We start from the raw sequence: 57671 nt of genomic DNA, 5'->3' as shown, positions 1-57671 counted from the left end.
AGCTTGATTTTCTGATCCAGGAGATGAACAGGGAGACCAACACAATAGGGTCGAAGTGCACGCATCTGGCGGTTGTGAATCTGACGCTTGATATGAAGGCGGAGCTTGAGAAGATTCGCGAGCAGGCGGCGAATCTCGAATGACAAGAACCAGTGAGCAAGCTATGATGTTACTTATGGGGGGAACAACCGGAACATGGCAATCAAATTAATCAACATCGGCTTTGGGAATATCGTGTCAGCGAACCGCATTATTTCCATTGTCAGCCCGGAATCGGCACCGATTAAGAGAATTATCCAGGAGGCCAGAGACAGGCATATGCTGATCGATGCCACCTACGGAAGGCGGACGCGGGCTGTCATCATTACCGACAGCGACCATGTGATTCTCTCGGCTGTACAGCCTGAGACGGTAGCTCACCGCCTATCCAGCAAAGACGACGATAACGACGAATAACAACAAATGGAGTGTACTATGTCAAAAGGATTGCTGATTATACTATCCGGCCCTTCCGGTGTCGGCAAAGGTACGGTATGCACAGCGCTGCGGCCGAAGATGCCTGAACTCGTCTATTCTGTTTCTGCCACCACGCGCTTACCGCGTGCGGGTGAAGAGAACGGAGTCAATTATTTTTTCAAATCCAGAGAGCAGTTCGATGATATGATTGAAGGCGACATGCTGCTGGAATATGCGGAGTACGTGGGCAATTATTACGGTACTCCGCGTGACTTTGTAGAGAGAACCCTGGAGAGCGGAAGAGATATTATTCTGGAGATCGAGGTTCAGGGAGCGCTCAAGGTCAAGGAGAAATTCCCCGAAGGTATCTTTGTGTTCCTTCTTCCCCCGTCCATGGACGAGCTGAAGGACCGCATCCGCGGCCGGGGCACGGAGCATCCTGATGTGATCAGCCACCGGATGTCTGTGGCCGAGGATGAGATCGGTCTGATCCGGCATTATGATTATGCCGTGGTGAACGATGAGATTGATTTGGCTTGCAAGCGAATAGAAAGCATTATTATCGCCGAACATTGTAAGGTTAGATAACCGGTTCTGCAGATAAGTCCATTGCTACACAGTAAAAGATGAAGAGGTGCCTTACATGCTATATCCATCCATTGACGAAATGATGACTAAGGTCGACAGTAAATATTCCCTGGTCGTGGCTTCAGCCCGCCGGGCCAGAGCACTCCGCGAAGGCGGCAAGACCGATGTCAGCGCTCCGAAATCCCACAAATTCGTTGGGGTTGCACTTGAAGAAATCTATGAAGACCGCATTGTGGTCACACGCGGCGAGGAATAGGACCAGATTTATCGCCTAAGCTGGAGAAGCTTTGGTGCATAATCTGTCCGCACTTGTCTTGCTTGAAATGGTGCCGCCACAATAAGGGCGGCAGGACCATTTCTGCCGGGCAGGCTGCTCATAAACAAATAATAGCCCGTACCGGGCTGTTCCTGACAACCGGAAGGTTGTTATTTTTTTCTCTATCTATATGGAAAGGCTGAGGCTGTATATAGATTCAGTAGCGGGGGGAGAGCACAAATGAAGAGCCTACAAGGGAAGTCGATTATACTCGGAATCACCGGCGGTATCGCTGCGTATAAGGCGGCGGCGCTGACCAGCAAGCTTACCCAGAAGGGGGCCGAGGTGCATGTCATTATGACGTCATCGGCCAAGCAGTTCATTACAGAGCTGACGCTCCAGTCGTTGTCAAAGCAGCGGGTGTATAGTGATACGTTCCAGGAGCGAGACCCGTCTTCGATTTCGCATATTGATCTGGCAGATGCCGCCGACCTGGTTCTGATTGCTCCGGCTACGGCCAACATTATCGCCAAGATGGCCCACGGCCTGGCAGATGATATGCTGTCCACCACGCTTCTTGCTACAACAGCGCCTATTATGGTAGCTCCGGCAATGAATGTCCATATGTATCAGCATCCGGCAGTCCTCAGCAATATGGATACCCTGTATAACAGAGGCGTTCAGTTTATTGAACCCGGAGAAGGGCTGTTGGCCTGCGGGTATGTGGGCAAGGGACGGCTCGAGGAACCGGAAGAGATCGTGAAGGTGGTTGAGAACTTTTTTGTACTGCAGAAGGAGAAGACCTCCGGGCCGCTTGCCGGCAAAAAAGTGGTAATTACCGCAGGAGGAACAGTAGAACGCATAGATCCTGTCCGTTATATCTCCAACGATTCCTCGGGTAAAATGGGCTTCGCCCTCGCGCGCGCAGCGCGCGCCATGGGAGCCGCGGTGACGCTGATTGCCGCGCGTACCGATGAAGCGCCGCCCCGTGATGCCGGTATTGATCTGATCCGCGTCCAGTCGGCACAGGAGATGCACGATGCGGTCCTGGCCCGCTGGAGTAATTGCGATATTCTTGTAAAAGCAGCGGCGGTTGCCGATTACCGTCCACGCGAGAGCAGTGACTCGAAGATTAAGAAGAGCGGCAGCACTATGACGCTGGAGCTGGTGAAGACAACTGATATTCTGGAGAGTTTGGGCAGAAGCAAGGAGAAGCAGTTCCTGATCGGCTTTGCCGCCGAGACCGGCAACGCCGAATTTTATGCCAAGGATAAGCTGGTCCGCAAGAACCTTGATCTGATCGTAGCCAATGATGTGGCCGTAGAAGGCGCGGGATTCGGCACGGATACCAACATTGTCAAGGTGTATGATGCCGAAGGTCTGGTGCTTGATCTTCCGCTGGCTTCCAAGGATGAGGTGGCGCGCCGGATTCTGCGGCTGGCAGCTGAGCGTGTTGCCGGAGCCTTACTATAATGGATATTGCCAAGGTCATTGTCGATGTTCCTGTACGCAGCACCGACCGGCCGTTTGACTATATTATCCCGGACGCTCTGAAGCTCTGGATTGAAGTGGGCAGCCGTGTGGCTGTTCCGTTCGGTCCCCGCACGGTCCAGGGGTTCGTAGTGTCCCTGGAATCGGGGGAGACCGGCGGTGTCTCGCGGATGAAGCCGATTGTAGAAGTACTGGATCTGCTTCCTCCACTGTCGCCGGAGCTCGTTGAGCTGGCCGACTGGATGAGCCAAAGATACGCCTGCAGACGGATCTCCGCACTGCAGGCGATGCTTCCGACTGCCCTGAAGGGCAAAGCCGAGCGCCTAATCTCGCTTGGGAGTACAGAGGAGGAGGCCAGCGCCCCCGCAGATGAGCTGTTTCAGCTCTTCCTGGAGGCGGATAACGAAGAACAGCAGATCATTGATTTCATTAGGCGACACAGTGAGGTATCCATGAAGCTGCTGACCCGCACCTTCCCTGAGGCTGCAGAGACGATTAAGTTTATGGTGCGGCGCGGCGTACTGGCAGAGAGCCAGTCGATTAAGGATAAAATGGGCAAAAAGAAGCTCAAGGCCGTCGACCTGGCTATTGGCCTGTCAGCAGCCCGGGAGTCGCTCTCCAGCTTCCCGGCGCGTTCGGCGCGCCAGAAGGAAGTGCTCTCCTACCTCATTGATATGGAAGCCATGCTGCCGATGCCGCTCAAGGATATTCTGGCGATCCTTCAGGTTACTGCGGGCACGGTCAAAGCACTTGCAGACAAGGGTTATATTGAAATCAGTGAAATTGAAGTCTACCGTGACCCTTACCAGGGACGGGACTTCAAGCCAAGTACCCCGCTACCGCTGACAGCGGAGCAGGAGATTGTATACAAGCGGATTGTGGGCACTGTAGAGCAGCAGACGCATGAAGTCTTCCTGCTGCACGGGGTGACCGGCAGCGGGAAGACGGAGATCTATCTCCAGACGATCCAGCGCTGCATCGAGCAGGGACGGCAGGCAGTGGTGCTGGTGCCTGAGATTGCGCTGACTCCGCAGATGGTGGAACGGTTCAAGGGCCGGTTCGGCAGCGGGGTGGCGGTGATGCACAGCAGGCTGTCTGTCGGCGAACGTTATGACGAGTGGCGCAAGATCCGCGAAGGCAAGGCGATGGTTGCGGTCGGAGCACGCTCAGCCGTGTTCGCTCCGTTCGCCAATCTGGGCCTTATTATTATGGATGAAGAGCACGAAGGCTCCTATAAGCAGGAGGAGAATCCGAAATATCATGCCCGTGATGTGGCTGTCCGCAGGGCAGAGCAGGGCGGGGCCGTGGTTATTCTGGGCTCTGCAACACCTTCACTGGAGAGCTATCATGCTGCCAGATCGCAGAGCGATATCCACTTCTCGCCGGTTCTGCTGGAGATGCCGAGCCGTGCGCTCGGCAACGAGCTGCCGAAGGTGGCAGTAGTTGATATGCGTGAGGAGCTTAAGGAAGGTAACCGTTCCATGTTCAGCCGCAGACTGCATGCCGCTCTGGTGAGCAGACTGGAGCGCGGTGAACAGACGGTGCTGCTGCTCAACCGCAGAGGCTTCTCGACCTTCGTCATGTGCCGGAGCTGCGGCTATGTTGCCGGCTGTCCGGAATGCGATATCTCGCTGACCTACCACAGCCGCAGCGATAATCTGCGCTGCCACTACTGTGGTCATGCCGAACCGGCGCCTAAGCTGTGTCCGGAATGCGGCAGTGAGCATATTCGTTTCTTCGGGACCGGGACACAACGGGTAGAGGAAGAGCTGGGCAAGCTGTTCCCCGGTATCCGGGTTATCCGTATGGATGTGGACACGACCACAGAGAAGGGCTCGCATGAGAAGCTGCTGAACCAGTTCAGGGACAAGAAGGCCGATGTGCTGCTGGGTACACAGATGGTCGCCAAAGGACTAGACTTCCCCGATGTAACTCTGGTTGGGGTCATTACTGCGGATTCTGCGCTCAATCTGCCTGATTTCCGGGCGGCTGAGAAGACCTTTCAGCTCTTGACGCAGGTTGCCGGCCGTGCGGGGCGGCATCAGCTCCCCGGCGAGGTGGTGGTGCAGTCGTATACACCGGAGCATTATTCGATTATCCATGCCAGCGGGCATGATTACCGTTCATTCGTCCGGGACGAGCTGAAGCACCGCAAGGAGCTGCATTACCCGCCTTATTGCCGTCTGATTCTGGTCACCCTGTCGCATGAGCAGCTTCCGCTGCTGCTGAAGCTGGCGGAGAACTATGCGCTCAGCATTCAGGGCAAAGCCAGACAGCTGCGCTGGTACGGCAGTCTGGACAAGCTCTCCTCGGATGCGCTGGATCTGCTGGGACCGGTGGCCTCGCCGCTGCCCCGGCTGAAGGGGCGGTACCGTTTCCAGTGCATCATCAAATGGCGCGGTGCGATTGACGCCATTGCGCTGGCACGCACGGTGGCGGAGGAGCTTGAGGATTCCGTCCGCGATAAAGGTCTGCAGATCAGCATTGATGTCGATCCGCAGATGTTGATGTAATCCTCCGGCGTGTTACAATAGTAAGGCGGTTTTGCCCTAAGGAATCGATAAAATTAATGATATGTATAGAACAAGGATGGTGTTAGTGTAAATGGCGATCAGGCTGATTGTGAAAGAACCGGATGAAGTATTGCACAAGAAAGCGAAGACGGTAACCACCGTTACCCCTAATGTACAAAAATTGCTTGATGATATGGCCGATACGATGTATGACGCGGAAGGCGTAGGTCTCGCAGCCCCGCAGGTAGGCATTCTGAAACGGCTGATTGTAATAGATGCCGATGAAGAGCATGGGTTGATCAAGTTAATCAATCCCGAGATCGTCAGCATGGAAGGTGAGCAGTTCGGACCCGAAGGCTGTCTGAGTATTCCGGGCCTGAACGGGGATGTCCGCCGTGCGGAGACAGTGACCGTACACGGCCTGAACCGCGAGGGCGAGGAAGTGACCATTACCGGAAGCGGCCTGCTGGCCCGGGCTTTTCAGCATGAGATTGACCACCTGAATGGCGTGCTGTTCACGGATATTGCTGAGAAGGTCTATGAATACACAGCAGAGCGCAGTGAAACTGAGGAGTGAATGAAATGAGAATAGTGTTCATGGGAACACCGGCCTTTGCAGTCCCCTCCTTGCGGATGCTGCTGGAAGAGGGCTATGAGGTAGTGGCCGTGGTGAGTCAGCCGGACCGGCCGCAAGGCCGCAAGAAGACGCTGGTGCCATCCCCGGTGAAGGCGGCTGCACTCGAGCTGGGCTTGCCGGTCCTTCAGCCTGAACGGCTGCGCCGTCCTGAATCGGTGGCTGAACTGGCTGCCTATGAGCCGGATCTGATTGTTACCGCCGCATATGGACAGATTCTACCCAAGAGCGTTCTTGAGCTGCCGGCGAACGGATGTGTGAATGTTCATGGCTCGCTTTTGCCCAAGTACCGGGGCGGTGCTCCGATACAGCGCTGTATCATGAACGGCGAGAAGGTGACTGGTGTGACACTGATGTATATGGCGGAAGGACTGGACACCGGAGATATGATCTCACGGGTGGAGGTAGCGATAGAGGATGACGATACCTCAGGCACGCTGTTTGAGAAGCTCAGCGTTGCCGGACGGGAGCTCCTCAAGGCAGAGATGCCGCGACTGGCAGCCGGCCGTGTGGAAGCTGCCGTGCAGGATGACAGTGAAGCAACCTATGCGCCGAATCTAAGCCGGGAAGATGAACGGATCGACTGGGGCCGGGGCTCGCTGGAGCTATACAACCAGATCCGCGGTCTGGTGCCGTTCTCGGGTGCGTTCACCCTGTGGAACGGCGAGACCTTCAAGGCATGGGCTGCGGTGAAGCCGCAGGCGGAGGGACAACCGGGCGGCAGTGTGGCTCCGGGCACCGTGCTGTCCGTGAGCGAACGCGGCATTGAGGTGAAGACCGGCGACGGGGCCATCCTTCTTACAACCGTTCAGCCTGCCGGTAAAAAGGCCATGAGCGCAGCCGACTTCAGCCGTGGTGCAACTCTTGCACCCGGCACGGTGCTCGGTTGAGCGCGGGCGGCAAGGGAGGCGGCGGACAACGTCCGCATCCTTCCGGCAACCAGCCAGCGGCCTCCGGCCGGAAGCCTGCCGCAGGCAGAACCGGCGGAGCGGGCCGGAACCGGCAGGGCGGCAAGCCCGCTGCGCCGGCTTCTGCACGTGAGGTTGCTCTTGATATTCTGGTGCGTGTAGAGCAGCAGGGCGCTTACAGCAACCTGCTGCTGGGAAGCAGTCTGCAGAAAGAGGGCCTCAGCCGTGAGGATACGGGACTTGCTACAGAACTTGTGTACGGAACCCTCTCGCGTATGATTACCCTCGATTATGTCCTCAGCAGCTTCGTCAGCAAAGGGATAGCCAAGCTGGAGCCTTGGGTAAGGAGTCTGCTGCGGTTAAGCCTGTACCAGATCATGTATCTGGACCGGGTGCCTTCGCATGCAGCCGTTAACGAGGCTGTGAATATCTCCAAGAGACGCGGCCATCAGGGCATCTCGGGTATGGTCAACGGCGTGCTGCGCAGTGTGCTGCGGGCCGGAGATCTGCCGGTATTGCCTGCGGGGCTGAGCCGGGAAGAGCGGATCTCCATCCTGCACTCCCATCCCCTATGGATGGTGAAGCGCTGGTCAGCGGAATATGGCCCGGATACAGCTGAAGCCATGTGTGCGGCGAACAATGAGCCGCCAGCAGTCAGTGTCCGTGTCAATACAACGATGATTAGCCGGGAGGCCATGCTGGCAGAACTGCTTGAAGCCGGTCTGGATGCCGCAGAATCGAAGGTGAGCCCTGCGGGGCTGGTTATCCGTGGCGGCGGCAATCTGGCACTGACCTCCTGGTACCGGGACGGCTATCTGTCTGTTCAGGATGAGAGCTCGATGCTGGTAGCCGAGGTTGTCGCTCCCGAAGCCGGAATGAAGGTGCTGGACTGCTGCGCTGCCCCCGGCGGTAAGAGCGCCCATATGGGTGAACTGATGAAGGACGAGGGCTCAATACTGGCCAATGACCTGCATGAGCATAAGGCTAAGCTCATTGCCGAGCAGGCAGTACGCCTAGGCTTGGAGTGCATCACCACTGCTAGCGGGGATGCACTGGAGCTGGGTGTTGCCCTCCAGCCGGAATCCTATGACCGGATTCTGCTGGACGCTCCTTGCTCGGGGCTTGGGGTCATCCGCCGCAAGCCTGATTTGAAATGGCGCAAGCAGCCGGAGGATATTGCAAGCGTAGCTGCGCTGCAGCTTGAGCTGCTGCAATCGGTCTCCGGGCTGCTGAAGCCGGGAGGCGTGCTGGTCTACAGTACGTGTACTACCGAGCAGGCGGAGAACAGCCGGGTTATTGCTGCTTTTCTTGAGCGCAATCCCGGCTTTGCTCCGGTAAGCTTCAAGTCAGCCGTCTGGGAACGGCTGGAAGGAACCGCACTTGCTGCCGGTGACGGCATGCAGCTGCTCCCGCATCATTATGGCAGCGACGGCTTCTATATTGCCCGGCTGGAGCGACTCTTGTAATATAGCGATTGTGCTTCCGGACTACAGCTTCCCGCCCGCAGATTCATCCGCGCGGCGGGCTTTTCTTTTACCGGTTCTAAGTTTTGTGTTAAAATAGGAAGAATGAGAAACAATACGCATATAATTTATGAAAGCACAGGTGCAAAAATACAATGAAACCTTTAATATATGATTTTTCATTAGAAGAGTTACAGCAATGGGCTAAGGACAATGGAGAACCGGCTTTTCGCGGCGGGCAGATCTTTGACTGGCTGTATGTGAAGCGGGTTAATGACTTCGAATCTATGAGTAACCTCTCCAAGGCACTCAGAGCCAAGCTGGTTGACCAGTTCAGTATTTCGGCGCTCACCGAGATTACGAAGCTGGAGTCCAAGGACGGCACCGTGAAATTCCTGTTCGGTCTGCATGATGATCATGCGATTGAGACAGTTATTATGAAGCATAATTATGGTAACAGTGTGTGTGTGACCACCCAGGTAGGCTGCCGGATCGGATGTACCTTCTGTGCATCTACCCTGGGCGGTCTCAAGCGGGATCTGACTGCAGGAGAGATCGTTGCCCAGGTAGTCCGCTCCCAGCAGATTCTTGATGCGCGCGGCGAACGTGTCAGCAGCATTGTCATTATGGGGACAGGCGAACCCTTCGAGAATTATGATGCAACTATGAGATTCCTCCGTCTGATGATCCATGAAAAGGGCCTGAATATCGGCCAGCGCCATATCACTGTATCCACCAGCGGAATTGTGCCGAACATCTACAAATTCGCCGATGAAGATACTCAGATTAATCTGGCGATCTCAATTCATGCTCCTAACGATACGCTCCGTTCCAAGCTGATGCCGGTGAACCGCCGCTATCCGTTCGACGATGTAATCGAGTCCCTGCGCTATTATCAGGCCAAGACAGGCCGCCGGATCAGCTTCGAGTACGCCTTGATCGGCGGCGTGAATGATCAGAAGGAGCATGCAGAGGAGTTGGCCGGTGTGCTGAAGACCATGCTCTGCCATGTGAATCTGATCCCGGTCAATCATGTGCCTGAGCGCAAATATGTCCGGACTTCCCGCAATGATATCTTTGAATTTCAGCGTATACTGGCCGATCATGGCGTGAATGTTACCATCCGCCGTGAGCAGGGCCATGATATTGCGGCCGCATGCGGACAGTTGCGCGCCAAACATATGGAGTTGGGGTGAGGATATTTGATCAGAACAGTTCAAGCCAGCGACATTGGCCGGGTACGTACCGTCAATGAGGATTCAGTCTGGATCGGCGCCACGCGCCACGGTTATACCCTAGGCATTATTGCCGACGGAATGGGGGGACATCTGGCTGGCGATACCGCGAGCAGGCTTGCACTTGAGACGGTTAGGGGGATTCTGGACCAGCTGGAGCCTGATCTCCCGGAAGCAGAGCTGAAGGAAGCGCTGACTGCCGCCATCATGGAAGCCAATAACACAGTTCACAGAGAAGCTCAGAGCGATGAGAAGCTCCATAATATGGGGACGACCATCGTTGCTGCATTGCTGAAAGGGTCGGCAGGCTATATCGGCCATATCGGAGACAGCAGGGCTTATCTGATCCGTGACGGTGAGGCCAGGCAGCTAACCGAGGACCATACGCTGGTGAATGAGCTGTTCAGGAACGGCCAGATCAGTCTTGAGGAGCTGGATAATCATCCCCGCCGCAATGTGCTTACCAGGGCGCTGGGGACGGATACAGTGGTCTCTGCGGATCTGGCATATGTTACGCTTGCGATTGGTGAGCTGCTGCTGCTGTGCAGCGACGGGCTCAGCAATTATGTCAGTCTGGAGCATCTGGGCAAGGTAGCCGGAATTCATGAAATATCTCTGGAAGAAAGAGCTGAGCGATTACTTCAACTGGCATTGCTTGCGGGCGGCAGCGATAATATAAGCGTTGCTATGCTGGAACACCAAGGAGAGGCCGCAGTGCCCGAGACAAAGGAGTGGGAAAGATGATCGGTCACGAATTGGGCGGCCGTTACCAAGTCATCGAACGGATCGGCGGAGGAGGCATGGCGCTTGTCTATAGAGCCCATGATATTCTGCTTAACCGGAATGTTGCTATCAAAGTACTGCGCAATCAATTTGTGCATGATGAGGAATTCATCCGCCGGTTCCGGCGGGAGGCGCAATCAGCTGCATCGTTATCTCATCCCAACGTAGTCAGCATATACGATGTCGGCCAGGAAGATGAAATTCATTATATCGTTATGGAGTATATTGAAGGCAAGAACCTGAATGAAATTATTAAAGAGCGGGCACCGATGCAGGTGGATGAGTCCGTGCGGATTGCCTCGCAGATTTGTGATGCGCTGGATCATGCGCATATGAACCAGATTATTCACCGCGATATTAAACCGCATAATATTCTGATCGGACGTAACGGGCGGGTTAAGGTTACCGACTTCGGGATCGCCCGGGCAGTTACTTCTACTACGATTACCCAGACGGGATCTGTGGTCGGTTCCGTGCATTATTTCTCGCCGGAGCATGCCAAGGGCGTAACTACAGGCGAGAAGTCGGATCTTTACTCCTTAGGCATCGTACTGTATCAGATGCTTACGGGTGTATTGCCTTTCTTAGGGGAGAGTCCGATCAGCGTGGCACTGAAGCATCTGCAGGAGGAATTCGAGGAGCCGCGCCTGCTGAATCCGCTGATTCCGCAAAGCGTGGAGAATGTTATTCTCAAGTCGATGCGCAAGAACCCGGAGGAGCGCTACCAGTCTGCCAAGCAAATGCTGCAGGATCTGGAGACCTGTCTGCTGCCTGAACGGCGCAGCGAAGCTAAGATGCTGTTCCAGGATGATGAGGATGAGGACAGAACACGTATCATTCCGGCGATCAAGCCGCTCCAGCGCGGGCTAAGCAGCCGTGGCGGCGGAGACGAGCGAATCCGCAGTATGGAGGAAGCTCCGCCGCCTGCTGCCGCGAAGCGTAAGAACCGCGCTGCACTGTGGATCAGCCTTACACTGGTCGTGTTAATCGCCATGACCGGAATTGTGTGGTATGTCAATTCCAAGCTGTCGGTCGATGAAGTCTCGGTGCCTGCAGTGACAGGGAAGACCTTCCAGGAGGCCAAGGCTGAGCTTGAGGCGGTGGGACTGTTTGCTGAAGAGCCTGCGCTGGTTGAGTATAATCCTAATTTCGAAGAGAATATTGTCTGGAAGCAGAACAAGACCAATACGATGGTCAAAGAAGGAACTCATATTATCCTGACGGTAAGTGCCGCCAAGGTTCTTCCTAAGCTTAAGGATATCTCTAACCTGAGTTATGATGATGCTGTCAAGGAGCTAATCGCCCTTGGTATTGCCCAGGATAAAATTGCAACACCGGATGAACGCTATAGTGAAGAGTTTGCCAAAGGTAAGGTCATTAGCTCTGAGCCTGCCGCAGGCGCAGAATATGATCCTGAGACGGTAACTGTCAAGCTGATCGTGAGCAAAGGCAAAGAAAGCACCCAGATGCCGGATCTCCTCGGGAAGACGGAGAAGGAAGCCAAGGCTGCGCTGGAGAGCGTAGGTCTGGTGCTGGATGCGGTCAAGGAAGAGCCGAGCTTCACTTACGAGAAGGGTAAGGTTACGAAGCAGTGGGCATATGAAGCAGGAGATTTGGTCCCTCCAGGCGAGAAGATCACTATCTACATTAGTACCGGGTATCCCGATGAGGCACTGGAATTCACCTTTAATGTTCCTGTAGCGCCGGCCGCAGAAGGCAAGAAAAGCAAGATCCGCATTGTCTTTGCAGATGCGCGCAACAATGGCGAGAATCAGGAATGGGGCACGCGCACAATTGGCAAAAGCCAGATCTTATCCGTAAACATGCTGCTTGCCCCTAATAAAGACGGCATGGTATCTGTCTACCGGGACGGAGAGTTCCTGGAGACTTATCCGATCACTTATGTCGATGTCAAGAATAACACGGTGCAACAGCCTGAACCGCCTCCGGAGGAGACACCGACGCCTGCACCGACGGTCGCTCCGACCGAGCCTGTTCAGCCTGTTGAGACTCCAGCTCCCGACCCGACAGCAGATCCGGCGATTATTCCGCCGGACACCGGCGAAGGAGAGGTGACGGGCGAGACGGACCAGACGGGTTATGTTCCGGGTAACGGACAGAATAACAATGAACTGGCATCCGCCCTCAGCAATGGCAACAGTAATGGTAAGGGGAAAAGTAATGGTAACGGTAAGGGCCCTGACAACAAGCCAGGCAAAGATAAAGGCCATAAATAATAGAACAGATAAGCTTCAGCCGGGCTGCCGGGAATACGGGCAGGGTTGAAGCAGCGAAATGACCCGGGGGACTTCACACTTGGGTCATTTGCGTAAATATACAGGAGAGGAAGGCTCAGCATGTATGCCTGAAGGAATCATAATTAAAGCGTTAAGCGGATATTACTATGTTAAGCCGCTCAAGGATGAACAGATTGTAACTGAGGAAGAGGCGGTACAGTGCCGGGGGCGCGGCATTCTGAAGAAGAAAGGAATTGCGCCGCTGGTCGGTGACCGGGTAATCTATATGCTGACCGAGAACGGAGAGGGTATGGTAGATGAACTGCTTCCCCGTGAATCGGAGCTGATCCGCCCGCAGGTGGCTAACGTGAAGCTGGCAGTGCTGCTGTTCTCCGTGCGGGAGCCGGATATGAATCTAAATCTGCTGGACAAGTTCCTGGTTCATATCGAGCATTCAGGCCTGGAGACGCTGATTGTGCTCACGAAGCAGGATCTGGCCGAGGATGAAGGGCAGGCTACGGAAGCCGTCAAAGCTCTATATGAGCAGATTGGTTACGAGGTTATGGTCACAAGCTCACTGAACGGATCTGGTGCGGATGAGCTGCGTCAGCGACTGGCCGGAATCATCAGCGTCTTCTCAGGACAGTCAGGCGTAGGGAAGTCCACATTGCTTAACCGGCTTGTGCCGGGTCTTGCGCTGGAGACAGGGGAGATAAGCCTCCGTCTCGGACGCGGGCGTCATACGACACGCCATGTAGAGCTGATGGATATAGGTAATGGCGGGTTTGTGGCCGACACTCCGGGCTTCAGCCAGCTGGATTTCCTGGAGCTGGGCGTAGAAGAATTGTCGGAGTGCTTCCGTGAGTTCGCTTCCTACGCGGAGAATTGCAAATTTCGCGGCTGCAGCCATCTGCACGAACCGGGCTGCAAGGTGATAGAGGCCTGGGAGTCCGGAGATATTGCAGATAGTCGTTATGAGCATTACAAGCTGTTCTTTAATGAAATGAAAGATAAAAAGCGGAGGTATTAAACTCATGGTAAAAATTGCTCCTTCCATATTGTCAGCAGATTTCGCAGCGCTTGGTGCAGAGGTAGCCGAAGCGGAAGCCAGCGGTGCGGACTGGATTCATGTAGATGTGATGGACGGACATTTTGTGCCGAATATTACGCTGGGTCCCGCAATTGTGTCAGCGGTGAGAGCCCATACTTCTTTGCCTCTGGATGTGCATTTAATGATAGAGAACCCGGAACGCTATATCGCTGATTTTGCCGCTGCGGGCGCTTCCGTGATTACGGTTCATGCCGAAGCCTGCGTACATCTGCACCGTGTAATTCATCAGATCAAGGAGCTTGGCCTGATGGCAGGGGTGGCCATTAATCCGGCTACACCCGCAGCGGCGGTGCGTGAGGTTCTGGAGGATGTGGATATGGTGCTTGTGATGACCGTCAATCCGGGCTTCGGCGGGCAGGCCTTCATTCCGCGCACACTGCATAAGATTACGCAGCTCCGGAAGTGGGCGGAAGAGATCCATCATAAGGGCCTGCATATCGAGGTAGACGGCGGAGTAGCCGAAGCTACGGCACCGCTTGTAGCTGAAGCAGGGGCCGATGTGCTTGTGGCAGGCAATGCGGTGTTCGGCCGCAGCGACCGCGCAGGAGCGATCAAGGCCATTCGTGAGGCGGCGGACAGTGCAGTGCAGTAATAGGAGCTGATGCCCATCTACTATTAAATGAATTGACCCTCAATCTGCTGCATTCGCATACGGAAGGTATAGGCCAAGTTGTGGTCGCATAAATATGGTTACATGAGCAGAAATCTCATGTAGCCTTTTTTGCGGAGGTCTGCAATCGATGGAACATTCTTCATCTAGACAGGATCGTCTCCTACTGCACGGCATGAATTGATGGGAGGGTTAATCATGAAATTTTACACGTTCAAGCTGCCAAGATTTTTGGGAGGTTTTGTTAAAGCGATTTTGAACACGTTTCAGAAGAGTTAGGTTTAAGAAGACAAGTAAATATGAAAAAAAGCACCTTACGAATGTAAAGGGTGCTTTTTGCTACAAATATAATATCTCTTCTATTCTCGCTGAAACGGATACCGTCTATGAAAGAACGGCATATCCGTTTCTACTTGGTATGAGATATCGCCAGGCCCGGGAATGATCGGAAACTAGACGCGTTCAACTTTACCGGATTTCAAAGCACGGGTGCTGACGTACACGCGTTTCGGTTTGCCGTTCACCAAGATACGAACCTTCTGAACGTTAACTCCCCAAGAGCGACGGTTGCGGTTGTTAGCGTGAGACACGTGGTTACCGCTACCCGGTTTCTTGCCTGTTACTGTACATGTGCGGGACATAGATTACACCTCCTTGTTACTTACACCTGCGTAAAACAATACTTGAATATCATATCACAGCAAAAATTGCTTCGTCAACCGATTCAAAAACATTTATTTCTGCAGACTCTTATAGTACAATATAAATTAGTGCATTATGTCCAGTTGATCATTGAATTGATTAGGCATGAAGTTAGGAAGGGGAATTCTCATTGAGTAAGCGTTCTATAAACGGGACAGATTTTACCGCAATGGTACTAGCCGGTGCGGAAATGCTGCAGCAGCATGCCGAGCATGTCAATTCATTGAATGTGTTTCCGGTGCCGGATGGCGATACGGGCACAAACATGAATCTGACGATGACCGCAGGCGCGAACGAATTGAAGAGAAACAACACAGCCTCTGTCGGTCAATGTGCGGGAGTGCTGTCGAAGGGACTATTGATGGGCGCGCGCGGGAACTCCGGCGTTATTTTGTCACAGCTGTTCAGAGGTCTTGGACGTTATGCGGCCCAATATGATGAGCTTAACACACAGCAGTTCGCTGCAGCGCTGCAGACCGGGGTGGATACCGCCTATAAGGCAGTGGTGAAGCCGGTTGAAGGCACCATTCTTACGGTCGCCAAGGAAGCTGCCAGACATGCAGTGTATTATGCACGCCGCACAACGGATATTATCGAGCTGATGACTGAAGTCCTGGCCAAAGCTAAGGAAGCCTTGGCATATACGCCTGAGCAGCTCCCTGTGCTGAAGCAGGTGGGTGTGGTGGATTCGGGGGGCCAGGGTCTGGTCTACATCTATGAAGGCTTCCACCAGCATCTGACGAGCGGAGCAGTCTCAGCACCTGTACAGACTCCTGTGCAAGGACAAGCTGCGGCCCCTGTATCCGTGCCGTCGCCGGTGCTAACCAAACCTGAGCATGCGTTGTCTTCCGTACAGTCTTCCGCGCAATCGCAGCTCCATACGGAAGATATTGAATTTTTATATGATATGGAATTTTTCATTAACCGTCAGCTTGGCGCATCCGTGAAAGCAAATTTTGATGAGGAAGCTTTTCGGAAAGCGTTATCAGTTAACGGGGATTCGATCATCGTGATCTCGGATGATGAGACGATCAAGGTGCATGTGCATTCCAAGACTCCCGGAGAGGTGCTTAACCTGGCGCTCGTCCACGGAGAGATTACCCAGATTCACATCCTTAACATGCGTGAGCAGCACCGCGATCTGTTGACTGCCGGTATGGACATCGCACCGATGCCGGATGTTTTCGCTGATATCCCGGAAGAGAAGGCCAGCGTGCAGGCACCGGCGGTTCCTCCTGCGGACGATCTGGCGCCGTACGGCTTCATTGCGGTCTCCTCGGGAGACGGGATTTCGGATATCTTCCGCAGCCTGGGTGTCGATGCGATTCTGGCCGGCGGCCAGACGATGAATCCGAGTACAGAGGATTTCGTGAATGCGATCTCTTCCATTTCCGCGAAGCATATCTATATTCTGCCGAATAACTCCAATATCGTCCTGGCTGCACAGCAGGCCAAGGAGCTGCTGGAGGGCGAACGTGAGATTACAGTGATTCCGAGCAAGAGTATTCCTCAGGGAATCTCGGCAGCCTTTGCCTTCCAGGAAGAGGAGGCGGTAGATACCAACACCAGCAACATGCTGGAGGCGATTGCCCAGGTCAAATCCGGGCAGATTACCAATGCTGTACGGGATACTGTGATGGAGGATCTGGAGATCAAATCCGGTCAGTATATCGGCATCGAGAGCTCCAAGATCGTTGCAGCTGCCGATGACTTACTCACGGTCAGCAAGGAGCTATTGTCAAGCATGCTGGTGAATGGTGACGAGATCGTTACGGTGCTGACCGGTGCGGACACCGAGGCAGACATTACGGATGCCCTCGGCAGCTGGCTGGAAGAGACGTACCCGCAGGTTGAGGTTGAGATTCATGAAGGCGGCCAGCCGCTGTACTATTATCTTTTCTCAGTCGAGCCTTAGAATCTCTTAAATGTCCCAAGCAAGCAGAGTGGCGCAGCCAAATCATAGTATGGGGAGGAACATTATGAATCGTACCGTAATCGTTACCGACAGCACCTCCGATATCCCGCCTGCTCTGGCGGAGCAGTACGGCATTGAAGTCGTTCCGCTGACGCTGATGTTCGGCGAAGAGGCATTTCGGGATAATGTAGATATGACTCCGGAACAGTTCTACGAGCGTCTTCCCCGCTCGCCGCAAATGCCGACCACTTCGCAGCCGTCTCCTGTAGAATATATGAATGTATACCGCACTATACAGGAGAAGCATCCGGGCAGTTCAATTCTGTCCTTCCATATCTCCTCCGGCTTAAGCGGTACCTACCAGTCTGCTGTCATGGCCAAATCCATGCTGGAAGAGGAGGGAGACGCTATCACTGTGGTGGATAGCCTCTCCGCCTCCTACGGCTTCGGGTTCATGGTTGTGGAAGCCGCCCGGCTTGCAGAACAGGGGCATGCTCCTGCGGAGATTCTGGCGAAGGTGGAGAGTCTGCGTCAATCCCGCAAGCTGTATTTCCTCGTGGATACACTGGAATATCTGCAAAAGGGCGGAAGAATCGGCAAGGCATCGGCCATCCTGGGCACACTGCTCAATATCAAGCCGATCCTGTCCATTGATGCGGAAGGCATTATCTATGCGGTAGAAAAGGTCAGAGGGCGCAAGAAGGCAGTCGCCCGCATGATCGAGCTGTTCAAGGCAGATCTGCCGGGTGTGAATACTATACATGTGGCCGTGGGTCATACGGCTGAACCGGCTTCCGGCGAAGAGTTCCTGCGGGAATTAGCCGGACATTTCACCTTGAAAGAGAAGGTTCTGACCAATGTCGGCCCGGTTGTGGGCAGTCATGTCGGTAACGGAACCTTAGCCGTATTCATCTGGCCCGCTTAAGGTTAGGGGATGAACATGGTGCTTACTTTGGATTCAATTGAAGTGAAACAAATAACTGGCGTGAGCGCTCAAAAGCAAAGCGAGCTTCACGCCTTTGGCGTCTTTACAGTGAAGGATCTGCTGGAGTATTACCCTTTCCGGTATGAGGACTTCCGTCCGAAATCTCTTAGTGAGGTCAAGCACGGCGACAAGGCAACCGTGATAGCCAAGGTCATCGGCATTCCGGTGCTCAAGCGCTTCGGGGGCAAATCCCGTATGAGCTGCAAGATGGTGGCCGAGCCGTGGATGTTCACCGCTACGTGGTTTAACCAGCATTATGCGCGTGAACAACTGACGGTCGGCCGTGAAGTGGTGCTGACGGGGAAGTGGGATCAGAAGCGCAATCAGATTACGGTGACTAACTATGAATTCCCGGACCGGGGCGAAGGCAAGACAGGAACGCTGCAGCCGGTATACTCCGTCGGTGGCAAGATTACGCAGTCCTGGATTCGCCGGATTATTGGCCAGGCGTTGCAGCAGTACGGGGACCTGATCCCTGAGATTCTGCCGCACAGCATTATGAGCAAATATGACTTCATGTCACGCAAGCGGGCGATTGCCACGATTCATCAGCCGGAGGATACGCGCGAGGGCCAGCAGGGAAGACGCCGGATGGTGTATGAGGAGCTGTTCCTGTTCCAGCTGAAGGTACAAGCCTTCCGCGTGCTGAACCGTGGCCGGATGGATGGCGTAGTTCATACTGTGGACAATGCAACAGTGAGGCAATTCGTGCGCAGCCTGCCGTTTGAGCTGACCGATGCCCAGAAGCATGTGGAGCTGGAGATTCTGCAGGATATGCGTTCAGGGTATTGCATGAACCGGCTGCTTCAAGGCGATGTGGGCTCCGGCAAAACGGTACTCGCGGCCATAGCGCTCTACGCAACTGTAAAATCCGGATTTCAGGGTGCGCTGATGGTGCCGACTGAAATCCTGGCAGAGCAGCATATGCGCTCGCTCACGAGGATGTTCGAGCCCTTCGGTATTACCGTGGGCCTGCTGACCGGCAGCGTAACCGGCCGCAAACGGAAGGATCTGCTGGCCGATCTACAGATGGGTATGCTGGATGTGGTCGTCGGGACTCATGCGCTGATCCAGGAGGATGTCTTCTTCCGCAGCCTGGGGCTTGTGGTTACGGATGAGCAGCACCGCTTCGGGGTGAACCAGCGCAGTGTCCTGCGGCGCAAGGGGTATAACCCGGATGTGCTGACGATGACCGCCACTCCAATCCCGCGGACGCTGGCAATCACCGTCTTTGGGGATATGGATGTGTCTACGTTATCCGAACGGCCGAAGGGGCGTGTGCCGATTACCACCTACTGGGTGAAGCCGGATCTGCTGGAGCGGGTGATGAATCTGATCAGCCGGGAGATTGAGCAAGGGCGGCAAGCTTATCTGATCTGTCCGCTGATTGAGGAGTCAGAGAAGCTGGATGTACAGAATGCGATTGATCTGCATGTGCAGATGTCGCAGGCTTTTCCTAATTATAAGGTGGGCTTGCTTCACGGGAGAATGACACCGTCCGAGAAGGACGAGGTCATGCGGAACTTCTACAGCAACGAATTGCAGCTTCTGGTGTCTACAACGGTCGTAGAGGTCGGTGTCGATGTCCCGAATGCCACGCTGATGATTATCATGGACGCTGACCGCTTCGGGCTGTCTCAGCTGCATCAGCTGCGCGGCCGGGTCGGCAGAGGAGAGCATGCTTCCTACTGTGTGCTGATGGCTGATCCGAAGTCGGAGATCGGGCGCGAGCGGATGACTGCAATGACAGATACGGATGACGGGTTCGAGGTATCACGGCGGGATCTGGAGCTGCGCGGACCGGGGGATTTCTTCGGGACGAAGCAGAGCGGCCTGCCCGAATTCCGGCTGGCGGATATGACCGCTGACTTCGAGACGCTGGAGCTGGCGCGCGATGATGCTGCGGAGCTGCTGCGGGAGGCTTCCTTCTGGACCTCGGCGGATGTTGCGCCGCTGCGCGGGTATTTGCAGCAGGAACAAATTTTTCAGGGGGATTTAATTGACTGAACAGGCACATCCGGGCACCTGCCTTCATATACTGTGAATGATTGGATATGACAGGAGGTGCTGTACTTGGGTTATCAGCAATATGGAATCAGTCCCCAGCTGGTGGATCGCATCAAGCTGAAGATGAAGAATCCGGCGGTCAAGGAACGCGTCAAGAATATGATTACCGGCATCTCCAAGCAGGAGCTGCAGGATACAGCAGTTGTACGTAAGCTGGTGCGTAATGCCTCGTCGGTGATGCATGAGAAGCTGACGTCTGCACAGGAAGAACAAATTGTGAAATTCGTCATTGCCCAAAAGATTGATCCGAACAATACGTTTCACCTGATCCGCTTATGGGGAATGTTCCGCTGACAAATAGCGGGATGCAGGAGGCTCCGATAGGCGTGTAATCCAAAAAGCGTTCCCGTGTGTTACTTACGGGAACGCTTTTTACTTGCTTTGTGCCGCTATGGAAGGCCATAGGGCTTAGCCCGGCGGCTTATTACGGAAAAGCGCTGAGATCCGGTTGTTCCGCGCGGCATTAATCACAATCTTGCTGTCCTGATCACAGTCATGCACGATAGAGGCAAGCTGCTCTTCCTCCAGCCTGCTGGCCAGACAGAATACTGTCCCTGGCTCTCCCTGCGGTCCAGTGGATCGTACCAGCTTCACCTCGCGGTCCAGCGACTGCTGGAGCTTGCGCCGGATCTCCTCGCATTTGCTGCTGGTAATGAACACCGCCTGCGTGAGCGAGAGGTCCCTTAAGGAGAACCGCAGCGCTTCAAAGGCAAGCAGGTAGGCGATGATACTATACATCGCCTGATCCCAGCCGAATAATGATCCGCCGTAGAGCAGGATGAGCATGTTGAACAGCATAATCGGCATCTCAGCCGATTTGGGCGGTCCTCCGTTCAGCAGCCGTACGCTCTGCTTCTCGCTTCCTGCGGTCAGCCCGCCGAAGCGTACAGAGATGCCCAGGCCGAACCCGAGGCATAGCCCCCCGGCAATGGCCGCGGGCAGCGGCTCACTGATTGCCGCCGGGAAATGGTGCAGGGCCAGGGACCCTGCCGTCAGGCAGATCAGGCCAAGCATCGTATACAAGGCAAAACGGAGATTAATCTGCCTGCGCGACATCAGAATAAACGGAAGGTTGAACAGGAACAGGAATAATCCAAGCCGCATTTCAGTCACATGGGACAGCAGGGCGGATAACCCGGCAATGCCGCCCGGAAGCAGCTTATGCGGCATCAGGAACAGCTCCAGACCAACAGCTGCAAGTAGTCCTCCGCCTACAATGGACAGCAGACGCAAGGTCTTCGAATAACGTAAGGGTGAAGCATTTCTATATCTGACTTTCATAAGATTTCCTCCTTTCAGCAGGAAACCGGTATTTGTGTTGCGGATTACGGTGGTTGCACCTTCATTCAGCGTACAGCCGCACTCCTACGAAATGCGAATTATATTTGAGCGGAATCAGCAGCAGCCGCTTCAGCAGAATGTAAATGAAAGGGAGCAGAGAGACACAGAGCAGCAGCCCGGGAGGTCCGGACTCCAGTGTCAGAGGGTTCTCACGGGGAGCGAGCCGGATGGCCTGCGCATCATAAATCTGCGTATGATGCACGCGCACCGGTTGGGCCAGCTTATGCTCATAGCGGTCCGGCCTTACAGAATGCATCTCAGGCTCTTGTTCATGCAGCATCTGTAGAGCCATGATCAGAAAAGTCAGCAGCAGTACCGGAAGGAACACAGTCTTCAGCAGATCCTTCAGCGTCAGACGCGTCCAATCTCTCCTCATGAGAACACCTCCTTTTTTGTTCATTGTAGTTAAAGCATATCATAGGATCTTAGCAGGGCCAAATATAATACACTGTTATTTTCAGGTTTGCGTACGCGAAATAACGAAACCGGCGCTGCTACACTGCGTATTCTCTAGTAAATTGAACTTTTTGTGAAAAAATTATCGGAAGAAGGGGTTAATTTGCATAATGCAGGCGTATATAACGTTTTGTACCCGGCAGCGTCCAGCAGCCAGAGCGGATTTTTCACGGAAGGGCCGTTCTTGTTAAAGCTCATTCTGCTGCTGATCGCAGGCTTTGTTGCATACACGGTTTGGAGAGGGCTCAAGACCTGGATGACGAACCAAACCAGTCCTCTGCAATCAAGGGTCGTTACGGCAGTAGCCAAACGCACAGAGGTCTGGGGAGGAAGAGGGCATATGGGGACCCATACGAGTTATTATGTGACCTTTGAGTTCCATAATGGCAGCCGCAGAGAGCTTGAAGTGAAGCCGAAGGCGTATGCCATGATTGTGGAGGGGGACCGGGGGGAGCTGTCGTACCAGGGCAGCCGGTTCAAAGGATTCGTTCGGGCAGGGATGCAAAGGGACAGCGGGGTCAGCAGGTGATTATTGAAGTGATAATTTGCAGCAAAAAATGCAGGGAAGCGGACCGGGCGCTAAGTAAGCGGGCCCGTACAGTCTTCCTTGCATTTATTGTGTCCGGGTCTAGAGCACGCGCTGCATGTGCAGAATTACGTTGCTCCAGTATCCGCTGTCCAGCTCGCTGATCTGCACGCCGGGGTCGCCCCAGGTGTGAATGAAATTACCGCCGCCGATGTAGATGCCTACATGACCGGGCACTGCGTCGCTCTCAAAACGTCCGGGTACGGTGAAGAAGATCAAATCGCCGGGCTCCAGCGAGCTGCGCGACACCCGTCTGCCGATATTGTCCTGATCTTTGGCCAGCCGGGGCAGATCCACCCCGAATTTCTGAAAGACATGGCGTGTAAAGGACGAGCAGTCGAAGCGCTTGGTCTCTTCATAGGGGCCAGCGCCGAAATCGTAAGGTACACCGAGAAACTTTTTGGCATAGGAGACCAGCTCTCCCGTGTCCACGTTCGATACACTCTGAATCCGCAACGGCTTCGCAGCCTCCACCTTGCCGGAGCCCTCTGTACTCTCCCTGTCGGAAGGAGTCGCGATATTGATCTCGCCAGTAACAGGATTCCAGCCGACCTCGGTCTGCAGCAGCTTGGACAAGGCGGTGGGGGTGATATAGATTTGACCTTCACGGCGGACGGGGACATCGGGAAGGGTGATTTTCTGGCCCAATGAGAACACCTGGCTGGAATCCGGCCGCAGCATATACATGACATCACTATAGCCGAGCTTGGTATAGCCGCCGCTTGCCGTGTCATCCTTCATCCGGAAGCCGATAGAGGCGACAGCCGGTTTGAGCGGAATCCAGTACTTGCCTTCCTTGTCGGTAAAAGAATTCTTCTCATAATAGCTGCCCGCAAATGTTCCGGTTGGGGTCAGCGAGTTAACCTTGGGAGTGCTGTCCTTGCTGGTGTAGCTGCAGGCGGTTGTTCCCGTAATGGCAGTAACTAGGATAGCGGAGGACAATAAAATTTTGCTTGTACGCAGATTGATTATTGGCATAGGGCACGCTCCATCTTCAAACTTTAAGGTAAGTTTGTGCAGGACCGCTTTTTTTATGTGCTGCAGGCTTTAGCAAACAATGTCAAGATAAACCGCAGATTGTTGAAGCGAGGGGATACTCATTGTGCGTATTTTGTAAAATATGGACCCCACTTAAATGATTGACGGGAAATCAACCTACATATAATATATGTTTAATAGATTCGGGGAGCGGATGGGGACAGGGTGCGGGCGTTCGCTTTAATGCTTTTAAAGATGAAAGCGATAATGCTGGACCGCTAGCCCAGGTTCTCGCGCTGAACCCGTACAAGAAGAGGGGTTATCAGATGAAGACGAAGAAGATTTGGATGGGGCTTAGTATGGCCTTGATGCTCGTAGCTGCCGGTTGCGGGAACAATAATGCTGCAGTGAAGAATGACGCGGGCACCGGGAATACTCCGGCCGCAGCAACGGAATCCCCAGCCTCGGGTGCAGGCTCCGGCGATGCCAAGTCCTATAAGATTGCCATCTCGCAATATGTGGAGCATCCGTCACTGGATGCCACCCGCGAAGGATTCCTGGCTGCGCTGAAGGATGCAGGGATTGTTGAAGGGGAGAACCTGAAGGTGGATCTTCAGAACGCCCAGGCCGATCAGGCCAACAACCTGTCCATTGCCCAGAAGATTGCCGGCGACAAGAATGATCTGGTGCTGGGAATTGCGACACCTTCAGCTCAGGCAGTTGTGCAGAAAGTCAAGGACACTCCGATTCTGTTCGCTGCGGTAACCGACCCTCTCGATGCCAAGATTGTTAGCGATCTGGAGCATCCCGGAGGGAATGTGTCCGGCGCATCGGATACCAATCCGGAGTCGATTACCCGCCTGATGAACTTCATTGCCACGCAATTTCCCAAGGTGAAGAAGCTGGGCCTGGTCATTAATGAAGGAGAGCCGAATGCGGTAGTTATGGCTGATATCGCCAAGGGTGAGCTGGACAAGCACGGGATCGAGCTGGTGAAGGCGGCGATTACCAATACTTCGGAAGTGAAGCAGGCTGCAGAATCGCTTGTAGGGCGTGTAGATGCGCTGTATATTACGCTTGATAACTCCGTTGTCAGCGGCGTGGATTCGATTATCCAGACGGCTAACGACAACAAGCTTCCGTTCTTCTCAGCTGACCGTGATACGGTGGAGAAGGGTGCTTTTGCAACAGTAGGCTTCAAATACTATGATCATGGCTATCAGGTAGGCCAAATGGCGGTAGAAGTGCTTAAGGATGGAAAAAGTCCCGGTGATATGAAGGTGACGATGCAGGAGAAGCTGGACTTGGTCCTTAATCTCAAAGCAGCGGCAGCACAGGGAATTGAAGTAACGGATGCCATGAAGGCTGAAGTGGCTGATCCGGGCAATAATATTATTCAATAACATACAGGTTTCATAAACAGGGTGCGTCCGGAATGGGCGCCCTTTGCCGCTTAAGGGAGGAAGTCAGCAATGTATAATTCATTAATAGGGGCTCTGGAAATGGGCCTGCTCTACGCATTCATGGCACTTGGGGTGTATATTACCTTCCGTATTCTGGATTTTCCTGATCTGACGGTGGATGGAAGCTTCACAACCGGCGGCGCGATTGCTGCTGTGATGATCAGTAGCGGTTACTCTCCATTACTGGCGACTCTGTGCGCAATGCTCGGCGGAATGGCGGCAGGGATGTGTACCGGTCTGCTTCATACCAAAGGTAAAATCAACGGGCTGTTGTCCGGGATTCTGATGATGATTGCCCTGTATTCGATCAATCTTCGGATTCTGGTGAAGCCGAATGTCTCGTTGATGGGAGATGACACATTGTTCAGCTCCATGAATCCGCTGCTGGTCATGCCTTTTATCGTCGTGCTGGTCAAAATCCTGATGGATCTGTTCCTGCGCACCGATCTGGGACTGGCCCTGCGGGCTACCGGCGACAACTCGCGGATGATCCGCAGCTTCGGAGTGAACACGGATACAACAACCATTCTGGGAATCAGCCTGTCGAACGGGCTGGTGGCGCTCTCGGGCGCACTGATCGCCCAGTATTCTTCCTTCGCTGATGCTTCAATGGGGATCGGGATGATTGTCATCGGGCTGGCGTCGGTAATTATCGGGGAAGCAATTTTCGGTGCGAAGAACGTCTTCCGGGCGACACTGGCTGTACTGCTCGGCTCCATCGTGTATCGGATCGTTGTCGCTCTGGCCCTCCGGGTATCTTGGCTCAAGGCTTCCGATCTGAAGCTGATCACTGCAATTATCGTCATTATTGCCCTAGTCTTCCCGTCGGTTCAGCGGTATGTGAAGCAGAAGAGCACGGCCCGCAGACGGACCGCAGAGCTTGCTGAGCTGGCTCAGCGCAGTAAGCAGAGAGGAGGGGCCGCTAATGTTGAAGCTTGATAATGTGTGTAAGCTGTTCAACGCCGGTTCGCCGGATGAGAAGGTTGCACTGCTGGGAATCGATCTTGAACTGAAAGCCGGGGATTTCGTAACGATTATCGGCAGTAATGGTGCCGGCAAATCTACGCTTATGAATATTATCTCAGGCGTGATGAAGCCCGATCTGGGAGAAGCACGTATTGAGGGGAGCTCGATCAGCCATCTGGCGGAATACCAGCGTGCACGCTGGATCGGCCGGGTCTTCCAGGACCCGATGGCCGGGACTGCGCCGCATATGACGATTGAGGAGAACCTGGCTATGGCCTACAAGCGGGGCAAGTCCCGCGGGCTGTCCTTGGGTGTTAATGCGCACAGACGCACACTGTTCCGCGAACAGCTCAGCCGCCTGGGCATCGGCCTGGAAGACCGGCTGCGGGCTAAGGTGGGACTGCTCTCCGGAGGCGAGCGGCAGGCGCTGAGCCTGTTGATGGCGACCTTCACCCAGCCGCAGATTCTGCTGCTGGATGAGCATACAGCTGCGCTGGACCCTTCGCGCGCCGAACTGATCACCACCCTTACGGAATCCATTGTCCGCGAGCTGAAGCTGACTACGCTGATGGTTACCCATAACATGGATCAGGCGATCCGGCTGGGCAACCGGCTCATCATGATGGATAAAGGCTCGGTCATCCTTGATTTCAATGAGACGCGCAAGAAGGATCTGACGGTAGAGCGTCTGCTTGGTGAATTCGAAGCGATCAGCGGCCATAAGCTGGCTGACGACCGGATGATGCTGGGCTGACTCTGGATCATTATTGTTTAGCGCTATAGCTTGATCTGCCTCCGGTATAACCGGCAGCGGGTCAAGCTTTTTGCCATTTGTGGCGTGCTGGTCCGATTCACTTCCGGGTATGAGAGGTAAAGTTAAGGGAAAGAACATAACATGAACATCAAACACCAATGGAGGCGACTGCACATATGACTGCGAAGAAACTGGAAGGCAAGGTAGCGATTGTTACAGGAGGCGGCTCGGGTATCGGCCGGGCATCTGTGCTGGAATTCGCCAGAAGCGGAGCCAAGGTTGCACTTCTGGACCGGACGGTGGAGAATGCGGAGAAGGTGGCCGCTCAGATTAGGCAGGAGGGCGGGGAAGCCGCTGTGTTTGAATGCGATATCGCTGATCCTCCGCAGGTCGAGCATGCTGTGAAGCAGGTTGTCGAGAAGTGGGGACAGCTGGATGTGGTTTTCGCCAATGCCGGGATCAACGGTGCTATGACACCGATTGAGACAATGGACATCGAGTCCTGGGATCAGACGATTCAGACTAATCTGCGGGGTACCTTCGCCACTGTCAAATATGCGATTCCCCATCTCAAGGAGAAGGGCGGCAGCATTCTGATCAACAGCTCGATCAACGGCAACCGGGTATTCTCCAATGTCGGGTTCTCTGCCTATAGTACGACCAAGGCGGGCCAGGTGGCTTTTATGAAGATGGCTGCGCTTGAGCTGGCCCAGTACAAGATTCGTGTAAACGCTATCTGTCCGGGGGCGATTACCACGAATATTGATGATAATACTTATCCTTCGGATGATCTCAAGGAAGTGCAGATTGAAGTAGAGTTCCCGGATGGCGGGCAGCCGCTGGAGAAGGGGCCGGGGCGTCCGGATCAGGTGGCCAAGCTGGCGCTGTTCCTCGCATCTGAGGATTCGGATCACATCACGGGTACAGAGATCTACTGTGACGGAGCGGAGTCGCTTCTGCACGGCTAATCCTTCTATAATTCACTCATCTCTCATAGGATGGGATAAGTGAAGTCTTCTCTGAAGCGGACGATGTTCCTTGCCGGAGCCTCAGGCAGTGCAGCCTGAAGCACCCGGTTAGCGGGGATAGGCGTCCGTTTCTTTTTTTTGAGCGATGGGCAGAAAATTTCAGTAAAGATTGCAGCGAATTTCAGGTATACTGATTCTATGTGCCACGACGGGCGAGGAAGGAGGAAATGAATCATGAATATGGACCTGCTGCATATGGAATCAATCGTTAAGCTGCTGGTGGCCATGCTGTTCGGGCTGTTCATCGGCATTGACCGCCAATTGAAACAGAAACCGCTGGGAATCCGGACCAGTATGGTCATCAGCATCGCCAGCTGTCTGGTAACCCTGGTGTCCATTCACGCGTATGACAAATTCGGCGGACCGGATCATCCAAATATGGACCCGATGCGTCTGGCAGCGCAGATTGTCAGCGGTATCGGTTTTTTGGGAGCGGGTGTTATTCTGCGCAGAGGCGGGGATGCCATCTCCGGGCTGACCTCGGCAGCGTTGATCTGGACGGCGTCCGGTATCGGGATTGCGGTCGGTGCGGGCTTTTATGTAGAGGCGGGTTATGCGGTTATATTGCTGATGTTCGCGGTGAACGCCGTGCCTCTGCTGATCAAAGCCATTGGGCCTGAAGTGCTGAACAAGCACGAGATCTCTATCAAAATCATTATGGAACCGAATTATATCCTGACGGATGTGATCCAGAAGATTGAGCAGCGGAATGTCATTACCGACCAGCGCAAAACACGTAAAACCGGCCGGACGATCCGGCGGATGAAGATCAAGGATCTTGATGATGGCAGGCAGATGATCGACATGGTCGTTTCTGCGCCAGACAAGGATTACGCTACGGAAATCTATTACGATGTCAAAAAAATCGAGCATGTCATGAGCGTCGAAGTGGAGCAGCTGTAAAAATGGCATGTCTCCATTCCGGCAGATGTGGTACTCTATCTATGAGAGAGTCATTTTGAACATATGGAAGGGGATTAATGTAATGACACCGATTACAGCATTTGAAGGACACTATGAGGGCGAAGAGGCTGTCTGGCTGAAGGCTGGCCGTTATGAAGCGGCTATTCTGCCAGGCATCGGCGGGAATCTGATCTGCTTCCGTGATACTGAGAGCGGTTACCGTTTCTTGAATGAGCCAGGAGCTGAGGAGATGGAGGCGTTCAAGGCTAACCCGGGTATTCATGGCATTCCTGTACTATTTCCGCCTAACCGCTATGAGGATGGAGAGTTCCCGTGGAACGGCCAGACTTACCATCTGCCGGTCAATGAAGCTGCAACGGGCAATCATCTGCACGGCTTCTTACATACAGCTGTATGGGAGGTAGAGGAGTTTGGCACCGGCAAAAGTGAAAGCTTCGTCACTGTAGCGATTAAGGTGGATGAGAATCATCCATCCTACCAGTACCTGCCGTTCAAATACACGGTCAAGCTGCGCTATACGCTCAGTGAAGGCGGCCTGTCCCAGCAGCTGCTGGTCCACAATGACGGCGATGTGCTGATGCCTTGCCTGCTGGCGTTCCACACGGCTATTAATGCTCCATTCGCACCAGGCAGCAGTGCGCAGGATTACCGTGTGAAGCTGACAATTGGTGAACGTTGGGAGCTTAATGAGCGGATGCTGCCAACCGGCAAATTCCAGGAGCTGACGGCCGATGAAGTGGCTCTGCGCGGCGAAGGATTGTATCCGTTCTACGCATCGATGGACAACCATTACACCGCAGCCGCCCAGAATGGACGGAACCGGATGGAGCTTACCGACAGTAAAGCTGGAGTTACGCTGGTCTATGATGTGGGAACCTCGTATAAGCAATGGATGATCTGGAACAACGGCGCTACCGAAGGCTTCTTCTGCCCAGAGCCGCAGATCAACCTGGTCAACGCCCCGAAGGTGGATCTGCCTGCTGATGAGATCGGCTTGTTCGGGCTGGAGCCTGGGGAGTATTGGGAGGAGAGCAGCCGGATATACGTGAAGTAGGCTAGATATCTTGATGCGGTAAAACCCTCTCAGGGGTTATCCGTGGCTGCAAAGAAGATTTGACTTCCGGCCGCTGTTAGGTTTGTATTTCCTGATTTAAACTGCTGTCCGCAGTAGAAATACAAACCTAAAGGCGAACGCTATCGCTCCTACAGTTCAAACTTCTCTTCCGCCACTTCACCCTGAGTGTATATTACAAATTCAGTCTATCCCGCTGGGATGGGAGTAGAAAATATAGAAGAGAGCAGCGTCTGAAGTTTGGATGCTGCTCTCTTTTTTGCTGGGAGGGACGGACTGCGGGCTCATTGCACTATTGAGTGCTTTGAGAAGCGGAGACAGTTGGAAAAAATCCACTTACTGATGGGCGGAAGAAGGCTGATCGAGAAGCAGTTGGAAAAATAGCATTTGTTGAACCGGATTTCCTTTAAAAGAGCCTAACCCGCTTGAATAGATGTAGTTTTTCCAACTGCTTCAACAAAATCGGTAAAATCAGGAATATTAAGATACGTTTTTCCACTTGTTATCCTTTAGCAACTTCGTCGATAGCTTTTTTTGAAGAGGGGGTATCCAGCAAGCGTACTTTTCCTCCCCAAATCCTAGTGGAACAGGAGAAAAATAGAGGGTATACCCAATTGGATGCTGAATTTTAAGGCGGTTTTAAGCTAAAAGGCGTATACTACTCCTTTAACAGTTAGGAGTGAATGAACTTGTCACGGTTATTGCCATCGAAGCGTTTGATGTATTTATTGATCATTTTGCTGGTTTTAGGGTTTGGGTTGAATTTGTTTTTGCAGGCTGCTTCATTTCGGATGGATGTGCTTCATGCGTTAAAGTGGGTCGGCGCTTATCCTTGGCTGTTTTGTACTGGAAGTCTGTTTATTTTCTTCATCCTGCTCTTAAGCTCAGTGATTGTACCGAACGCGTATGCGGGACCGGCAGTGGTCTCGTCGCTGTTCGTGCTGCTCGGGATTGCCAGTGATCAGAAGCTGGCTACAAGAGGTGAACCGCTGTTTCCGTGGGATCTGATGCTGCTGAAGAATGCCGGTGAGATGAGTAAAATCACCAGCGGGATGATCTCTCCGCTTGCAATAGGGGCCGCAGCTCTGGTGGTTGCCGGCCTGGTCCTTGCAATCATTAAGCTGCCGAAAAACCGGATCAGATTGTCCTTGCGCGTGACGCTGGCGGGAATCTCTGTAGGGCTCAGCGCATGGTTTCTGGTGCTGGTCACCGGTCAATCTCCTGTGGTTGCAGCAATGAGCTATCAGAATATCTTCTGGAATCAGAAGGTGAATTATACACAGAACGGATTCGTATATGCTTTCGCGGGGAATCTGCGGCAGAGCCTGATGGACAAGCCGGAGGGCTACAGCCGTGAAGCGGTTGAAGCAGTGGCTGCCAAGTATTCGGCATTGCCGGATGTGCAGGTGGAGGCTGCGCCGGAGGAACAGCCGAACATTCTGTTTATGATGAATGAGGCGTTCTTCGACCCTACGCGGCTGCCCGGATATACGCTTAGTGAAGATCCGCTCAAATTCATCCATGGGGTGGCGGGCCAGACACCGTCCGGTTATTTGCTGTCCCCGGAATTCGGCGGCAATACGGCTAATGTGGAGTTCGAAGCTCTGACAGGGCTATCGATGTATTTTCTGGGCGATGGAACGATTCCTTATCAACAGCGCATTGTCAAAATGTCCTCCCTGCCTTCGATTGTCAGTATTCTGAAGGACAGAGGGTATGAGGCACTGGCGCTGCATCCGTTCGATGAGACCTTCTATAACCGGAACCGTGTCTATCCGGTGCTGGGCTTCGACCGCTTCACAAGTGAGAAGGATCTGCCGGACGCTGACCGCTTAACCCCAGAGGGGTATGTCTCGGATAAGGCGGCTGTACAGGAGGCGGTCCGGCAGCTTCAAGAGGCATCGGGCCCGGCATTCCTGCACCTGGTGACGATGCAGAATCATTTTCCATTCGTCAAGGGCGTGAACGGACCGAACACTATCACCGTAGAGGGCGGCTTGGCGGAGCAGAAGGATGAGCTGGAAACCTATGTACAGGACACCAAGCTGACAGACGAGGCCATGGCTTATCTCCAGCAGGAGCTGCTGAAGATAAAGCGTCCAACCATAGCGGTATTCTGGGGAGATCATCTGCCCGCGCTTAGCGCCGGGATCTATACCGCAGCAGGCTGGGATCAGGAGCCAAGGCTGAAGCATGAGACGAAGCTGTTAGTACTCGCTAACTTTGAGATCGGGAAGGAGCCGCTTGGTACGCTTAGCCCGGCATTCCTCGGACCCGCGGTCTTCCGGTTATCCGGGCAGCCTCTGCCAGCCTTCTACAAGCTTCTGGATCAGGTGCAGGCGGAAATTCCCGGACTCAGCAAGAAGGTGCTAATCGGGCCGGGGGATACCGGAATTCTGAAGGAGCTAACCCCGGAGCAGCAGGCGCTGCTGAATGACTATCGTCTGGTCGAATATGATTTGCTGGAAGGGGAGAAATACGCGGAGTCTCTAATGTTCTGAGCACTCCGCCGGGGCTTAACGCAGCCCCACATCATGGAAGCGGTTCTCGATCGGCTCCCGCAGCAGATGGCGGATGGACTGGATCGCTGCGGTCTCGATCCGTTTGGCTTCCCGAAGGAGCGGCAGCAAACTCTCAGCATCAATGGAACATGGGGCCTCTGGAGCTTGCGCCGGCCTCCCGTTAAGAGCGTCTGTAAGCTCATTATAGACAGCGGCTAGAACCGTATAATGTTCGGCAATGCCTTCGAGTTCGGGCCAGTATAAGCTGGCCTCCCTTGCGTAGGCTGCCGTATCTTGTTTCATGCCTGCATAGAAGAACAGCGTCTCATAGGCTCCGGCAGCATCATAGGTCTTGTCCGTCAAAGCTTCGAGCATAGCATCATAGGCTTTGAGGCCACAGGCATATTGCGCTTCCGGCAGCATCGGATCATGAACCTCTGCCTTGTACACCGCCTGAATGAAGGACTCTCGGATCACCTGAAGCAGATCCTTTTGGATCTGGCCTTCATAGATCTGACCGTACCAATATGGCGTTTCATTCTTTCCGAATTGATCGTAAGGCAGCTCCCGCTCCGGGTCAGAAGCCTCTTCCTGGTAATAGAAAAGCTTCTGTTCATCATCACAGCGGCTAATCACTACGAAACGGTCTTTCCAGCAGACCACCCCAGTGCCCTGCTCAAGGGATTGGCGGATTGCAGCAATGGCCTGCTTCTGATAAAGCGGGAACGTAGGCATGAAATGAAACCCGGCCGCCTGTGAGGCAACGATCCCGATCAGATCAGCAGCCACTGTGTGCTCAGCCATCCAGTTATAGGCTGTTGGCGACTCACGGTGAAGCTGCCTGTGCACGGACAGTCGGAAACATAAGGCCGTCATTCCGGCCAGCATCGGCTTCGACAGCGTAAACCAGCCTTTGGCTGACAGGACCTGATGCATGGCATCGGCAAAAGAAGAAGCCAGCGGCACACGCGGCTGATCCGCCGCACCTGAAGCTTGCATACTATGTTGGCTATTCATCGTGCGGTATGCACCCCCCATCTTGGCAGTGTGGACCGCTTGAGGTCCGGGTACTGACCAGAAATTTTTGCAACCTGTAGCATCGCCAGCTCCTCCAGCTCCAAAGCCTTCTTCAAAGCAGAGCAGAGGAACGGAAGCTGTTCCTGGTTCAACAGCTTGCCGCTGTTCTTCTCTGAGATCGCAGCCGCGAGCGGATCCCTCAGCCCTTCCACCAGCTCAGCATACAAGCGCTGAACCTCCTCCAGCCCCGGTAATACGGACTGAACCTTCCGCAGATAAGCAGAGATCTCGGTCCGCGATGTCTGGAAGGATTCAAGGATGTAGACAGCGCCGTTACTGTCGAACCCGCCCTGCTGTAGCGCCCGGGTCAGGAAACTGTAGGCGAGGCGGCCTGAAGCGATGCTTAAGTCGGGCAGTGTTTTATAAGGCGTATCCCAATCCCCCAGCGCAAGCCGCAGCGACTCCAGCACAGCATCTTTCAGCGGAATGTTCACCCCGTCCCCCACATAGTGGCAAAACCAGAAGGGCGTGAAGTTAAGGCCGAAGTTATCATACAGCACAACCTGTGTCTCGCCAGACCAGCCATCCTGCACATAGAATACCCGGTCGTCCTCATCATAACCATGAATCACACCGAATTCAGGTATCCAGTAGATACAGGCCCGGCCGCAGTCCAGACTCTGCTTCACATTGTCAGTGGCGAGCCGTTGGTACTCCCCGAACGAAGCATGTCTGGTTCTCCCGCCGTCATATTGGAAGAAGATGCCGAGGTTATCGACGGCTGCACTATGATCTATGCCCCACTGCCCATAAGCCGTAACTGACAATGGGAGGAGCTTCTCGTGTACGGTGAATTTGAAGGCCATGCCGCTTAGCCCGGAGAGCATGAATTTTGGACCCTCGAATAAACCGGCAGCAGTTACTACAGCATAGAGCGCATCGGTAAAAGATTTGGATTCGCGCTTCATCTGAACGTCAAGAATTACGCTGGATCGTTTGCTCACTGTTCATTCTCCTGTTCATTCAGCCGTCTCACTGCTGCATCGCAGATGCTGCGGAGCTTGTCCTTCAGCCATTTTGGGGACAGGAGGGCATTCCACTCGGCCTGGAGCAAATGGGCAATAAACGCGCTGGTATCATAAAAATCAACCTCATAGACCTCATCAGAGGCAGCGCGGAGCCGATAACCACCCCAAGAGTTATCCTGAGGCACTCCGTTCATACGGATTCTTGCCGTAAATGGCTTCAAGGGTCTGGTCTGCTCTGCCGGTGCCGTAGGGCCATCCTCTCCAGGTATGAAGACCCTGCCGGTCAGGGTTAGCTGGCGGATGCCGAACAGGCTGAAATACTCACTCCGTCCATCTCCCTCCACAGCGGCCACGAGATAATCTTCCTCTACCCGCCGGCTTAGCTGCTGGGGGCAGAGGTACAGCTCCTGCGGAGTGTCCTGCCCGTTCCGGTAGAGAACATGGACCACTCTGCGGGCCAGGATCGCCTGCTCCAGCATCTCCATCATCTGTATGCGGCGGGCATTCACTTCAAAGACTGGCAGCTTAAGCTCCCTATCCGTAAGAGGCTGCTCCGTGAACCGCTCCAGCAGACTCCCGACCTTGCGGATACTCTGGGCATTCTCATAATCATAGTGGCTATACCGGTAAGCCAGATATTTAAGAACCCGTTGTTCCTCGTCCGTAATGTACAGATGGGGCAGCAAAAAGCTATTATCCTCGTATATATATCCGCGATGCTTCGCTACATACTGGAGCGGAGCCCGGAGGGATTCTGTCAGGTATTCAATATCCCGCTGCGCCTGGCGCCTGGAAATCTCGAACTGCTCCGCCAGCTTAATGCTGTTCGGATAAGCAAGCTGGCGGATCTGCTGGTCAAACCACTGAATCCGGTGAATATGGCTCATACTATGGCTCCGCTCCTTTCTGTAAGCCTCCAGTATAGCTGGTGATGACTTGTAAGGCCAGTGCGACCGTTCCCGGCAAGAAACAAGGATGCTGTGCTGCATCCATGCACAAAGCATAAAGCAGGGGGCATCCTTGCGTCATTTTACCGGCTTGCTGCGTCCACTCTAACCTGCGTAGCTTTATCACAGCGCTTGCAGACCTTTAGGGCGGTGCCGTCGGATTTTATTTTGGTGTAGAGCAGCTTAATTCGGGTAGACCCGCAGACCGGGCAGGTGCCGCGTCCACGGGATGGAAGGGTCCAAAGTACCCGTCCGCGTTTGGTTTTTGACATTCTTGTAATCCTCTTTTCATTGAATTGATGGTACCTGTCCAGTATAGAACAAGCGGTACGACATAAAATGTCGTATCAGCTAACGAGTTTTTAACTACAGGCCCAGTAACGTAATTGACGGAACGGCTGCCAAGCCAGTAGACTAGATTGGACATAGATGGAAGAACCTGGGGAACCAAGGCTTTCGGCATTCATCGTTATGAAAGGGGTTACATATGTGAAAAAGCTTGGGCTCGTCTACGTGCTGTTAATCGGCATATTTGTGCTCTATGTGCTGAATTACAAGCAGCAGGGGAATGCGGCAGACCCGTGGGAGACTACCGGACTGCGCGGCAATATTGAGGACAAATACGTGATGGTTACGTTCCAGATCGGCATTGATTACTGGAAAAGCGTGCTGAAGGGCTTCGAGGACGCCGCAGAGGAGCTAAATGTATCCGTCGAGTATCACGGCTCCACCCAGCACAACGCGAGTGAACAGATGACGGTGCTGGAGCAGACCATCGCCAAGAAGCCGGCGGGAATTGCCATCTCGGCTGTGAATTCCAAGCTGCTTACAGCGACGATCAACAAGGCTGTGGAGAGCGGCATTCCGGTAGTGCTGTTTGATTCGGGCGCTGAGGGCAGCAAGGCGTATTCCTTCCTGGGAACGGACAATTATAATGCCGGAACGAAGGCGGCGGACAAGATGGCCGAGCTGACCGGCGGCAAGGGCGAGGTCGCCATTATCACCACACCGGATCAGCATAATCATCAGGAGCGGACAGACGGCTTCACGAATACAATCCGCAACAAGTACCCGCAGATGAAGCTGGTGGCGGTGAAGGATGGGCGGGGAGATCAGGTGGCGTCCAGGGAGGCTGCCGAGCAGCTGCTGGTGTGGTATCCGCAGCTGGCCGGGATTTTTGCCACAGAAAGTAATGGAGGCATCGGGGTCGCGGAAGCCGTGGATGCCGCCCCGGGCAGGGGACCGGTTCCGCAGATTATCAGCTTCGATACGGATAAGGGCACACTCGATCTGGTGAAGGAAGGCAAGATTGCCGCAACCATGGCTCAGGGCACCTGGAATATGGGGTATTGGTCGCTGACCGAGCTGTTCCATCTGCACCGTGATTTGGAGGCTGATCCTGAAGCCTATGCCAACAACAAGCCCCTGCCTGTCCCTGATTCTGTAGATACCGGAATTGATGTGGTCACGCGGCAGAATGTGGACAATTATTATGCCAAATAGGCGGCAGAGGGGGAGCCTGTGATGCGCAAGTCCGGCGTGACGATGGAGAAGCTGAAGCTGAATAATATGCCTATCCGCTATAAGCTGATTATTCACTTTTTGCTGATTAGCATTCTGCCTTCCATTGGACTGGGGCTGTTGATTGGCTGGACGGTGGACCGGATCGTGGAAGAGCAGAGCACCGAGAACACGATGCAGCTCATCCGCAAGGTGAATACGGCCATAGAGAGTGATGTAGAGAATCTGCAGAAAATCACATACCTGATCTCGTTCGATCCGGGCGTCCAGAAGTTCCTGAAGGGAGAGACGACGGTTCCGGCACAGCCGGACCCCGCCGCAGGCAACGGGGAATCGGCGGAATACAATATCCGCAAATTCCTGCAGGGCTTCACTACGCTGAGCTCCGAGATTGCCGGCATTATGCTGGTTAACCGTGAAGGCGGTTTCATCAGCAATGAGATGTATACCCGTTCCGGTACAAGGCTGACGGAGGAGACCTGGTACAAGCAGGCTGCTGAGAATAAGGGGATCTTCCTGATTGTCGGGCATCCGTATGGCCGTGCGGTCAGGTCCCATGTGGACTATAAAGAGAGCGAGGTGGTCTCGGCCGTTCGGGCCATTGTGAATCCTGAGACGCAGGTGGTGCAGGGCGTGGTGCTGGTGGATCTGAAGCTGCGGGTAATCGCGGAGACGGCCAGAGATGTCACGCTCGGCAAGACGGGATATCTGACGGTGGTGGATAATCGCGGAGAGATGATTTACGCGCCGCAGCACCCTTTGATGCGTACTATTCCGGCAGGTTTGTTCACCGAGTCCTCGGGCATTACCTCGGAGACGGTAGACGGGCGTAAGCTTCAGCTGATCTACCGGACCTCGCCGTTTACCGGCTGGACCACGATGGGCGTGTTCCCGATGGATGAGTCGGCTTATGGAATCCGCGAGATTACGTTCAATGTTGTCACCTTTGTCTTTGTGGTCTGTATGCTGGGCATGACCGCCTCGTTCTATCTGGCCTATTCGATCTCCCGTCCTATCGGGCAACTGGCCTCCTTCATGAGCAAGGCGCAGTCCGGCGATCTGACGATCCGCTACTGGGGCAGCCGTTCCGATGAGATCGGGCTGCTCGGCCGCAGCTTCAATACGATGCTGGCCCAGATTGGCCGGCTGCTATCCCTGACCGAGCTTCAGGCGCGGCAAAAGCGTGAGGCGGAGCTGCGCAGTCTTCAGGCGCATATCAAGCCGCATTTTCTGTACAATACCCTGGATACGATTCACTGGATGGCCCGCAGCAAGGGAGCGGAGGATATCGCCGAGGTGGTCCAGTCCCTCTCCAGGCTGTTCCGGCTGGGCTTAAGCAAAGGGAGCGATATCATACCGCTCTCCGATGAGCTGGAGCATATCGTCAGCTACCTGAAAATTCAGTATGTCCGTTACAGCACCAAGCTGACCTATTCCATTGAAGTGGAGCCGCACTTACAGGAGCTGTATGTGCTTAAGCTGCTGCTGCAGCCGATGGTGGAGAATGCGATCTATCACGGCATCAAGGAGCGCCGCGGCCCCGGACACCTCTCCATAGCTGTTGTGGAACGGGATAATGACCTGTACCTTACCGTACGCGATGACGGCGCTGGGATGTCTGAAGATAAGCTGAAGGAGCTCAGGCGGCGGCTTGAAGCGGTAGTTACGGAAGAATTAGAGCGTACAGAGGCGGAAATGGCTGGAACAGGCAGCGCAGGAAGCGGCTATGGCATATTGAATGTGCAGGCGCGGATCAGGCTGACCTACGGAGTGCCGTACGGCATCCAGATTGAGAGCGGGCAGGGGCAGGGGACACTTGTAACCGTACGTCACCCGGTTGTTCGTGAGAATTACCCGGAGAAGCATTAGGATAGAGGAGGATGATCTGTACATGATGGACAAATGGAAAGTAATCATTGCCGATGATGAGCGCATTATCCGGGAAGGCATCCGGCAATGCGTGGACTGGGATAGCCTCGGTATGGAGGTTGCCGCAGAGGCAGAAGACGGGGAGGAGGCGCTGGAGCTGGCCGTGGAGCACGCCATTCATATCGCCCTGGTCGATCTGAACATGCCGATTATGCATGGCATGGAGCTGATGAAGCGGCTGCGGGAAGCGCTGCCCGGCTGCAAGATTATTGTAATCACCGGCCACGATGAATTCGCGTATGCACAGGAGTCGATCCGGCTGCAGGTGAATGATTATATTCTCAAGCCCGCGGAGCCGAAACAATTGATGCAGGTGCTGCGGGGCGTCCGCGATGAGCTGGAGTCCGAGCGGCAGCAGAGCCAGCATCTGGAGCAGGCCTCCCGGCAGCTGATGAAGAACTTCCCGCTGCTGCGCGAGCGCTTCTGCCAGGAATGGCTGGACGGCAATCTCAGCCAGGCGGAGATCAGGGAGCAGCTGCAATTCCTCAAGCTCCCGCCGCAGCGGCCGGAGCTGATCGGCATCATCCGCTGGAGGTGGGAGGGCCGGCAGCCGGCGATGAAGGAGAAGGAGCGGCAGCTCTTCCTGTTCGCCATTGAGAATATCACTACCGAACTGCTGGACCCGTATCCCAAGGTGATGTTCCGGGACGCCGCCGGACTGATTGTTGTCCTGCTCTGGGATGCCGCCGGTGAGCGCATCCTGGCCGGAGTGGAGGCGGCTGTGCGCAGCCATCTCAAAATCGCCGTTGAAGTCGGCATCCGGCTGATCCTGGGAGAGATCACTGAGCTGGCTGCCGCCTACCGCAGCTGCCGGGTGGCGTTGGTCAAGGAGCAGCCGCTGTCCCCGCTCGTCCGCCGTGCCAAGCAGCATATACAGGAGCATTACGGCGAATATGGACTTACCCTGGAAGCCACAGCGGGCCTGCTTCAAGCCTCGCCGGTCTATCTGAGCCGCCTGTTCAAGCAGGAGCTGGGCGAATCCTTCGGCACGTATCTGACCCAGACCCGTATCCGCCGGGCCGCCCAGCTTCTGCATTCAACCGACCTCAGCATTAACGAGGTGGCGGAGCAGTCCGGCTATGAGACCCAGCATTATTTCAGTACCGCCTTCAAGAAGCAGACCGGTGTGGCTCCGTTGCAGTTCCGTAAAGGGGTGCAGGCTGAGGTACGTGGTGAGAGCAAGCGAGACTAGCAATCAAGCGCCTGTGGTCAATCGGCTACAGGTGTTTTTTTGCGGGATACGCTACTTCAGATGCACGTAAGTTATATTTTCACAAAAACAGTAGCCTCAGTGTAAATACGGTACCTGCTCCCGGTTGCTATACTCGATTTGTCACACGGGAACACCGTGGAAGACATCAGAATAGTTCAGGGGGTAGTGCAGGAATGAAAAGATATTCAATGATCACGCTTCTGCTAACACTGGTACTCATCTTGTCTGCATGCGGAAACAGCGGTAATTCATCCAGCAATGCCGGCAGCTCTTCCGGCGGCGGGGATACATCCAAGGGCAAGGTGGGCATTGCGATGCCGACGAAATCTTCAGAGCGCTGGGTGAATGACGGCAACAACATGGTCAAGGAGTTCGAGAAGCTGGGCTACGGGACGGATCTGCAATATGCAGAGGATGTTGTCGAGAACCAGGTGTCGCAGATTGAGAACATGATCACCAAAGGCGTGAACGCCATTGTAATCGCTTCAATTGACGACGAGGCGCTGACGGATGTGCTCCAGAAGGCACATGACGCCAACGTTAAGGTCATCGCCTATGACCGTCTAATCAAAAAAAGTGAATTCGTAGACTACTATGCGACCTTCGATAATTTCAAGGTGGGCGTGCTGCAGGGCTCCTACATTGAGGAGAAGCTTGGCCTGAAGGACGGCAAGGGCCCATTCAACATCGAGCTGTTCGGCGGATCGCCGGATGACAACAATGCCTATTTCTTCTTCGATGGCGCCATGTCGATTCTGAAGCCGTACATCGATTCCGGCAAGCTGGTGGTCCGCAGCAAGCAGCTTACAATGGATAAGGTAGCTACGCTGCGCTGGGACGGTGCCGCCGCCCAGTCACGGATGGATAACCTGCTGAGTGCGAACTATGCAAGCGATAATCTGGACGCCGTCTTGTCTCCATACGATGGCATCAGCATCGGTATCCTGTCTTCGCTCAAGGGTGTGGGCTACGGCTCCGGCGACAAGAAGCTTCCGGTAGTTACCGGACAGGACGCCGAGCTGGCTTCCGTGAAGTCCATTTTGGCCGGAGAACAGACGCAGACGGTATTCAAGGATACCCGCGAGCTGGCTAAGAAGGCGGTGGAGATGACCGAGAGTGTACTCAAGGGAACCGAAGCCGAAGTCAACGATACCACTACCTACGACAATGGTGTCAAAATCGTCCCGTCCTACCTGCTGGAGCCGGTCTCTGTGGATGCAGGCAACGTGGATAAAGTGCTGGTAGACGGGGGGTACTATACCAAGGAACAGCTGGGACAATAGCCGTCATAGCGCAGGTCTAGCGGGTACCGGCGGCAGCCGTGAAGTGCAAGGAGCGCCGCCGGAGAACCGCTGCACAGTCACAAGGAAAGCTGGGTGAGAGGCACTTGAGTGAAATTATTTTGGAGATGAAGGGCATTACCAAGACATTCCCCGGCGTCAAAGCGCTCTCCGGCGTCAATCTTCAGGTGAAGGCAGGCGAGATCCATGCCCTTTGCGGAGAGAACGGGGCAGGCAAGTCCACGCTGATGAAGGTACTTAGCGGCGTGTATCCGCACGGGACGTATGAAGGGGATATTTTATACCAGGGACAGGTATGCCAGTTCAAGGATATCAAGGACAGTGAGGGCCTGGGGATCGTCATTATCCATCAGGAGCTGGCGCTGATTCCGTATTTGTCGATTTCGGAGAACATCTTCCTCGGCAATGAACAGGCCAGACGCGGGGTGATCAACTGGAACGAAACGACGGTCAAAACTAAGGCGCTGCTAAATACCGTCGGCCTCAAGGAATCGCCGTTTACGGGAGTCTCTACCATCGGTGTCGGCAAGCAGCAGCTTGTAGAGATCGCGAAGGCGCTCTCCAAAGAAGTGAAGCTGCTCATTCTCGACGAACCGACAGCGGCGCTGAATGAGGATGATAGCGAGAATCTGCTGCTCCTCATTCTGGAGCTGAAGAAGCAGGGGATCTCCTCGATTATCATTTCCCACAAATTGAACGAAATCGAGAAGATAGCGGATTCCGTCACGATTCTGCGGGATGGACAGACCATTAAAACCCTGGATATGAAGCAGGATGCCGTTACCGAGGATGTCATTATCAAAGGCATGGTCGGGCGCGATCTGACGAACCGTTACCCTGAGCGGACACCTAACCTAGGCGAGACGATCTTCGAGATCCGCGACTGGAATGTCTATCACGAGACACAGGCGGACCGCAAAATGCTGGATCAGATCAATCTCCACATCCGGCGCGGAGAGGTAGTCGGTATTGCCGGGCTCATGGGCGCAGGGCGTACGGAGCTGGCGATGAGTGTGTTCGGCAAGTCATATGGCAAGCGGATCAGCGGCCAGACTTTTATGCACGGCAAGGAAGTGCACCTGAATAACATCAGTCAGGCGATTGAGAACGGGTTAGCCTACGTGACCGAGGACCGCAAGCATTACGGCCTGATCCTGATCGATGATATCAAGCGGAACATCTCGCTCAGCAGCCTGAAGAAGCTTTCCCGTCACGGTGTCATTAATGAGAACGAGGAAGTGCTGGTCGCAGAGGAATACCGCAAGAAGCTGAACATCAAGACCCCCAGCATCCTGCAAAAAACCGTGAATCTCAGCGGCGGCAACCAGCAAAAGGTGGTGCTCAGCAAATGGATCTACGCCCAGCCGGATGTTCTGATCCTCGATGAGCCTACCCGGGGCATTGATGTTGGAGCGAAATATGAGATTTATTCCATTATCAACAGTCTGGCCGCAGAGGGGAAGGGTGTGCTGGTCATTTCTTCCGAGCTGCCGGAAATTATCGGGATGTGCGACCGGATCTACACCATGTGCGAGGGGCGGATCAGCGGGGAAGTGGAGCGGAAGGACGCCACGCAGGAGCTTTTGATGAAATTCATGACACGAAGCAGGGGGTAACACCGCATGGGAGCTATTAGTGAACTGTTCAAAAAAAATATCCGCCAATACGGCATGATCATTGCCTTGATCTTTATTTCGGTGTTCTTTCAAATTCTGACGGACGGCATTCTGCTGAAGCCGCTGAACGTGACCAACCTGATTCTGCAGAACAGCTACATCCTGGTGCTGGCTATCGGGATGGTGCTGGTAATCATCACTGGGCATATCGACCTCTCGGTCGGCTCGGTAGCTGCCTTCATCGGGGCCCTGTCGGCCATTATGATGGTGGATATGGAGCTGAATCCGGTACTGGCGGTAGTCATCTCGCTGCTGATGGGTGCGCTGGTCGGAGCCTGGCAGGGCTTCTGGGTCGCTTATGTCAAAATCCCGGCGTTCATCGTTACCTTGGCGGGCATGCTGCTGTTCCGCGGTCTGACGATGATTGTGCTGAACGGGCAGTCGATTGCACCGTTTCCTAAGGCTTTTCAGAAGATCAGCTCTGGCTTCATTCCCGATGTCGCAAGCGTGGGTTCGCTGAATATGCTGACTCTGATCATCGGCGTTCTGCTGTCGCTGCTGGTGATCTATCAGGAAATCCGCAGCCGACGGATCACGGTGAAGTACGGCTTCGAGCAATCTCCGGTCTGGATGTCCGTTGCCAAGGCCGCTGCGCTGGTGATCGTCATCAACCTGTTCACCTATGTTCTGGCACAATATAACGGGATTCCTAATATCCTTGTGATTCTGATGGTGCTGATCGTGATCTACTCCTTCGTCATGAACCACATGACCATGGGGCGGCATATCTATGCCCTGGGCGGCAATGAGAAGGCGGCAAGCCTCTCCGGCGTCAAAACCAAACGGGTGACCTTCTGGGTATTCGTCAACATGGGTGTACTCGCTGCCCTGTCCGGTCTGGTCTTCGCGGCACGCCTGAACTCAGCTACCCCTAAGGCTGGTACGAACTTCGAGCTGGACGCTATCGCTGCCTGCTTCATCGGCGGAGCCTCCGCGTCCGGGGGAATCGGAACCGTGGTCGGTGCCATTATCGGCGGTCTGGTCATGGGTGTCATGAACAACGGCATGTCGCTTGTCGGCCTCGGCGTAGACTGGCAGCAGGGAATCAAGGGACTGGTGCTCCTGCTTGCCGTAGGCTTTGATATCTATAACAAGTCGAAGACAGCCTGATATAGGATACAGATTCAGGCCGGGACTGCTCCAGATGGGGCGGCTCCGGCTTGTTCGCCAGAATTTATATGTTTTGGGGTCCCCGCAAAGTACCTGAGTCATCACCTACGCTAAAGCCCCACTTTGTGGGGTTATTTGGCGTTCAAGTCTTCCCGCGCAGCTTGCAGCAGGTGCCTCTAGCATGGATAATAGCACCTAAGGTGTTTTATATTTCATGAATAGTAACAGGAGGCTACAGATGCAGATTATTGCCATGCTGACCATGCTGATTGACCATGTTGGGCTGATCTTTTTCCCGGGGGAGCTTGCCTGGAGATATGTGGGGAGAATTGCCTTCCCGATCTACTGCTACGCGCTGGCGCAAGGCTATATTCATACCTCCTCCAGACCCCGCTATCTGCGGCGGCTGTTTGTGATCTCTGTGCTGGCGCAAATTCCGTACAATCTGGCGATTCATCCGGGAGGCTGGAACGTCGTCTTCACCCTGCTCCTCTCAGCGCTGATCCTTGCCCTGCTTGATAAGCTGCCCAATCTGTGGGCGGGTATTCCAGTAGTGGTAGCCGCTGTGCTGCTGATGGATGCGCTGCCGCTTGACTACAATGCCTACGGACTGCTGCTGGTGCTGATTTTCCGGTATACCCGTTCTTATGTGCTCGTGCTGGCGCATTTGGCGCTGAATGTATTCTATCTGTTCTATTATAATTGGCTGGTGCAGATGGCCAGCATTATTCCGACCGTTCTGATCGCGCTGACCCCGGGTTTTTGGGTGCTGCTGGAGAAGAGACGTCTGCCGCGCTGGGTCTGGTGGAGCTTTTATCCGGCCCATTTAGCAATCCTTGCCATGGTAAAGTTTCTCTTTTTCAAAGAATGGGTATTTATAGAATGGCGGAGTTTATTTAGCGTATGAGGGTTCATCATTTCCAGGTGCTGTATTTACAAATTGATGCTCCTCTGAGATGATGGGTACGTTGCCAAATTATGAGCTAGAGGAGACATGCTATGAAGAAAATGAAAGCAAGAACCAAATGGCTGGTGCCGATTCTCGCCCTGCTGCTGATTCTGTCAGGCTGCCAGAGCGTTGGCGGCTTCGATGTCAATAAGGCACTGCTGGGGGATGTGGATGTCAAATCCTCTGAATCAAGCACTACGATGACCCTGAGCGCTATTCCTGCTGCAGGCATCACCGCAGAGGACCGCGAAGTTGTTGATCTTATTAATTCCTTATCGCTTACGCTTGGTCATGTGAAGGTTCAGGATAACGGCAATGTCTCGGCTACGGGAGTTGTGGGTTACAAGGAGTTCAAGATTCCGTTCTCCCTCTTCACCGACCAGAAGAACCTGGTCTTCACCGCTGAAGGCGCGAAGCAGCCGTTCTACATGCCGCTTCAGAGCAATGAAATGCTGCTTGGCCTGGAAGTAACCGATCCAGCCAAAACTTTGGAATTCACCAAGCTGGCCTCCCAGTTTGTGATCAAGAATCTTCCGAACCCGGGTGCGATCACAGTGACATCAGTAAATGAATCCGTATACGGCCAGCCAACCAGCTTGACGAAGCTACATACGGAAATTACAGGGGAAGAGCTGCCAGTATTGCTGAAGAGCTTCCTGAGATCTGTGTCTAAGGATACCGAAGGCTTCACCGCCCTGATCAGCGGTCTCTATGATTATATGTATCCGCTCATCAAAGACAAAGCTGAAGATCTGAACAGTATCGGTCTGGGCGATATTCCGCTGGAGGACAAAGAAGGAGTAGTCACTGTAGTACATGATGCAGCCAAGCTGGCTGTGGATGCTCTCCTGCTGGTCTATGACAAGCAGCTGGAGAACCTCTATGAGACAACTCCTGAACTCAAGACTGTTCTCGGCAAGGATACGAAGCTGAGCGCGGATATCTTCGTGGATAGCGGCTTCCATGTCCGCAAACAGAACATCGACTTCAATGTTGCCCTTCCGGCCAGTGAAGATCTGCCGCTGCAGAGCATCAACATGAAGCTGACGAATGAGACTTGGAATGTGAACGGTCCGGTAACGGCTGATCCGATCAGCACGACAGGCGCAATTGATTACTCCAAGGGTGATCTTACGCCAGGCGAAACGCTGAGAAGCTTCGATTCTAATTCATCCGTCTATAAGCTGCTCAAAGAGGAGATGGCAATTACCTCCAAGAGCCTGATGATCGCACCGGATGACGATTATTATTATCCGGTTGTGAAGAACGGTACTACCTATGTACCACTGCGCTATGTTGCAGAGGATATGGATGCCAAGGTAGAGTGGGATGGGCCTAACAAGTCCATTAAGGTTACCGACGATGTATACGGCGATCAGCTCGTATTCAAAATCGGTTCCGCACAGGCGCAAATAGCCGGCAAGACCGTGAAGCTTCCATTAGCAGTATTCGTAGATGAGTACGGAGATGCTAATGTGCCGCTGCGTGTATTGGCTGAAGGCCTGCATGCTACGGTTGAAGTGGATGATGACGGCTATATCTGGATCGAACGTCCGTAAGAAGTACCGTTCCAGTCAAGAAGCCGGGACCCCTGAGCAATCAGGCGGTTCCGGTTTTTTGTGCTTTTTTACAGAACATTTACAGAACACGGCTGCACCTTTTATCCAATGCTTGAACGCGGATGATAATCTGGAATGAGGTTAACATTCTAAGGTCAAGGGAGCAATAGTATGCAAGCAGAGAAGCAGGCGGTACCGGGAGAACAGCGGAAGGGGGAGGCCGGAGCGTTACTTGAGATCCTGCTAGTATCGGCCAAACTGGGTCTTACCTCCTTCGGTGGCCCTGTCGCCCATCTGGGTTATTTCCACAATGAATATATCCGCCGCCGGAAATGGATGGATGAACGAAGCTATGCAGATCTGGTTGCGCTCTGCCAGTTCCTTCCGGGTCCCGCGAGCAGTCAGGTGGGGATTGGCATCGGAATGGTACGGGCAGGCTGGCTGGGCGGGTTAGTGGCTTGGCTGGGCTTCACTTTGCCCTCTGTCCTGGTGCTGGTCGCCTTCGCCTTCCTGCTGCAGGGCTATGATATTGCCGGTGCCGGCTGGATTCACGGACTGAAGATCGTAGCTGTAGCGATTGTTGCCCAGGCCATCCTTGGCATGGGTCAGAAGCTGACTCCGGACCGGGAAAGAGTAACCATCGCGGTTATAGCGGCAGTTGTTACATTATCATGGCAGACCAGCTACAGTCAGATTCTAACGATTGCTGCAGCTGGCATAGCCGGGCTATGGCTGTACCGCCACAGTTCTGCGGAGAACCTGACGAATCCTCCAGTCCCTATCCGCCGGTCGTCTGGCTTCGTTTGTTTGGCATTGTTCGGCTTACTGCTGATAGTACTCCCGTTCCTTAGAGGGACGGCTGAGACTGGAGGAATAGCGATATTTGACAGCTTTTATCGTTCCGGTGCTTTGGTGTTTGGCGGAGGACATGTCGTGCTCCCGCTGCTGGAACAAGAAGTCGTTCCTAACGGCTGGGTGAGCCAAGCCGACTTCCTGGCGGGATACGGTGTGACGCAGGCTGTACCGGGTCCGTTGTTCACTTTTGCAGCCTATCTTGGGGCAATGACCGCCGGTGTGCCCGGGGCCGCCCTGGCCACGCTTGCGATTTTCCTGCCAGCCTTCCTGCTGGTTGCAGGCGCACTGCCTTTTTGGAACAGCTTAAGAAGGAGCCCACGGATTCAAGGAGCCTTAACCGGAATCAATGCCGCTGTGGTCGGCATTCTGCTTGCTGCCTGGTACGATCCCCTGTGGACGACAGCTATCCTTGCGCCGCTGGACTTTGCCTTGGCGATCATTCTGCTCGTAATGCTGGTCTTCTGGAAGCTGCCGCCTTGGCTGGTTGTGGTGGCCGGTGCGGCGGGTGGAATGATGATCGGTATAGGATAGGCGGGAAAGTGAATACAACGGGGAAGCACGAAGATGCGTGGGCAAATATATGTTAAAAACCGGGTACTTTGTGTTGATATGAAAGTCGACGAGTCAAATGTATGCGAAAATTACGTAGGGATGCGATCTAGAGGGAGTAAAATGAGGATTAATCGTACACCGATTTTTTTCAAGACCTAATTCAACATAATAACAGAACGCAAAGAAACAGTCTATATTTTTTTCCGGGAATGGAATAGAGTGGAGTAGCCGGCAATACAAGAAGAAGTGGAGTGTGGTTACTTGAAATTTCATTGTCATCTGGAGGCTGCTGCGTTGCAGGAGTATGTGGAGAAGGTCTTAGGCACGGATTATACTGTCGTAAAGGTCAGCAGGATGGAGGGCGGTGCCCAGAAGGTGGTCTATAAGCTCGACTGCACCAATGGGTTCTCCTGTATTCTGTACGTGTGGGACCTGACCATGAATTATTTTCAGGAAGAAATCGTTAATCATAACCTGCATGCTGAGTCCTACGGGAGTGAATTATTTGCGAGCAATAACAGGTTCTTGATAGAGCATGCGGTCCGCACACCAATACTCTATGATCTGAATAAGGACAGAGACCGGTATGATTTTGATTATGCGCTGGTTGAATATGTAGCCGGACAAGATGCCGAGGGGTATTTCAGGCATACCGACCGCAAGGTTCAGGATAAGGTCTTCCAGCAGGTGGGGGAGATGATTCACGCCATGCACAGGATTCAGAGCAGAACCTACGGTAAAACGGATCAGACTGCGCCTAACAACATACAATGTCATTTGCTTCAATTATATAATGGGATCGAACAGCTAACTTACGCTGCAGAGCATGTGGAAGCGATCCGCAAGAATCAAGGGAAGCTGCTCGACATGTTATACAGCCTGGAGTCCAAAATAGTACCCCGGAACAGCTACGGATTCATTCACGGGGAGCTTGGACCCAATCATGTGATCGTAACGGATCAGCTGGAGCCTTGCCTGATTGATATTGAAGGAGCCGAATTCTATGATATTGAACACGAGCACAGTTTCCTCGAAATGCGTTTTGGGGAGCACTACCGCTATCTGAACGATGTTCAGCTCGATGAGAACCGGAAGTTATTCTATAAATTCCATCATCATCTCTCATTAATCTCAGGCGGGTTGAAGTTAGTTCACAGAGGCTTCCCTGACCAGCAGCTCGCACAAGGAATAGCCGATCATCATACGGATTGTGCGCTCCAGTTCATAGAAGCATAAGCCTGGAACAAAGCCTCTCTTTCGTATACCGGAAGGGAGGCTTTCTTTGCTACTGAGTAGTCAGAACCATCTCCAGCGAGGTATTGCTCTCTTCTGCGTGCTCCGCCATACTGCGGATATATCCGGACATGAAGCCGCCCTCCATACTCTCCCACAGCTTGAATCCCGGCATCGCCCGGATCTCCTCCAGCGAATCAGCAGCGTTCCCGGCAAAATACTTCACGTTCAGCTTCGACATCACCTCAGCCATCGACTGCTTCTGCGCTTCTGTGAAGCTGCTCTCCTTCAGCCGGCTCATCGCTTTGTCATACGAATTTTTTGTGAAAATCTGCTCCGCATATGCTTTGAAGTTCAGCAGGTGCGGATCGGTCTTATGGTTGGCCTTGGCCCAGCCGTCAACATCGACTTGAGCGGTGCGGTAGGTCACAGCCCGTGAAGCGGGATCGAAGGTCATTCTGCCGTACTGGTGCGGATTCACCGCCATGGCGCTTGTTGCAATATCATAGACAGGCAAGGCCGGATCTATCGAGGCTTCCGGAGGATCGCGGCGGATATCCTGCATATGAATATGCCCGGATAATACCAGATTTAACCCTTCCCGGCGAAAAGCCTTCAGCGTCTCCTGGCTGTTATTAAGCTTGAACCCGGATACGGCCATGGAGGTATGGCTCAACAGATTATGATGCATCACGGTAATCACAGACGCATGCTCCCCTGCGGCCAGCTTCACATTATCGTCAATCCAGGCAAGGGTGGAGGGCAGAAGGCGGCCGTCAGTCTGCGGAAAATTATATTCTTCGTTATGTGCATACTGCGCACTGTCAATCATCAGCAGCCACAGGCCGGGTGCGGCCTTCACCACATAGCTTAAGCTGTCCGCATCCCGCGAGACCGCCTCGTTATATCCGAAATCGTCATAGATGCGCAGGAAATCCTCTACATTGATATGCTTGGCAACGACCTGCCTGTCACCGTCGAACGATCTGGCCCAGGGGTTGTTGATATCATGGTTGCCTGGAGTCACGTAGACGCGGGTCCCCGCAGCCTCCATCCGGTGCAGCTTCGCCGCCAGCTCCTTATGGCTGCCCGCTTCCCCGTTATTGGTAAGGTCGCCGCTCAGAATGAGGAAGGCCGGCTTGTTCTGTTCCACATCCCGGACCAGAGCTTCGGTCAGCTCATCGCTGTACGGAAGCATTTTGCCGTCGCCGCCTGTGACATAGGTCTGGAAGGCCTGACCGCCGTCCTCCAGGGCTTTGTCCAGATAATGCGTATCGGTGGCGACCCAGAACGATACAGGTTCTCCGGGTTCTGCAGCAGGGGTCACAGCCCCGGCGGCTGCCGGAACAGCGTTCAAGGCAGAAGAAGCGGAGTCTTCACACCCGCTGAGAATGAGGATGGAAGAGAGCAGCAGCATTAAGGTGAGCTTCACCGTATGAGTTGTGCGGTTATGAAGCGGGACGCGCATAGCTTAACCTTCTTTCTGTATTTTAGCTGAATCATTGTAGCTTATTTATGACCGGATTGTATATACGATATGTTAGCCGTTGTTTCTAAACCTCCAGAATAGCTTATAGAAAATAGTGGAAGGTGCATAAATGAACGCAATTCTGCGAGACTAAGAGCGGATATACAAATAAAGGGCTGGTACAGGAAAAAGTTGTGAATGATGTGTTGTATTCAGACCGGAATAGTGTTATGATTAAAAAAAGTAAGTTACTTAATTAAATGGAGGTAGTTATTTTATGTCTAAGACTTTTTTTGAAGCGGTAAAAGGCAGACGTTCCATATACGCCATCAGCAAAGAATCCCCAATCTCTGATGAACAAATTCAGAAGATTGTAGAAGAGGCTGTTCTACATAGCCCAACTTCCTTCAACTCCCAAAGCTCCAGAGCTGTAGTTTTGCTGGGCGAACAACATGATAAGCTGTGGGATATTACAGCAGAAACCCTGCGTAAGATCGTTCCTACTGAACAATTCGAAGGCACGGCTCAGAAGCTGTCCTCCTTCAAAGCCGGCTACGGCACTGTACTCTTCTACGAAGATCAGGCAGTGGTGAAGCACCTGCAGGAGAACTTTGCCCTGTATGCTGAGAACTTCCCAATCTGGTCCAACCAGTCCTCCGGGATTCTGCAATATGTAGTATGGACTGCTTTTGCCGAAGAAGGTCTGGGAGCCTCCCTTCAACACTATAACCCGCTGATCGACGATGAAGTGAAGGAGACCTTCGGTATTGCTGCAGACTGGAAGCTGATTGCCCAGATGCCATTCGGTAACATCCTGACTCCTCCAGGCGAGAAGGAATTCCAGCCGATTGAAGAACGCGTGAAGGTCATTAAGTAAGCAATTCCTGCGGTAAGCAGTTTAGAACCTCCCTGATCCGGCTAAGTATGAATATAGCCCGAACAAGGAGGTTTTTGTCATGCCATGGAATAAGGAGAACTATCCGGATTCACTGAAGAACTTCACTGCGCCTGTACGCAACAAAGCGGTGGAGATTGCGAATGCGCTGCTGGAGGACGGATATGAGGAGGGGCCGGCCATCGCCATCGCCACCGCCACAGCACAGGCCAAAGAGTGGGGCGAGAATCGCGATAAGCAGATCCGTAAAAAAGGGCATTAGCAGCCAGGCCAGGCCGGCGTTGACCAGGCTTCTATACGAACACATGCAAAGAGGACAGGCGGGTATCCGTCTGTCCTCTTTGCATAAATAGCTTGTACACCAGTATATGTTATTTCGTAGCAGGTGCTTCCGTAGCAGGAGCCTCAGTTGCAGTACCAGGTGCTTCACTGGCTGCCGGAGTAGCAGATGCATCCGGTGTATCAGTCAACGTATTTGTGATTTTGGCATTCTTGTTCAGATCCGCGAGCCAGGTGGAGGACATCTCAGACACTTTTTGTGCAACTAGAGTCTTTTTGATCTCGTCTTTCTTCTCGGCGAGTGTATATTCCTTGGCTTCCTTGCGGTCAGTAACCTTGATGATGTGGTAGCCGTAATCAGATTTCACTGCACCGCTGGTTTCGCCAACCTTCAGCTTGAAGGCAGCATCGGAGAATTCAGCAACCATGTCGCCGCGTTTGAAGAAGTCAAGATCGCCGCCTTTGTCCTTGGAGCCGGTGTCAGCGGACTTTTCTTTAGCCAGTGCGGCGAAGTCTCCGCCGTCCTTGAGCTGCTTAAGGATGGCATCCGCTTCTTCTTTAGTCTTCACCAGGATGTGGGAAGCGCGAACTTCTTCCTCCTGATTGTATTTCGCTTTGTTTTCTTCGAAATATTTGGAGATTTCATCATCAGTAACGGTGACCTTCGGTTCTACCAGCTTGCGGATCTCAACCTGAAGCGGCATTTGCTTCTTCAGATCCTCAATCGTCATCGAGCTCTGCTGCAAGGCGCTATTGAGCGCTTCCTCGCCGCCGAACTGGGTTTTAAGATCTTCGATTTCCTGATTAATGTCGGCATCGGTTACCTTAATGTTAGCCTTCTTGGCTTCCTGGCCTACCAGTGTGGTGGTAATCAGGTTTTGCAGAGTGGATTTCCCGCCGGCTTCAACCAATTTATCATACAGCTGCGCTTTGGTGATGTCTGTTCCATTCACGGAAGCAACTGCAATTTTGCTGTCATCTTTCTTGAAAGGCTGTACAATCAGCACTACAATCAGCGCTGCTGCCAGTACGAGCGATGCAATCATCCAGCCTTTGCCGCCGCCGGATGGAGCAGGTGAGGATGGAGGAGTACCGCCGCCGCCGACTTTGTTCATTACGGGAACGCTTTCTTCAACCTTTGGAGCTGCTTGTACAGGTTCCTGCGGCACAGGGGCTGTTCCGGCAGGCTCAATTCCTTCTTCCGGAGTAATCACAGAAGCATCGTTCTCTTCCGGCGTAATGCCGTTTTCTAGCTTTTCATTTTCATTGAAATCTTTTTTGTCCATTATAATTAATGACTCCCTTCAATATAGGTGGTGCCTGTCTTTCTACAACTTTACCAGAAAACAGAATTCCAAACCTTAAGAAAGTATAAAAAAGCACAATTACTTTTTAAGATTCCATTAAGAAACAGGTAAAATACAGGAAAAACCGGAGCAGCACGGGTGTCCCCATATGCGCTCCGGCCTGATGAGAGAGACTGTAATAATCGAATAAAGAGTACCAAGCTGCAAGATGTCTAAGGATTATGCTCCGGCTTGTGAGCTCAGTCCCTTAAGCAAATGGCGGATGTTCTCCTGCTTACGTCTTGGAACCCGTACAGACTTGGCATAGAGGCCCATTTCACCGAAGTAGATGCAGTCATCCTCAATGGAGCTGATCTTGTTCAGGTTCACGTAGCAGCCTCCGTACACATGATAATAGCTGTTGCTCGACAATAAGCGGTTCAGTTGCTCGGCAGTCATTCTCTTTTTAATATTGTAGTTTCTGCCGTGAAAAATGACCAGGTCATGGTCCCCGACCTTAAAGAACAGAATGTCTGTCTCCACCTCGAAGTCCTCATATACATTTCTGGCTTCCAGCAGGCTGCTCATTCGTGTTCCCCCTTTATTCTTGATTAACAATAATGTTAGCGCTTTCATTATAGCATACTCCGAATGGTTTGAGAAGTCTTATTTTTGAAATGTTTTTTGTCATTTTTTCCGTTGCATTTGTCAACCCTCACGAAAAAATGTAAATTATATAGATGGCTGTTTAACTTGAGGAGGAATTCTAGATGAACGAGAAGACGAAGCTGCTGTTATTTACCGGTTCCTATGCCACCGCTGAAGAAAGCGGAATCCAGGTGTTTGCCTTTGACGGTGAAGCCGGGGGTACTCTGGAGCGGCTGGATACCGCAGAAGGCCTGACGAATCCTACGTTCGTCAATGTGGACCCTTCCGGGCGGAAGCTGTATGCCATTGGGGAGAAGCCGAATGGTACGGGCGGTAAGGAAGGGGAGGTTATCACCTTCGCTATTGATCCTGAGACAGGCAAGCTGACCGAATTGCAGCGGATTCAGACTATGCCTTCCGAGGGCAAGGGCCAGAGCACGACCTGTAACATTAACCGTGACGCGGGGAATGAACATCTGGTCGTGTGCAGCTATCACGGGGGATCGGTCGGACTGCTCACGCTGGACCAGAACGGGCTGCCTGTAGCATTGACGGATACCGCACAGCATACCGGACATGGGGGAACCCCGGGTCAAGACCGTCCTCACCCGCATTCGGCCATTTTCAGCCCTGATGGACACTACCTGTTCGTCTCGGATCTGGGACTGGATCTGATCCGCAGCTACAGAATAGACGCTGCATCGGGAACACTTGAAGCGGTTGGAGATACCCCGCTGCATGCCGGAGCCGGACCGCGGCATTTCGTGTTCCATCCAGACGGGAAGTCCGCTTATGTCATTAATGAGCTGGACAGCACGGTGACATCCTTCCTGTACGATGCAGAGGCAGGAACTCTGAAGACGGCTGCTACTGTATCCACACTGCCTGAAGGCTATACAGCGGGCCAGAACAGCTGTGCAGAGATCACCTTCTCCAAGGATGGCCAATATCTGTACGGCTCGAACCGCGGACATGACAGCATCGTTCAGTATGCTGTGAATCCGCAGACTGCCGGGCTGACCCTGGTAGAGCATGTATCCACCAGAGGCGGTCATCCCCGTCACTTTACGGTTACACCGGACGGTGGTTATCTGATTGTTGCCAACCGGGACGGCAATAATCTGGTTGTCTTCTCCCTGGACGAAGGCAGCGGCCGCCTGAGCTTCACTGGCAATACTGCTGAGCTGTCGAAGCCGGTTTGCGTGATGCCGGCGGTTTTCCCCGCGTAGGACAAGCTGGCTGACCTTAGGGAGACAACGGCAAAAGGAACACCGGGATGCTGCTCCGGTGTTCCTTTTGAGTTCCAGGACGGTTCATTTGTAGTAGCTTAGATTAAAATGTGCGCCGTGCCGACAGCTTACTTGAGTGAGACGGGCTTCAGCGGCACCACGGTGGAGACTGCCGATTTGAAGAGTACGTTCTGTCTCCCGTCACCCTGACCCTGCAAGGTGATTGTATAAGCGTCATAAGAGGTTACCAGTCCCTGCATTTTGACTCCGTTAGTTGTAAAAATCGTCACAGGCATCTTTGTTGAGATGCACTGGTTCAACAAACGTTCCTGCAATTTTAGACTTTCCACTTGGCAGCACTCCATCTTTAATTAAAATAATTACTCCAGGCCATTATAACACGGGACAGACCTTCCCAGGAAATGTGTTCATGGGCCTGGTAAATAGACAAGGGGGTAGTTATGCTATATTATCATTACTGGTCCCGCGGATTCCGGCGGTTTATATGGTTTTTGCTGGCTTTTATCCTGATCGCATTACTGGTTAAGCTGGGCGGGGCCCGGGGCTTCGACGATGCGGTGATCCGGTTCGTGCAATCAATGGAATCCCCGCCGCTGACGTCGCTGGCCAAAGGCTTATCTCTGGTCGGCTCCTCGAAGCTGGCGGTCGGGATCTCTCTGCTGACTATGCTCATTTTGTTCTTCGCGCTGAAGCACAGGCTGGAGCTTGCCCTGTTCCTGTGGGTGGGTCTCGGCTCCCAATTGCTGAACACGCTCCTCAAGCTGTGGTTCCACCGGGAGCGTCCCACTATTCACAGGCTGATTGAGCAGACCGGCTACAGCTTCCCCAGCGGACATTCAATGGCTGCCTTTTCGTTATACGGGGTCATTGCCTACCTGCTCTGGCGGCATATGCACAGCCGGAGCGAGCGGTTCCTGCTGATTCTGTTCACTGTGCTGATGACCGGAGGAATCGGCTGGAGCCGGATTTATCTGGGGGTGCATTATCCGAGTGATGTGATCGGCGGCTATGCCGCGAGCGGAGCCTGGCTGATGCTGTCGGCGGCCTGCTTCGAGGCTTACCGGAATTACCAAGCGAATCCGCATCACACAAAGAATGCCCGGAAGTAGTTACTCCGGGCATTTCCGTGCCTGTTCTCTTGCATACGGTATCCATCCGTGAGGAGGACGGACTGTCTGGCTTGTCCTCCTCGGGGCGGTGCCATGCAGTTCAGGGAGCCTTCGTTGCAGCAGGCGGCGGTGACGGCTTGCCCTGGTGAAGCTGGGCTACGCGGCTGAGGCTGCGCTTGATCAGTGTTGGCAGGCCCGGCTTCAGCTTCGCCGCGTCTTCCTGCGTCAGCTTCCCTTCCTTGACGAATCCATCCAGCTTCAGGCTGGCGGCATCGCTCAGCTTCTGGACATACTGGTCTTCGCTCCAGCCCTTCTTCTCCTGGGCCAGACCTTTCAGGGTTTTACCCGATTTCAGGCTGGCAATCAGCTCCTCACGGCTCATTCCCAGGAGTTCAGCCGTTTCGCTGATAATGAAATGGCCTCCGGCCCTGAGATTCCGCTCTCCGCTGCGGGGAGGGGTATGCTCTCTGCCGGTATGCGGTGAGGCCGGAGGAGGGGTGGCTGTGCCTTTGGGAAGCTGCTCGCCGAAGGCGGCGGCTGGAGACATGGTAAGCAACATGGCTGCTGCCCATGCTGTCAGGGTTCGGGTCGTTTTTTTCATGGATACACCTCTTCTGTTGGTTGTAGTTACTACCCGGTATAACAGTATTCCCTGAAAGCTGAAAGAATCCTGAAGCCCGGCTTAAGACATACTAAAATTCGCCAGCGCAGTTCATGGGTAATAAAATGATATACATAAAGGATGAACATCCGCAGTAATTATGATAAGCTTCAAGCTCTTGGGAGGGATGGACTTGGCTTTCGGTGCCCGCATACTCAAAACAGGAATGGCCGTAACGCTTGCCCTTTATTTGTCCGTTCTATTCAACTTCGCCTCTCCTGTCGGTGCGGCTATTGCGGCAATCTTTGCCATGCAGCCCTCCATATACAGATCATGGCGGTATTTCCTCGATCAGATCCAGACCAGCACGATGGGGGCCGTGATAGCGCTGCTTGGCGGAATGCTGCTCTCCAATGAGCCGATTGCGGTTGGACTGGTATGTATCCTGGTGATTATGATCAGCATGAAAATGAACCGCGCCGACACCATCGGCCTGACGCTGGTCACAGTCATCTCTGTCATGGAGGCTTCCGGCCAGTGGCAGTTCGCCTTAACCCGGTTCCTGCTGACCCTGACCGGGATTCTGTCGGCTTTTATTATCAATATCACTGTATTTCCGCCCCAGCCGCGCAAGCAGTACATCCAGCAGATCGAGAATGTGTTCACCAGCTTATCGCTGCTGCTGCGCACGGCGGTGTCGCATGAGATGAAGGAAAGTGTGTTCCGGGATGAGAAGAACGGCCTGGAGGGCGCAATTAAGGCGCTGGCTGACAAGTACGCGTTGTTCGAAGAGGAGCAGAAGCAGCTCCGCAGGGCTAAATACAGTCAGACGAGACAGATGGTGGTATACAAAAACCTGCTGAATTCCCTGCAAAAGGGCTATCAGGTGCTTGAGGCGATTGACCGGCACTATTTCCAGGCCGACCGGACGGAGCAAACGGATGAGCTGTTCGACCGTCATCTGGAGCAGCTGATTAAGTACCATGAGTACATTCTGCTGAAATTCGAGGATAAGCTGAAGCCGGGAGCCAATGATTCGGAGCCGCTGGCGGAGGACAATGACCGCTTCCTGAAATCCGCCATCAACGGGTATGATCCGCAGAAATCCGGGCAGCTCCGGCTGTCGGTGGTGGCTGCGGCCATCTATGACTACGGCTATCAGCTGGAGCGTCTCGATAAGGTGGCTGACCAGATCCACCGGATGAACGCTGATGATAAGGAA

At 53.7% G+C, this 57671-nt stretch carries 55 protein-coding genes (2 of these 55 cut by a window edge); 42 read left to right on the top strand and 13 right to left on the bottom strand.

The genetic code is table 11. The features are described 5' to 3' along the window. The 15 genes from NSU18_RS06100 to spoVM all read left to right on the top strand — a co-directional run. Window positions 1-143 carry the 3' end of a YicC/YloC family endoribonuclease gene (locus tag NSU18_RS06100; RefSeq protein WP_341150992.1) on the top strand. The gene continues 748 nt to the left of window position 1, outside the view, so 143 of the gene's 891 nt are visible here — the last part of the coding sequence; its start codon lies off the left edge, out of view; the stop codon is at window positions 141-143. A 52-nt stretch (window positions 144-195) separates the two neighbouring features. Then, window positions 196-456 carry an extracellular matrix/biofilm regulator RemA gene (gene remA, locus NSU18_RS06095; RefSeq protein ID WP_006209218.1) on the top strand — a complete coding sequence of 87 codons (261 nt, stop codon included), beginning with the start codon at window positions 196-198 and terminating at the stop codon, window positions 454-456. An 18-nt stretch (window positions 457-474) separates the two neighbouring features. After that, window positions 475-1044, top strand: a complete 570-nt coding sequence (gene gmk / locus NSU18_RS06090; protein ID WP_341021192.1) for a guanylate kinase — start codon at window positions 475-477, stop codon at window positions 1042-1044. Window positions 1045-1099: 55 nt separating this feature from the next. Next, on the top strand, window positions 1100-1300 hold the full coding sequence (gene rpoZ / locus NSU18_RS06085; RefSeq protein WP_341021193.1) for a DNA-directed RNA polymerase subunit omega: 201 nt from the start codon (window positions 1100-1102) through the stop codon (window positions 1298-1300). A 240-nt stretch (window positions 1301-1540) separates the two neighbouring features. Beyond that, complete coding sequence (coaBC, locus tag NSU18_RS06080) at window positions 1541-2773, top strand: bifunctional phosphopantothenoylcysteine decarboxylase/phosphopantothenate--cysteine ligase CoaBC (protein WP_341148529.1); 1233 nt, start codon at window positions 1541-1543, stop codon at window positions 2771-2773. Further along, complete coding sequence (gene priA, locus NSU18_RS06075) at window positions 2773-5304, top strand: primosomal protein N' (protein WP_341148528.1); 2532 nt, start codon at window positions 2773-2775, stop codon at window positions 5302-5304. The genes coaBC and priA overlap by 1 nt, the downstream gene beginning before the upstream one ends. Window positions 5305-5395: 91 nt before the next feature. Continuing rightward, window positions 5396-5881 (top strand): peptide deformylase, encoded by a 486-nt coding sequence (gene def, locus NSU18_RS06070; RefSeq protein WP_341021196.1) that lies wholly within the window; start codon window positions 5396-5398, stop codon window positions 5879-5881. 5 nt (window positions 5882-5886) lie between these two features. After that, entirely contained in the window at window positions 5887-6828 is a 942-nt protein-coding gene (gene fmt, locus NSU18_RS06065) for a methionyl-tRNA formyltransferase (protein WP_341148527.1), read from the top strand. Further along, a complete protein-coding gene (gene rsmB, locus NSU18_RS06060; RefSeq protein WP_341148526.1) occupies window positions 6825-8312 on the top strand; it encodes a 16S rRNA (cytosine(967)-C(5))-methyltransferase RsmB in 1488 nt (495 codons plus the stop codon). The genes fmt and rsmB overlap by 4 nt, the downstream gene beginning before the upstream one ends. Window positions 8313-8464: 152 nt before the next feature. Further along, the gene (gene rlmN, locus NSU18_RS06055; protein ID WP_036729399.1) at window positions 8465-9505 is read left to right on the top strand and encodes a 23S rRNA (adenine(2503)-C(2))-methyltransferase RlmN; all 1041 of its coding nucleotides are present in this window, start codon (window positions 8465-8467) and stop codon (window positions 9503-9505) included. 6 nt (window positions 9506-9511) lie between these two features. After that, window positions 9512-10288, top strand: a complete 777-nt coding sequence (locus NSU18_RS06050) for a Stp1/IreP family PP2C-type Ser/Thr phosphatase (protein ID WP_341021200.1) — start codon at window positions 9512-9514, stop codon at window positions 10286-10288. After that, on the top strand, window positions 10285-12564 hold the full coding sequence (gene pknB, locus NSU18_RS06045; protein WP_341148525.1) for a Stk1 family PASTA domain-containing Ser/Thr kinase: 2280 nt from the start codon (window positions 10285-10287) through the stop codon (window positions 12562-12564). The genes NSU18_RS06050 and pknB overlap by 4 nt, the downstream gene beginning before the upstream one ends. Before the next feature lie 124 nt (window positions 12565-12688). Next, entirely contained in the window at window positions 12689-13594 is a 906-nt protein-coding gene (rsgA, locus tag NSU18_RS06040; RefSeq protein ID WP_341021203.1) for a ribosome small subunit-dependent GTPase A, read from the top strand. A gap of 4 nt (window positions 13595-13598) precedes the next feature. After that, on the top strand, window positions 13599-14267 hold the full coding sequence (rpe, locus tag NSU18_RS06035; RefSeq protein WP_341021204.1) for a ribulose-phosphate 3-epimerase: 669 nt from the start codon (window positions 13599-13601) through the stop codon (window positions 14265-14267). A gap of 216 nt (window positions 14268-14483) precedes the next feature. After that, on the top strand, window positions 14484-14564 hold the full coding sequence (gene spoVM, locus NSU18_RS06030; protein WP_020431362.1) for a stage V sporulation protein SpoVM: 81 nt from the start codon (window positions 14484-14486) through the stop codon (window positions 14562-14564). Window positions 14565-14737: 173 nt separating this feature from the next. Here spoVM and rpmB read toward each other — a convergent pair whose 3' ends face one another. Continuing rightward, window positions 14738-14926, bottom strand: coding sequence for a 50S ribosomal protein L28 (gene rpmB / locus NSU18_RS06025; protein WP_076074411.1), 189 nt, complete (start codon window positions 14924-14926; stop codon window positions 14738-14740). Between the two features lie 191 nt (window positions 14927-15117). Here rpmB and NSU18_RS06020 point away from each other — a divergent pair, with 191 nt between their 5' ends. From NSU18_RS06020 to NSU18_RS06005, 4 genes are all read left to right on the top strand, one after another. Then, a complete protein-coding gene (locus NSU18_RS06020) occupies window positions 15118-16902 on the top strand; it encodes a DAK2 domain-containing protein (protein ID WP_341021206.1) in 1785 nt (594 codons plus the stop codon). Between the two features lie 64 nt (window positions 16903-16966). Continuing rightward, entirely contained in the window at window positions 16967-17827 is an 861-nt protein-coding gene (locus NSU18_RS06015; RefSeq protein ID WP_341021208.1) for a DegV family protein, read from the top strand. A gap of 15 nt (window positions 17828-17842) precedes the next feature. After that, window positions 17843-19894, top strand: a complete 2052-nt coding sequence (gene recG, locus NSU18_RS06010) for an ATP-dependent DNA helicase RecG (RefSeq protein ID WP_341021210.1) — start codon at window positions 17843-17845, stop codon at window positions 19892-19894. Between the two features lie 66 nt (window positions 19895-19960). Then, window positions 19961-20248 carry a stage VI sporulation protein F gene (locus NSU18_RS06005; protein WP_076074422.1) on the top strand — a complete coding sequence of 96 codons (288 nt, stop codon included), beginning with the start codon at window positions 19961-19963 and terminating at the stop codon, window positions 20246-20248. A gap of 114 nt (window positions 20249-20362) precedes the next feature. Here the strand turns inward: NSU18_RS06005 and NSU18_RS06000 are convergent, their stop codons facing one another. Both NSU18_RS06000 and NSU18_RS05995 read right to left on the bottom strand, forming a co-directional pair. Further along, window positions 20363-21235, bottom strand: a complete 873-nt coding sequence (locus NSU18_RS06000; RefSeq protein WP_341021213.1) for a YitT family protein — start codon at window positions 21233-21235, stop codon at window positions 20363-20365. 61 nt (window positions 21236-21296) lie between these two features. Further along, window positions 21297-21671, bottom strand: coding sequence for a hypothetical protein (locus NSU18_RS05995; protein WP_341021215.1), 375 nt, complete (start codon window positions 21669-21671; stop codon window positions 21297-21299). A gap of 264 nt (window positions 21672-21935) precedes the next feature. Here NSU18_RS05995 and NSU18_RS05990 point away from each other — a divergent pair, with 264 nt between their 5' ends. Next, window positions 21936-22280 (top strand): DUF2500 domain-containing protein, encoded by a 345-nt coding sequence (locus tag NSU18_RS05990; protein WP_341148524.1) that lies wholly within the window; start codon window positions 21936-21938, stop codon window positions 22278-22280. A 99-nt stretch (window positions 22281-22379) separates the two neighbouring features. Here NSU18_RS05990 and NSU18_RS05985 read toward each other — a convergent pair whose 3' ends face one another. After that, the gene (locus tag NSU18_RS05985) at window positions 22380-23315 is read right to left on the bottom strand and encodes a C40 family peptidase (protein ID WP_341021218.1); all 936 of its coding nucleotides are present in this window, start codon (window positions 23313-23315) and stop codon (window positions 22380-22382) included. Window positions 23316-23641: 326 nt separating this feature from the next. Here NSU18_RS05985 and NSU18_RS05980 point away from each other — a divergent pair, with 326 nt between their 5' ends. From NSU18_RS05980 to NSU18_RS05950, 7 genes are all read left to right on the top strand, one after another. After that, complete coding sequence (locus tag NSU18_RS05980) at window positions 23642-24718, top strand: ABC transporter substrate-binding protein (RefSeq protein WP_341148523.1); 1077 nt, start codon at window positions 23642-23644, stop codon at window positions 24716-24718. A gap of 69 nt (window positions 24719-24787) precedes the next feature. Further along, on the top strand, window positions 24788-25717 hold the full coding sequence (locus NSU18_RS05975; RefSeq protein WP_341021220.1) for an ABC transporter permease: 930 nt from the start codon (window positions 24788-24790) through the stop codon (window positions 25715-25717). After that, window positions 25704-26498: an ABC transporter ATP-binding protein gene (locus NSU18_RS05970; protein ID WP_341148522.1), complete on the top strand. Its 795-nt coding sequence runs from the start codon at window positions 25704-25706 to the stop codon at window positions 26496-26498. The genes NSU18_RS05975 and NSU18_RS05970 overlap by 14 nt, the downstream gene beginning before the upstream one ends. 176 nt (window positions 26499-26674) lie before the next feature. Beyond that, complete coding sequence (locus NSU18_RS05965) at window positions 26675-27466, top strand: SDR family oxidoreductase (RefSeq protein ID WP_341148521.1); 792 nt, start codon at window positions 26675-26677, stop codon at window positions 27464-27466. A 240-nt stretch (window positions 27467-27706) separates the two neighbouring features. After that, window positions 27707-28429: an MgtC/SapB family protein gene (locus NSU18_RS05960; RefSeq protein ID WP_341150991.1), complete on the top strand. Its 723-nt coding sequence runs from the start codon at window positions 27707-27709 to the stop codon at window positions 28427-28429. A gap of 82 nt (window positions 28430-28511) precedes the next feature. Further along, complete coding sequence (locus tag NSU18_RS05955) at window positions 28512-29504, top strand: aldose 1-epimerase (protein ID WP_341148520.1); 993 nt, start codon at window positions 28512-28514, stop codon at window positions 29502-29504. Window positions 29505-30319: 815 nt separating this feature from the next. Next, window positions 30320-32023, top strand: coding sequence for an LTA synthase family protein (locus NSU18_RS05950; RefSeq protein WP_341148519.1), 1704 nt, complete (start codon window positions 30320-30322; stop codon window positions 32021-32023). 15 nt (window positions 32024-32038) lie between these two features. On the opposite strand, the gene NSU18_RS05945 is transcribed toward NSU18_RS05950, so the two are convergent. The 4 genes from NSU18_RS05945 to NSU18_RS05930 form a co-directional block, all read right to left on the bottom strand. Next, window positions 32039-33040 (bottom strand): hypothetical protein, encoded by a 1002-nt coding sequence (locus NSU18_RS05945; protein ID WP_341148518.1) that lies wholly within the window; start codon window positions 33038-33040, stop codon window positions 32039-32041. Continuing rightward, complete coding sequence (locus NSU18_RS05940; protein ID WP_341148517.1) at window positions 33037-34044, bottom strand: hypothetical protein; 1008 nt, start codon at window positions 34042-34044, stop codon at window positions 33037-33039. Before NSU18_RS05940 ends, NSU18_RS05945 begins: the two co-directional genes overlap by 4 nt. Continuing rightward, window positions 34041-34955, bottom strand: a complete 915-nt coding sequence (locus tag NSU18_RS05935) for a helix-turn-helix transcriptional regulator (protein ID WP_341148516.1) — start codon at window positions 34953-34955, stop codon at window positions 34041-34043. Before NSU18_RS05935 ends, NSU18_RS05940 begins: the two co-directional genes overlap by 4 nt. Before the next feature lie 143 nt (window positions 34956-35098). Continuing rightward, entirely contained in the window at window positions 35099-35287 is a 189-nt protein-coding gene (locus NSU18_RS05930; protein ID WP_341148515.1) for a hypothetical protein, read from the bottom strand. Between the two features lie 217 nt (window positions 35288-35504). Here NSU18_RS05930 and NSU18_RS05925 point away from each other — a divergent pair, with 217 nt between their 5' ends. The 10 genes from NSU18_RS05925 to NSU18_RS05880 all read left to right on the top strand — a co-directional run bounded on the left by NSU18_RS05925 (window position 35505) and on the right by NSU18_RS05880 (window position 48916). After that, a complete protein-coding gene (locus NSU18_RS05925) occupies window positions 35505-36518 on the top strand; it encodes a substrate-binding domain-containing protein (protein WP_341150990.1) in 1014 nt (337 codons plus the stop codon). 21 nt (window positions 36519-36539) lie between these two features. Then, a complete protein-coding gene (locus tag NSU18_RS05920) occupies window positions 36540-38405 on the top strand; it encodes a cache domain-containing sensor histidine kinase (RefSeq protein WP_341148514.1) in 1866 nt (621 codons plus the stop codon). Between the two features lie 22 nt (window positions 38406-38427). After that, on the top strand, window positions 38428-39657 hold the full coding sequence (locus tag NSU18_RS05915; protein ID WP_341148513.1) for a response regulator: 1230 nt from the start codon (window positions 38428-38430) through the stop codon (window positions 39655-39657). Between the two features lie 194 nt (window positions 39658-39851). Next, window positions 39852-40961, top strand: coding sequence for a multiple monosaccharide ABC transporter substrate-binding protein (gene chvE / locus NSU18_RS05910; protein WP_341148512.1), 1110 nt, complete (start codon window positions 39852-39854; stop codon window positions 40959-40961). A 104-nt stretch (window positions 40962-41065) separates the two neighbouring features. After that, on the top strand, window positions 41066-42595 hold the full coding sequence (mmsA, locus tag NSU18_RS05905; RefSeq protein ID WP_341148511.1) for a multiple monosaccharide ABC transporter ATP-binding protein: 1530 nt from the start codon (window positions 41066-41068) through the stop codon (window positions 42593-42595). A 6-nt stretch (window positions 42596-42601) separates the two neighbouring features. Further along, window positions 42602-43765, top strand: a complete 1164-nt coding sequence (gene mmsB / locus NSU18_RS05900; protein ID WP_341021249.1) for a multiple monosaccharide ABC transporter permease — start codon at window positions 42602-42604, stop codon at window positions 43763-43765. 238 nt (window positions 43766-44003) lie between these two features. Next, entirely contained in the window at window positions 44004-44672 is a 669-nt protein-coding gene (locus NSU18_RS05895; RefSeq protein WP_341148510.1) for a TraX family protein, read from the top strand. Window positions 44673-44764: 92 nt separating this feature from the next. After that, window positions 44765-46273 (top strand): copper amine oxidase N-terminal domain-containing protein, encoded by a 1509-nt coding sequence (locus tag NSU18_RS05890; protein ID WP_341148509.1) that lies wholly within the window; start codon window positions 44765-44767, stop codon window positions 46271-46273. A gap of 171 nt (window positions 46274-46444) precedes the next feature. Beyond that, window positions 46445-47659, top strand: a complete 1215-nt coding sequence (locus tag NSU18_RS05885; RefSeq protein WP_341148508.1) for a chromate transporter — start codon at window positions 46445-46447, stop codon at window positions 47657-47659. A gap of 327 nt (window positions 47660-47986) precedes the next feature. Beyond that, window positions 47987-48916 (top strand): phosphotransferase, encoded by a 930-nt coding sequence (locus NSU18_RS05880; protein ID WP_341150989.1) that lies wholly within the window; start codon window positions 47987-47989, stop codon window positions 48914-48916. 49 nt (window positions 48917-48965) lie between these two features. Here NSU18_RS05880 and NSU18_RS05875 read toward each other — a convergent pair whose 3' ends face one another. Further along, window positions 48966-50381: a metallophosphoesterase gene (locus tag NSU18_RS05875; RefSeq protein WP_341148507.1), complete on the bottom strand. Its 1416-nt coding sequence runs from the start codon at window positions 50379-50381 to the stop codon at window positions 48966-48968. A gap of 277 nt (window positions 50382-50658) precedes the next feature. Between NSU18_RS05875 and NSU18_RS05870 the strand changes: the two genes are divergently transcribed. Both NSU18_RS05870 and NSU18_RS05865 read left to right on the top strand, forming a co-directional pair. Continuing rightward, window positions 50659-51258 (top strand): nitroreductase family protein, encoded by a 600-nt coding sequence (locus NSU18_RS05870; RefSeq protein ID WP_036729316.1) that lies wholly within the window; start codon window positions 50659-50661, stop codon window positions 51256-51258. A gap of 79 nt (window positions 51259-51337) precedes the next feature. Then, entirely contained in the window at window positions 51338-51538 is a 201-nt protein-coding gene (locus NSU18_RS05865; protein WP_341148506.1) for a DUF2188 domain-containing protein, read from the top strand. 109 nt (window positions 51539-51647) lie between these two features. On the opposite strand, the gene NSU18_RS05860 is transcribed toward NSU18_RS05865, so the two are convergent. Continuing rightward, entirely contained in the window at window positions 51648-52841 is a 1194-nt protein-coding gene (locus NSU18_RS05860) for a foldase protein PrsA (protein ID WP_341148505.1), read from the bottom strand. A gap of 240 nt (window positions 52842-53081) precedes the next feature. Further along, window positions 53082-53429 carry a LytTR family transcriptional regulator DNA-binding domain-containing protein gene (locus NSU18_RS05855; protein WP_341148504.1) on the bottom strand — a complete coding sequence of 116 codons (348 nt, stop codon included), beginning with the start codon at window positions 53427-53429 and terminating at the stop codon, window positions 53082-53084. Between the two features lie 182 nt (window positions 53430-53611). Here NSU18_RS05855 and NSU18_RS05850 point away from each other — a divergent pair, with 182 nt between their 5' ends. Continuing rightward, on the top strand, window positions 53612-54718 hold the full coding sequence (locus NSU18_RS05850) for a lactonase family protein (RefSeq protein WP_341148503.1): 1107 nt from the start codon (window positions 53612-53614) through the stop codon (window positions 54716-54718). Window positions 54719-54846: 128 nt separating this feature from the next. On the opposite strand, the gene hfq is transcribed toward NSU18_RS05850, so the two are convergent. Continuing rightward, window positions 54847-55068 carry an RNA chaperone Hfq gene (gene hfq / locus NSU18_RS05845; protein ID WP_051478328.1) on the bottom strand — a complete coding sequence of 74 codons (222 nt, stop codon included), beginning with the start codon at window positions 55066-55068 and terminating at the stop codon, window positions 54847-54849. A 111-nt stretch (window positions 55069-55179) separates the two neighbouring features. Between hfq and NSU18_RS05840 the strand changes: the two genes are divergently transcribed. After that, window positions 55180-55848, top strand: a complete 669-nt coding sequence (locus NSU18_RS05840; protein ID WP_341148502.1) for a phosphatase PAP2 family protein — start codon at window positions 55180-55182, stop codon at window positions 55846-55848. Between the two features lie 100 nt (window positions 55849-55948). On the opposite strand, the gene NSU18_RS05835 is transcribed toward NSU18_RS05840, so the two are convergent. Beyond that, window positions 55949-56449 (bottom strand): hypothetical protein, encoded by a 501-nt coding sequence (locus tag NSU18_RS05835; protein WP_341148501.1) that lies wholly within the window; start codon window positions 56447-56449, stop codon window positions 55949-55951. Between the two features lie 193 nt (window positions 56450-56642). Between NSU18_RS05835 and NSU18_RS05830 the strand changes: the two genes are divergently transcribed. Next, on the top strand, window positions 56643-57671 hold the 5' portion of the coding sequence (locus NSU18_RS05830) for an FUSC family protein (RefSeq protein ID WP_341148500.1). The gene runs 27 nt beyond the window's last position; 1029 of the gene's 1056 nt are visible here — the first part of the coding sequence; the start codon lies at window positions 56643-56645; its stop codon lies beyond the right edge, outside the window.

Origin of the sequence: Paenibacillus sp. FSL H8-0048, from assembly GCF_038002825.1 — a bacterium.
GTDB lineage: Bacteria > Bacillota > Bacilli > Paenibacillales > Paenibacillaceae > Paenibacillus_AQ.
The sequence above is the reverse complement of the archived record's forward strand: the minus strand, read 5'-3'. Positions and strand labels throughout refer to the sequence as shown.

Bases quoted from the DNA above. Each gene is read 5' to 3' on its own strand.
- NSU18_RS05985 (WP_341021218.1), bottom strand. From the start codon at position 23,315: ATGCCAATAATCAATCTGCGTACAAGCAAAATTTTATTGTCCTCCGCT.
- priA (WP_341148528.1), top strand. From the start codon at position 2,773: ATGGATATTGCCAAGGTCATTGTCGATGTTCCTGTACGCAGCACCGAC.
- NSU18_RS05980 (WP_341148523.1), top strand. From the start codon at position 23,642: ATGAAGACGAAGAAGATTTGGATGGGGCTTAGTATGGCCTTGATGCTC.
- NSU18_RS05860 (WP_341148505.1), bottom strand. From the start codon at position 52,841: ATGGACAAAAAAGATTTCAATGAAAATGAAAAGCTAGAAAACGGCATT.
- NSU18_RS06000 (WP_341021213.1), bottom strand. From the start codon at position 21,235: ATGAAAGTCAGATATAGAAATGCTTCACCCTTACGTTATTCGAAGACC.
- NSU18_RS05965 (WP_341148521.1), top strand. From the start codon at position 26,675: ATGACTGCGAAGAAACTGGAAGGCAAGGTAGCGATTGTTACAGGAGGC.
- gmk (WP_341021192.1), top strand. From the start codon at position 475: ATGTCAAAAGGATTGCTGATTATACTATCCGGCCCTTCCGGTGTCGGC.
- spoVM (WP_020431362.1), top strand. From the start codon at position 14,484: ATGAAATTTTACACGTTCAAGCTGCCAAGATTTTTGGGAGGTTTTGTT.
- NSU18_RS05920 (WP_341148514.1), top strand. From the start codon at position 36,540: ATGCGCAAGTCCGGCGTGACGATGGAGAAGCTGAAGCTGAATAATATG.
- NSU18_RS05875 (WP_341148507.1), bottom strand. From the start codon at position 50,381: ATGCGCGTCCCGCTTCATAACCGCACAACTCATACGGTGAAGCTCACC.
- NSU18_RS05930 (WP_341148515.1), bottom strand. From the start codon at position 35,287: ATGTCAAAAACCAAACGCGGACGGGTACTTTGGACCCTTCCATCCCGT.
- NSU18_RS05865 (WP_341148506.1), top strand. From the start codon at position 51,338: ATGCCATGGAATAAGGAGAACTATCCGGATTCACTGAAGAACTTCACT.
- rsgA (WP_341021203.1), top strand. From the start codon at position 12,689: ATGCCTGAAGGAATCATAATTAAAGCGTTAAGCGGATATTACTATGTT.
- pknB (WP_341148525.1), top strand. From the start codon at position 10,285: ATGATCGGTCACGAATTGGGCGGCCGTTACCAAGTCATCGAACGGATC.
- NSU18_RS05890 (WP_341148509.1), top strand. From the start codon at position 44,765: ATGAAGAAAATGAAAGCAAGAACCAAATGGCTGGTGCCGATTCTCGCC.
- rlmN (WP_036729399.1), top strand. From the start codon at position 8,465: ATGAAACCTTTAATATATGATTTTTCATTAGAAGAGTTACAGCAATGG.
- rpoZ (WP_341021193.1), top strand. From the start codon at position 1,100: ATGCTATATCCATCCATTGACGAAATGATGACTAAGGTCGACAGTAAA.
- NSU18_RS05870 (WP_036729316.1), top strand. From the start codon at position 50,659: ATGTCTAAGACTTTTTTTGAAGCGGTAAAAGGCAGACGTTCCATATAC.
- NSU18_RS05855 (WP_341148504.1), bottom strand. From the start codon at position 53,429: ATGAGCAGCCTGCTGGAAGCCAGAAATGTATATGAGGACTTCGAGGTG.
- NSU18_RS05995 (WP_341021215.1), bottom strand. From the start codon at position 21,671: ATGAGGAGAGATTGGACGCGTCTGACGCTGAAGGATCTGCTGAAGACT.
- NSU18_RS06015 (WP_341021208.1), top strand. From the start codon at position 16,967: ATGAATCGTACCGTAATCGTTACCGACAGCACCTCCGATATCCCGCCT.
- rpe (WP_341021204.1), top strand. From the start codon at position 13,599: ATGGTAAAAATTGCTCCTTCCATATTGTCAGCAGATTTCGCAGCGCTT.
- NSU18_RS05960 (WP_341150991.1), top strand. From the start codon at position 27,707: ATGGACCTGCTGCATATGGAATCAATCGTTAAGCTGCTGGTGGCCATG.
- NSU18_RS05840 (WP_341148502.1), top strand. From the start codon at position 55,180: ATGCTATATTATCATTACTGGTCCCGCGGATTCCGGCGGTTTATATGG.
- NSU18_RS05885 (WP_341148508.1), top strand. From the start codon at position 46,445: ATGCAAGCAGAGAAGCAGGCGGTACCGGGAGAACAGCGGAAGGGGGAG.
- NSU18_RS05970 (WP_341148522.1), top strand. From the start codon at position 25,704: ATGTTGAAGCTTGATAATGTGTGTAAGCTGTTCAACGCCGGTTCGCCG.
- NSU18_RS05935 (WP_341148516.1), bottom strand. From the start codon at position 34,955: ATGAGCCATATTCACCGGATTCAGTGGTTTGACCAGCAGATCCGCCAG.
- chvE (WP_341148512.1), top strand. From the start codon at position 39,852: ATGAAAAGATATTCAATGATCACGCTTCTGCTAACACTGGTACTCATC.
- NSU18_RS05915 (WP_341148513.1), top strand. From the start codon at position 38,428: ATGATGGACAAATGGAAAGTAATCATTGCCGATGATGAGCGCATTATC.
- coaBC (WP_341148529.1), top strand. From the start codon at position 1,541: ATGAAGAGCCTACAAGGGAAGTCGATTATACTCGGAATCACCGGCGGT.
- NSU18_RS05895 (WP_341148510.1), top strand. From the start codon at position 44,004: ATGCAGATTATTGCCATGCTGACCATGCTGATTGACCATGTTGGGCTG.
- rpmB (WP_076074411.1), bottom strand. From the start codon at position 14,926: ATGTCCCGCACATGTACAGTAACAGGCAAGAAACCGGGTAGCGGTAAC.
- fmt (WP_341148527.1), top strand. From the start codon at position 5,887: ATGAGAATAGTGTTCATGGGAACACCGGCCTTTGCAGTCCCCTCCTTG.
- NSU18_RS05850 (WP_341148503.1), top strand. From the start codon at position 53,612: ATGAACGAGAAGACGAAGCTGCTGTTATTTACCGGTTCCTATGCCACC.
- NSU18_RS05975 (WP_341021220.1), top strand. From the start codon at position 24,788: ATGTATAATTCATTAATAGGGGCTCTGGAAATGGGCCTGCTCTACGCA.
- def (WP_341021196.1), top strand. From the start codon at position 5,396: ATGGCGATCAGGCTGATTGTGAAAGAACCGGATGAAGTATTGCACAAG.
- recG (WP_341021210.1), top strand. From the start codon at position 17,843: ATGGTGCTTACTTTGGATTCAATTGAAGTGAAACAAATAACTGGCGTG.
- NSU18_RS05955 (WP_341148520.1), top strand. From the start codon at position 28,512: ATGACACCGATTACAGCATTTGAAGGACACTATGAGGGCGAAGAGGCT.
- NSU18_RS05945 (WP_341148518.1), bottom strand. From the start codon at position 33,040: ATGAATAGCCAACATAGTATGCAAGCTTCAGGTGCGGCGGATCAGCCG.
- remA (WP_006209218.1), top strand. From the start codon at position 196: ATGGCAATCAAATTAATCAACATCGGCTTTGGGAATATCGTGTCAGCG.
- NSU18_RS05835 (WP_341148501.1), bottom strand. From the start codon at position 56,449: ATGAAAAAAACGACCCGAACCCTGACAGCATGGGCAGCAGCCATGTTG.
- mmsB (WP_341021249.1), top strand. From the start codon at position 42,602: ATGGGAGCTATTAGTGAACTGTTCAAAAAAAATATCCGCCAATACGGC.